The following is a 40,434-nucleotide window of genomic DNA, read 5'->3' on the forward strand; positions in this document are numbered from 1 at the left end:
GCACCATGTCGGTGATGGTTGGCGGTGATAAAGCCGTGTTCGATCATTGCTATGACATCATGAAGTCGATGGCGGGATCTGTGGTGCATACCGGCGACATCGGCGCGGGTAACGTCACTAAGCTGGCAAACCAGGTCATTGTTGCGCTCAACATTGCGGCAATGTCAGAAGCACTGGTGCTGGCCACCAAAGCGGGCGTCGATCCTAACCTGGTATTCCAGGCCATCCGGGGTGGACTGGCAGGCAGCACCGTTCTGGAAGCGAAAGCGCCGATGGTGATGGATCGCAATTTCAAACCGGGCTTCCGTATTGATTTGCACATCAAAGATTTAGCCAATGCACTCGACACCTCTCATGGCGTGGGTGCGCAACTGCCTCTGACCTCGCTGGTCATGGAAATGATGCAGGCTCTGAAAGCGGATGGTCACGGGCAATCTGACCATAGCGCCATTGCACGCTATTATGAAAACTTAGCGAAGGTTGAAGTTACCCGTTAGTCAGAGGTGGCCGCGCGGCAAGATGTACGTGAATCGTGCCGCGTTGCCCTTCCGGCAGAAAGCAAAACTGACAGGACGCTATTCCACAACGGCGCGTGCAGTTATGAAGGTAATGACTTTATGAAAATAGTGATCGCACCGGATTCATACAAAGAAAGTTTGTCTGCATTGGATGTGGCGAAGGCCATCGAAAGCGGATTTCGTGAGATTTTTCCTGAGGCGGAATACATTAAATTGCCGGTGGCCGACGGCGGTGAAGGAACGGTAGAAGCCATGGTCGCGGCGACCGGCGGACGCATCGTAAAAGTGAATGTTACCGGCCCGCTGGGCACACCGCTCGACGCGTTCTTCGGGCTTTCCGGCGACGAGAAAATCGCCTTTATCGAAATGGCGGCCGCCAGCGGGCTGGAAAGTGTCCCGGCGGCGCAGCGCAATCCCCTTAAAACCACCTCTTATGGCACAGGCGAACTGATCCATTCGGCACTCGACCATGGCGTCAAACACTGCATCATCGGTATCGGCGGCAGCGCCACCAATGACGGCGGGGCTGGCATGATGCAGGCGCTGGGCGCGAAGTTACTGACTCAGGAGGGTAAACCGATCGGCCAGGGCGGCGGTGAGCTGGAGAAACTGCATCACATTGATATCAGCGGGCTGGATCCGCGGATCAAAAAATGCCGCTTTGAAGTGGCGTGTGACGTGACCAATCCGCTGACCGGCAAAGACGGTGCGTCTGCCATCTTTGGCCCGCAAAAAGGCGCAACGCCTGAGATGATCGAGCAACTCGACGGTTATCTGCATCATTATGCCAGCGTGATCAAACAGGATTTGGGTATCGATGTTGAGCACGTTCCCGGCGCAGGCGCGGCCGGCGGTATGGGCGCAGCACTGTACGGATTCTGCGGCGCGGAATTGCGTCAGGGCATCGAGATCGTCACCGATGCGCTGGGGCTGGATGCGTTAGTGAAAGATGCGACGCTTGTGATCACCGGTGAAGGACGAATCGACAGCCAGAGCATCAACGGCAAGGTGCCGATCGGCGTGGCGCGGGTCGCCAAGCGTTATAACAAACCTGTGATCGGCATTGCGGGCAGCCTGACGAAAGATGTTGATGTGGTGTATGCACACGGGCTGGATGCGGTTTTCAGCGTGCTCTACAGTGTGTGTACGCTGGAAGATGCGCTGAAAAATGCCGCTGATAATCTGCGTAAATCAGCACGCAATATTGCCGCGACCATTAAGTTATCGCAAAAGCTCTGAAAGCTTATTTTCAGTAAATAATCAGCAACAATGCGTCACTAAAAAACCGGTGTTCAGGCCCAGCCTGCGCCGGTTTTTGTGTTTTATTCCCGACGATTTTACGTTAGTTTTTAGAATCAAATCGCAACGGGAACGTAGCCATGTCAGAGATTGATTTTTCGAAGCAACCGGTCAATACACACACTAAAGGTTTAGGGCCACTCAGCGCGGATGCCTGCATGGGCGATATTCGCCAGCAAGGCTGGAATATCCTGCGCGAGGACGTCAGCCTGCCGGTGGCAGTGCTGCTCGAGGAGAGAATCGAACACAATCTTTCGTGGATGCGTGAATTTATTCAGCGTTATCAGTTAAAACTCGCGCCACACGGCAAAACCACCATGAGCCCGGAGCTGTATAAGATGCAGCTGGAATTTGGCGCGTGGGGCATCACGCTGGCGACCGCGCCGCAGGTTAATGCCGCTTTTAAGCACGGTGTGCGCAAAGTCATCATGGCGAACCAGCTGATTGGCAAAGGCAATATGGCGATAATTGCCGGATTGCTGCGAGAGGATCCTGATTTCGAATTCTCCTGTGTGGTGGATTCTGCCGACAACGTTGATGCCCTCGGCCATTACTTCGCCAGCCAGCAACTGACGTTACGCATGATGTTTGAGTACGGTATTCAGGGTGGGCGTACCGGTATCCGTACCGCAGAACAGGAAGCAGACGTGCTGGCCGCGGTCAAACGCTGGCCGCAGTCTCTGGCGCTGATCGGTGTCGAGCTGTATGAAGGTGTCAGCAACGACGAAGCTGCGATCCGTGCATTTCTGCGCCACGTCGTCGCGCGTACTGAAGCGCTGGCGCAGGCAGGTGAATTCGCCGAACAACAGGTGATATTAACCGGTGCAGGTTCCGCCTGGTTTGATGTGGTGGCGGAGGAGTTAACGCGTGAGAGCCGCTATCTGGACAGCGATAAACGGTATCAGCTGGATGTGATTTTGCGTTCAGGCTGTTACGTCACGCACGACGTCGGTGCCTATCAGGCTGCACTGGAAAGAATGCAAACCAGTAATCCGGTGGCACGGGAAATGAACAGCAGCTTACAGCCTGCTTTGCAGGTCTGGGCGGCCGTGCAGTCATTGCCGGAGCCGGGCCGGGCGATTATCGCTTTCGGCAAACGTGACGCTGGCTACGACGCTGGCTACCCGAAAGCCGCCGGTCATTTCCGTCCCCGCAGTGCAACACAGTCAGGCTATACCACCGTCGTCCCAGCACCGGAAGACTGGAAGGTTTATGCGATGATGGATCAGCATGCGTTTATGTCTATCCCTGAAAATGCCGACCTGAAAGTCGGTGACATGCTGGTGTTCGACATTTGTCACCCCTGTCTGACATTCGACAAATGGCGTCAGCTGTTGCTGGTGAATGAACAGTGGGACGTGACCGGCGCAGTGACGACCTGGTTTTGACAGACGTTCACTACCTGTAAAAACGCCCGGACATTGCCGGGCGTTTTGTATGAAACGTTTAACTCTTTACCTCCACCTACCTCGGTAAATACGCCACCGCAGCCCGTTTCACATTCTCAATCTCATCAAGCAGTTCAAACCATTCCGGTTCCAGAGTTTCTACCCCAACGCCCTGACGCAGTTGCTGTTCGATGTAATAGCACAGCTGCTTCAGGCGCGGGACGCCGCTGTAGCTGCAACTGCCGTGCAGTTTATGGATGAGCGCGAGGATATCGTCGTCGGTTTCACCTCTGGCGACGGCATCCACACGCACGGCGACCTGTGGCAGGAATTCCACCAGCATTTGCAGTAAATCCTGCGCCAGTGCAACTTTATTGGCGGACTGGCTTAACGCCAGTTGCCAGTCGAGCGTGTTATTTGGCGCGAGATCTTCCTGCGTTTGCAGCGGAGAATCCTGCTGATTCTGATGAGAGTAATGACGCGACAGGACGTTTTTCAACATGCCTTCGTCGATAGGTTTCGCCAGATAATCGTCCATACCCAGTTTGAGAAACTGTTCACGTTCGCCGCTCAGTGAGTGGGCGGTGACCGCCACTACCGGCGTGCTGGCGTGGCGCGCCATCTGATGAATGATTTCGCTGGCACGAATGCCATCTATATCCGGCATCTGGATGTCCATCAAAATGATGTCCAGATCAGTATGACGGGCCACTTCAATCGCTTCTTCGCCGCTGTGACACAGCACGGTGGTTTCCACCAGCTCTTCCAGCAGCGCACCAATCAGTTTGAGGTTGGCCGGATTATCATCCACCGCCATTGCCGTGAGCGGCAGTCGTGCCGCTTTAGTCTCATCTGAACCGAGGATCCTCACTGCCGGTTGTTGCTCTTTCAACAACAATGGCAGCAGGCGGATGCTGGACATCGGTTTGATCAGGCACGCCTGCACTCCGCGGCGTTTGAGCTCTTCAGCCTCAACCTGGAACTGACTTGGCAGCGCCAGCAGCAGGTGCCGCGTCATGCTCAGCACGCGTTTTAACCGGTCGTCATAATCTGCCAGCGTCTGTTCTGGTTTGACCGGAATACTGCACAACATCATGTCGTAGTAGTTGTCCGGCAGTGCGGCAAGGGAGGTGCGATGCGTGACCTCAAGCGGTGTTGCCTGCAAAATTTCCATCGTAGCCTTGGCGGCGGCCGGGTTGGCTTCCACATAGGCCAGACGTTTACCTTCGAGGGAACTCATAGAAACCGGTGTCACATGACGGTTTTCATTCAGCTCCAGCGTGACGTGGAACCAGAAAGTTGAACCGCGGTTGATCTGGCTGTAGAAGCTGATGTCGCCGCCCATCTCTTTGACCAGACGCTGGGTGATCACCAGGCCTAATCCGGTGCCGCCGTGGCGGCGCGAAATGCTGGCATCGGCCTGACGGAAAGCCTGGAAAAGTTGCGATTGCTGCCGCTCTGAAATCCCGATGCCGGTGTCGTGGATCTGCACCTCCAGCTCGACCTGCAAATTGTTCTGCGAACGCAGCTCGACATTGATGTCGATGTTGCCGGATTCAGTGAACTTAATCGCATTTCCCAGCAAGTTAGTGACAACTTGCTGCATTCGCATCGGATCGCCCAGCACGTTCTCCGGCACGTTGTTGTGCACGTTGAGCGTCAGTTCGAGGCCTTTGTCGTGCGCGGTATGTGCCAGCAGGATCACCACTTCATCGAGCATTTCATGCAGCGAGAAAGGAATGTGCTCCAGCACCAGTTTACCGGCTTCCAGCTTAGAGAAGTCCAGAACGTCATTGATGATGGTCAGCAGGTTATTCGCTGAACGTTCAATGGTTTGCAGATAATCAGCCTGCGTCGGCGAGAGCGGAGTTTTAAGCGTCTGGCGGGTGAAACCAATTACGCCGTTGAGCGGGGTACGCAGCTCATGAGACATGTTGGCGAGGAATTCAGATTTGATACGCGCCGCTTCCTGAGCGCGCTTTTTCGCCAGATCCAGTTCGACGTTCTGGATTTCCATCTGCTCAAGCGTTTCCCGCAGATCGGACGTGGCCTGATCGATATTCTGCTGCACTTCTTCGTGGTACGCCGTCAGCGACATCGCCATCGAGTTAATGCCGTTTTTTAGCATACTCAGTTCGCCGGGCATGTTGCCTTCCACACGGCTGTCGAGTTGCCCGCGACGGATGCGGTCAACGGTGTTGACCATGTTTCGGATAGGCCCGGTGACGTCGCGCATCAGGCGATAAGCGAACAGTGTGGCAATGCCCAGACACAGCAATAACAGCATGGTCGAGACAAAGGCCTCCTGATATTGCGCCAGCCGGACCGAGCTGAGATCTAACTCAACGGCGATATAACCGAGGGTATGCTCAGGAGACGAACTGAACGAGTCATCATCCGCCTCGGTATGATTCTCCGCCTGAACCGGGGTGCGCAGGATCAGCGAATCGCCGAAACGTGCCTGGGTCAGTTCGCGAGGGATATCTTTTACGCTTTTGACCTGCAGCGGGCTGCCTTCATGCAGGGAATTGGAGCTGGCGAACAACTTATTGTCGCCATCAAAAACGCTGATGCTGCGGACAATGTCTGAATGATTGCGGTGCAGACGGCTGATAAGGCGCTTCACCGGTTCACGCTCCCGGAACGTCATTCCGTATTCGCTCGCGACGGCCAGGGGTTCAATAATACTGGCTCCGGCGTCGATCAGCTGATTCTGCAACTCGTTGTATCGGTGAACCACAAAGAAGGTGCTGAGCAGCAAACCGATCATTAATGTCGGTGCCAGAATCAGGATCATCATCCGTGCGCGAAGGCTATATTTGGTCATGAGGTTCCAATGTGGGAGAATTACCTAAAGTAAGCTTAATAAACCAGCGTGCAATCGACAATAATGGCTCAATTCTACTCTCCGAACCGCCGTGTGACGACCCGGCAAACGATAACTGTGACCGCCACCGATCTTGATGCTTTCGGGCAGGGTGTTGCGCGTCATAACGGTAAAGCCGTGTTTGTCAGTGGCGTATTGCCCGGCGAGCAGGCGGAAGTGATTTTAACAGAAGATAAAAGTAAGTACGCCAAAGGGCGACTGAAACGTTTGCTGACCACCAGCGCCGACCGGGTAAAACCGGCGTGTCCGCACTATTCTGTCTGCGGGGGCTGCCAGCAACAGCACGCCAGTGAAGCATTACAGCAGCGCAGCAAATCCGCCTCGCTGTTACGGCTGATCTCCCGGGAAACCGGTATTCAGCCCGAAGAACAACCGGTGATCGCCGGTCCGCAATACGGTTACCGGCGCCGTGCGCGTCTCGGATTACAAATCGCCGGCGCGAAGCCAGGGCGAAAACCGGGGAACGGACCGCTGGTGATGGGTTTTCGTCAGGAAGGATCAAACGATCTGGTGGCGATCACCCGCTGCCCGGTTCTGCGCCCTGAGCTTGAGCAACTGCTGGTGCCGGTGCAGGAATGTCTGTCGTCACTGACGGCGGCGAAGCGGCTGGGGCATCTGGAAATGGTGCTGGCCGATAACGGCGCATTGCTGGTGCTGCGCCATCTGGATCCGCTCAGCGAGGCGGATCGCGCGCGTCTTACCGCGTTTGCACAGCACCATCAGTTAACGCTGTTTCTGGCACCTGACAGCGAGACGCTGGAGCGTTTGCACGGCGAGGCGCCAACGTATCAGATTGATGGTCTTAACCTGACCTTCGGCCCGCGTGATTTTATTCAGGTTAATGACGCCGTGAACCAGAAAATGGTGGCACAGGCGCTGGAATGGCTGGCGCTGACGCCAGAAGATCGCGTGCTGGATTTGTTTTGTGGCATGGGAAATTTCACCCTTCCGCTGGCAAAAAGAGCTAAGCGGGTTGTCGGAGTTGAAGGTGTTGCTACACTGGTGGCGAATGGGCAAGATAATGCCCGAAATAACGGATTAGAAAATGCGTCATTCTTCCACGAAAATCTGGAGGACGACGTCAGTCAGCAACCCTGGGCGGCGCAAGGTTTCAATAAAGTCTTGCTGGATCCTGCACGGGGTGGTGCGGCGGGCGTGATGGCGCATATCGTAAAGCTTGCTCCGCAGCGCGTGGTGTATGTGTCCTGTAATCCCACGACATTGGCTCGGGACAGTAAAATTTTGTTGGAGGCGGGTTATCGGTTGGCTCAGGTTCGTATGCTGGATATGTTTCCGCACACCGGGCACCTTGAATCGATGGCTCTGTTTATCAACCCATCTGACACCGGGGTTGTGTCAGACACGTAGGGAGAGGGTATGGTTGCGGTAAGAAGTGCACATCTGAACACGGCTGGCGAGTTTGCGCTCGACGACTGGATTAACAGTTTGGGGCTGTCCAGCCAGCAGTCATGTGACCGTTTAGCCGAAACCTGGCGCTACTGCGAGCAGCAAACGCAGGGCCATCCGGACGCGTCGCTCTTATTGTGGCGCGGTCTTGAGATGGTGGAAATCCTCTCGACCCTCAGTATGGACAACGACAGTATGCGCGCCGCGCTGCTGTTCCCGCTGGTCGATGATGGCATCATTGATGAAAACACGCTGACGGAGCAGTTCGGTAAAGGCATTACCGATCTGGTGCACGGCGTGCGTGATATGGATGCCATCCGCCAGCTGAAAGCCACGCAAAATGACTCCATGGCCTCCGAGCAGGTGGACAACGTCCGCCGTATGCTGCTGGCGATGGTGGAAGATTTCCGCTGCGTGGTGCTGAAACTTGCCGAACGTATCGCGCATCTGCGTGAAGTGAAAGACGCGCCGGAAGAAGAGCGCGTACTGGCGGCAAAAGAATGTACCAACATCTATGCGCCGCTGGCTAACCGCCTCGGTATCGGCCAGCTCAAATGGGAGCTGGAAGATTTCTGTTTCCGCTATCTGCATCCTGATGAATACAAACGCATTGCCAAACTGTTGCATGAGCGTCGTATCGACCGTGAACAGTACATCGATGATTTTGTGTCCACCGTGAAAAATGCGATGGGCGAAGAAGGCATCAAAGTTGATGTCTATGGCCGGCCGAAACACATCTACAGCATCTGGCGCAAGATGCAGAAAAAATCCCTGTCCTTTGACGAACTGTTCGACGTGCGCGCCGTGCGCATCGTGGTGGAACGTTTACAGGATTGCTACGCCGCGTTAGGGATTGTGCACACCCATTTCCGCCATCTGCCGGATGAATTCGACGATTACGTCGCCAACCCGAAACCGAACGGTTATCAGTCGATTCACACCGTGGTGTTAGGGCCGCGCGGTAAAACGCTGGAAGTGCAAATCCGTACCCGCCAGATGCATGAAGATGCCGAACTGGGCGTCGCGGCGCACTGGAAATACAAAGAAGGTACCGCCGTGGTGGGTGGTCGCAGCGGTGGCTACGAAGGCCGCATTGCGTGGCTGCGTAAACTTATCGCGTGGCAGGAAGAGATGGCTGATTCGGGCGAAATGCTCGACGAAGTGCGCAGCCAGGTCTTTGATGATCGCGTTTACGTGTTTACGCCAAAAGGCGATGTCATCGACCTGCCAATGGGCTCCACGCCGCTCGATTTTGCGTATCACATCCACAGTGATGTCGGGCACCGCTGTATCGGGGCAAAAATCGGCGGGCGCATTGTGCCGTTTACCTATCAGTTGCAGATGGGCGATCAGATTGAAATCATCACCCAGAAGCATGCGAACCCAAGCCGTGACTGGCTGAACCCGAGTCTCGGTTACGTGACGACCAGCCGCGGGCGGTCGAAGATCCAAAACTGGTTCCGTAAACAGGATCGCGACAAAAATATTATTGCCGGTAAGCAGATCCTCGACGACGAACTGGACCGTATGGATATCAGCATCAAAGATGCCGAGAAACTGCTGCTGCCGCGCTATAACGTCAATTCGCTGGACGAAGTGCTGGCCGCCATTGGCAACGGTGATATCCGCATCAACCAGATGGTCAACTTCCTGCAATCGCAGCTGAAAAAGCCGAGTGCGGAAGAGCTGGATAAAGAGGCGATGCGTCAGCTGACGCAGAAAACCACGCCGGCTCCACAGCGTAATGGCAGTAAAGATAACGGACGCGTGGTGGTGGAAGGCGTGGGCAATCTGATGCACCACATTGCGCGCTGCTGCCAGCCGATTCCGGGCGACGAAATCGTCGGCTACATCACGCAGGGACGGGGGATTTCTATCCACCGCGCCGATTGTGATCAGCTGGAAGATTTGCGTCTGAACGCCCCTGAGCGCGTGGTTGACGCCGTCTGGGGCGAAAGCTACTCCAGCGGCTATTCTCTGGTTGTGCGTGTCGTGGCGAACGATCGCAGCGGCCTGCTGCGTGACATCACCACCATTCTTGCCAACGAGAAGGTGAACGTGCTCGGCGTCGCCAGCCGCAGTGATACCAAACAGCAACTGGCGACCATCGATATGGATATCGAGATCTACAATCCGCAGGTTCTGGGGCGCGTGATCGCCAAACTGAACCAGCTGCCGGATGTCATCGACGCCAAACGCCTGCACGGCAACTGATCGTATAAACGTAAAGGCCCGCCAGCCGGGCCTTTTTCATTCCTGCTTTGGCATACCCCTTTTTAAACGGACAGATCTCATGACCGAATCACCCCTGCAACGCTTACTCACCATCATGAAAACCCTGCGCGACCCGGCGGCAGGTTGCCCGTGGGATAAAGAACAAACCTTCGAGACTATCGCCCCGTATACGCTGGAAGAAACTTACGAAGTGCTGGATGCCATCGCGCGTAAGGATTATGACGAGGTGCGTGATGAACTGGGCGATTTACTGTTTCAGGTGGTGTTTTACGCCCAAATGGGCAGCGAGCAGGGGCTGTTTGGCTTCGACGATATCTGCAACGCAATCTCGGATAAACTCGAGCGCCGTCATCCGCAAATCTTTGGTGGCGAGGCTGCATGGTCAAAAGACGCCAGCAGCAAAGACGTTCTGGTGAAATGGGAAGCGCGCAAGGCGCTGGAGCGGGCGGACAAATCACTGCATTCGGCGCTCGATGATATTCCATCCGCACTGCCTGCGCTGATGAAAGCGCACAAAATTCAGAAGCGTTGCTCAAACGTCGGCTTCGACTGGACCACGCTCGGCCCGGTGCTGGATAAAGTCTATGAAGAAATCGATGAAGTGATGTTTGAAGCGCGTCAGGCGGTGATCGACGAAGAAAAACTCGGTGAGGAAATCGGCGATTTGCTGTTCGCGACGGTTAACCTTTCCCGCCATTTAGGTCATAAAGCAGAAGATGCGCTGCAAGCCGCTAACCGTAAGTTCGAGCGTCGTTTCCGTCAGGTTGAAAACATCATCCGCGAGCAGGGGCTGAGCATGGAAGACGCGACCTTAGAGCAGATGGAAGCCGCCTGGCAGCAGGTAAAGCAGGGTGAAGCGGTAAAACCTGTGCTCTGACTTTGATCGGCGACAAGATCTGCCGTTGCTGAAACGGTTAAGCTCAACGGCATTCGGCAGATAAAAGCCTGATCTGAGAGCATTAAAGTACAACAAACTGAAATCTAAGATGTTTTACGGATGGATGAGAGTCACCACACAATTTTAATCGCTAACTGGTTGTTTTTGAAAGACTGAGAGAATGTGACCTGCAGGATTAACTCTTCTGAACTGACGCTGAGGAAAACGATGATGGGCAGCAAAACGTTTATTTGTGGCGCACACAAGGTTCCGGTATACTGTTTTCCCGTCTTGGTTACTCCATCATCTTTAAACCTAACCTCTCAGGTTCAGCATGACAACTAATTATATTTTTGTGACCGGCGGGGTCGTATCCTCTCTGGGTAAAGGCATTGCCGCAGCCTCTCTGGCGGCTATTCTCGAAGCCCGTGGCCTCAACGTGACTATGATGAAACTGGACCCGTATATCAACGTGGATCCCGGTACCATGAGCCCGACCCAACACGGCGAAGTCTTCGTTACCGAAGATGGCGCTGAAACGGATCTGGACCTTGGTCACTACGAGCGCTTCATTCGTACCAAAATGACCCGTCGTAACAACTTCACCACTGGCCGTATTTATTCCGACGTGCTGCGCAAAGAGCGCCGCGGCGACTATCTCGGCGCGACCATTCAGGTTATCCCGCACATCACCAATAACATCAAAGAACGCATCATCGAAGGCGGCGAAGGCCATGATGTGGTGCTGGTGGAAATCGGCGGTACCGTGGGTGATATCGAATCCCTGCCATTCCTGGAAGCGATTCGTCAGATGGCCGTTGACGTGGGCCGTGAGCACACGCTGTATATGCATCTGACGCTGGTGCCGTACATGGCGGCTGCCGGTGAAGTCAAAACCAAACCGACTCAGCACTCCGTCAAAGAGCTGCTGTCCATCGGGATCCAGCCTGACGTGCTGATTTGCCGTTCCGATCGCGCAGTACCTGCGAACGAACGTGCGAAAATCGCTCTGTTCTGTAACGTGCCAGAAAAAGCGGTTATTTCTCTTAAAGATGTTGATTCCATTTATAAAATCCCGGCCCTCTTGAAATCTCAGGGTCTGGACGACTATATTTGTAAGCGTTTTAACCTGAATGCGCCGGAAGCGAATCTTTCCGAGTGGGAGCAGGTGGTTTACGAAGAAGCGAACCCGGGTGGTGAAGTCACCATCGGGATGGTCGGTAAGTATATTGAGCTGCCAGACGCCTATAAGTCTGTGATTGAAGCGCTCAAACACGGCGGCCTGAAAAATCGTCTGACCGTGAACATTAAACTTATCGACTCTCAGGATGTCGAAACCCGTGGTGTTGAAGTGCTCAAAGGCCTGGACGCTATCCTTATCCCGGGTGGCTTCGGTTACCGTGGTGTTGAAGGCAAAGTGGCCACCGCCCGTTATGCGCGTGAAAACAACATTCCTTATCTGGGCATTTGTCTGGGTATGCAGGTGGCACTGATGGAGTTCGCCCGCAATGTGGTGGGTATGGAAAATGCCAACTCCACTGAATTTGTGCCAGACTGTAAATTCCCTGTGGTGGCGCTGATCACCGAATGGCGAGATGAAGACGGTAACGTTGAAGTACGTACCGAAGACAGTGATTTAGGCGGCACCATGCGCGTTGGCGGGCAGCAATGTCACCTGAGCGATGGCAGCCTGGTTCGTGAGATGTACGGCGAACCGACAATAGTTGAACGTCATCGTCACCGTTACGAAGTAAACAATATGCTGCTCAAACCTATCGAAGCCGCAGGTTTACGCGTAGCCGGTCGCTCTGGCGATAAGCAACTGGTGGAAATCATCGAGCTGCCAAATCATCCTTGGTTTGTGGCTTGCCAGTTCCATCCAGAATTTACGTCTACGCCGCGTGATGGTCATCCGCTGTTTGCAGGCTTCGTGAAGGCTGCCGGTGAGTATCAGAAGCGTCAGGTAAAATAAAATACCGGGGAAGTGGTGCGGGGCAGGCTGCCTGGGATCACTTGTCCGAAGCTTTAGTTAACTTGTACTGAGGAAATCCTAATGTCCAAAATCGTTAAAGTCATCGGTCGTGAAATCATCGACTCCCGTGGTAACCCGACCGTAGAAGCTGAAGTTCATCTGGAAGGCGGTTTCGTTGGTCTGGCTGCTGCACCATCTGGTGCTTCTACTGGTTCCCGTGAAGCGCTGGAACTGCGTGACGGTGACAAATCCCGTTTCCTGGGCAAAGGCGTACTGAAAGCCGTTGCTGCTGTTAACGGTCCAATTGCTCAGGCAGTAATGGGTAAAGACGCGAAAGACCAGGCTAACATCGACAAGATCATGATCGATCTTGACGGTACTGAGAACAAATCTCAGTTCGGTGCTAACGCGATTCTGGCTGTTTCCCTGGCTGCTGCTAAAGCGGCGGCTGCCTCTAAAGGTCTGCCACTGTACGCTCACATCGCAGAACTGAACGGCACCCCAGGCAAATATTCTATGCCACTGCCTATGATGAACATCATCAACGGCGGCGAACACGCTGATAACAACGTTGATATTCAAGAGTTCATGATCCAGCCTGTTGGCGCGAAAACGCTGAAAGAAGCCATCCGTATGGGTTCTGAAGTTTTCCACACCCTGGCTAAAGTTCTGAAATCTAAAGGCATGGGTACTGCTGTTGGTGACGAAGGTGGCTATGCGCCAAACCTGGGTTCTAACGCAGAAGCACTGTCTGTGATCGCGGAAGCGGTTAAAGCAGCAGGCTACGAACTGGGCAAAGACATCACTCTGGCGATGGACTGCGCAGCATCTGAATTCTACAAAGATGGCAAATACGTTCTGGCAGGCGAAGGCAACAAAGCCTTCACTTCTGAAGAGTTCACTCACTTCCTGGAAGACCTGACCAAACAATACCCAATCGTTTCTATCGAAGACGGTCTGGACGAATCTGACTGGGATGGTTTCGCATACCAGACTAAAGTGCTGGGCGACAAAATCCAGCTGGTGGGCGACGACCTGTTCGTTACCAACACCAAGATCCTGAAAGAAGGTATCGATAAAGGCATCGTTAACTCCATCCTGATCAAATTCAACCAGATCGGTTCACTGACCGAAACTCTGGCTGCGATCAAAATGGCGAAAGACGCGGGCTACACTGCCGTTATCTCTCACCGTTCAGGCGAAACTGAAGATGCAACCATCGCTGACCTGGCTGTAGGTACTGCTGCCGGCCAGATCAAAACAGGTTCTATGAGCCGTTCTGACCGTGTTGCTAAATACAACCAGCTGATCCGTATCGAAGAAGCGCTGGCTGCACAAGGCACACCTGCACCGTTCAACGGTCTGAAAGAAGTGAAAGGCCAGTAATTACTGCGCTGTAAACTCTTTCTAAAAACCCGCTTCGGCGGGTTTTTTTATGCCTGAAAGGTCCCGCAACAGAAATCTGCCATACTCATTTACAGCTCAGGTTTGGTCCCACAGGTCTTATCTGTGATAATGCGCGCTGATTTTTTAGAGATGACTGAGAAAAAGATGCAGTACCCGATAAATGAGATGTTCGAAACCCTGCAAGGGGAAGGTTATTTTACCGGCGTGCCGGCGATTTTTGTACGCCTGCAAGGCTGTCCGGTGGGGTGCAGCTGGTGCGACACCAAACACACCTGGGATAAAATTGCCGATCGGGAAGTCGATATGCAGCGCATTCTGGTCAAAACGGAAGAGAGCGATGCATGGGGCAATGCGACCTCCGAGCAGTTGCTGGACATCATTGTGCAGCAGGGCTACACCGCCCGCCATATCGTGATCACCGGCGGCGAGCCGTGTATTTATGATCTGATGCCATTGACGATGCTGCTCGAGAAGAACGGGTTCAGCTGCCAGATTGAAACCAGCGGCACGCATGAAGTGCGTTGTTCGGTGAACACCTGGGTGACCGTTTCGCCAAAGGTGAATATGCGCGGAGGCTATGACATTCTGCCGCAGGCACTGAAACGTGCTGATGAAGTGAAACATCCGGTGGCGCGTCAGCGGGATATCGACGCTCTGGATACGTTGCTGGAAACACTGACTGACAGCAAAGCGCGAATTATCGCCCTGCAGCCGATCAGCCAAAAAGAAGAAGCCACCAGACTTTGCATCGCGACCTGCATTGCAAGGAACTGGCGGCTGTCGATGCAGACGCACAAATACTTAAACATCGCATAACGTGCGATGTTTATTCGCCGCGGTAAACGCAGCCCGCAGTGCAGGTTTCTTTCACTCGCACGGCGCTGAGCAAAGGTAACTTCGGTTTCATCTCGTTCCAGATCCACGCGGCCAGCACTTCGCTGGTCGGATTTTCTAATCCCGGAATATCGTTCAGATTGTAGTGATCGAGACGTTCCAGCGTTGGATTGAACGCGGCTTTCAGATCGGCGAAATCCATTACCCAGCCGGTATACGGATCCACTTCACCGGTGATTTCTAAACGCACGGTGAAAGAGTGGCCGTGCAACCGTCCGCATTTATGCCCGGCAGGCACATGCGGTAAATGGTGGGCGGCTTCGAACTGAAAATCTTTAAATAATGTGGTGGTCATGAGGCAGTCTCGTTGCTCGAAAAAACGCGGCATAGTACCGGAATACCGCCCTGCGTGCCATGACTTCACTGCGCTTTTCTTCACCAAATCCTGACTTTTACTGCCTTTACACTGCCAGCGTTACTGGCATACAGTGAGCCGGTAGAAACTAACCTGTTGAGATAGTGAATGATTACTGTGCTACGTTGCGCTGTCCTGGCGCTGTTTATCTCTGCTGGCGTTCAGGCACAAACCGCCTCGCCCGAACAGGTTCCTGCACCCGCGGTGGCGAAAACCGTTCACCCCGAGGCGAAAGCGCCGGTGGCGGCGAAAGTGTCAGTGACGTTTCCGCCGGGCGCTGGCGTGATGCATATTCCTCTGGCGCAAAGCAAAAAGACGCTGGAAGTTTTCACCTATCAGCCCGCCGGTGCAGATGAAACCACGCCTGTCGTGATGGTCATGACCGGTGTCGATCGCAATGCGGCCACGTATCGTAATGACTGGATGACCGTGGCCGATCAGTATCATTTGCGGGTTGTGGTGCCGCATTTCAGCGAGCAGGATTTTCCGGGTGCCGCGGGTTATAACCTCGGTAATCTGGTGGACAGCAAAACCCACCACCGCCAGCCGAAATCCCAGTGGGCATTCAGTATTGTTGACAACATTTTTACCACGCTGCAAAAGCAGGGTGTGACCAGCCAGAAGCAATACTATCTGTTTGGCAACAGTGCGGGCTGCCAGTTTGTACACCGTATGCTGACGTTGTTACCGCAACCCAATGTCAAAGCAGCGGTGTGCGCGGCGGCAGGGTGGTGGACTCTGCCCGATACCGATCAGCGCTGGCCCTACGGCCTGCGTGAGGCACCGGTCGCGGTCAGTCAGCAGCAACTGGACGATTACTTCGCCAAACCGTTGCTGATTGCTGTGGGTGCAGAAGATGACGATCCGGAAAATCATCTGTTGCGTAAATCCAAGCAGGCCATGGCGCAGGGTGCCAACCGTCTGGATCGTGCCGAGAGCTATTTCACGACTTCGCAGCAACGGGCTGAGCAAAATAACACGCCATTTAACTGGCACTTTGTTGATCTCTCTGACGTCGGGCACAGCGGCAGTAAGATGTCGGTTTTCGCCGCCGGACAGTTTGCCTGGTTCGAGCAGCACAACGCCTTCCATCTCTGATGTGCGGTTAATGAGAAAAATTCATCACCCCGCTTTGGCGGGGTTTTTCTTTATCTATCCGGCACTTTGCTGAGGGCCTGAAAAGTGTGCGGGAATTTTTTTAGCGATTTCAGTGCGATAAAAATCTTCACTTACCAGTTTTTCCGCTAGAACTTACCTCTAAATGCTCTTAGTCCTTTTGGTTATTTATTATTTCCATCACTTCTTTAATTGTTATCATCCGCCTCGTTAACCTTACAAACAATAAAGGTCTTTCCTGCGCGCTCGTTGAACCGCAAAGGGCGCCAAAAGCGTAAAAGGCCGGATTGATGACTGGCTTCTGCATAAGGGAATTCGTACCGCGATGACGACTCAGGCTCCTCCAAATTCACTGCTCCCGCTGACCCCCGAGCAAATGACCCGCCTTCAATCGGCGACGGGTGACTTCTCACCCACTCAGATGGCCTGGCTCTCCGGTTATTTCTGGGGAAGGGTAAACCAGCAACCTGACGTGGTTTCTGCGCCAGTTTCCGCCCCGGCAGCGGCGTCGATCACCTTGATCTCCGCATCGCAAACCGGCAATGCCCGCCGCGTTGCCGAGCAACTGCGTGACGATTTGATCGCCGCGAAGCTGAACGTCAATCTGGTTAACGCCGGTGACTACAAATTCAAGCAAATTGGACAGGAAAAACTGCTGCTGATCGTGGCCTCCACGCAAGGCGAAGGCGAGCAGGCGGAAGAAGCCGTCGCGCTGCATAAATTCCTGCAATCCAAAAAAGCGCCACAAATGAAAGATACCGCCTTTGCGGTGTTTGCACTTGGCGATACGTCTTACGAATTCTTCTGTCAGGCCGGGAAAGACTTTGATACCCGTCTGGGGGAGCTGGGCGCGGAGCGGTTGTTAGACCGCGTGGATGCCGACGTTGAGTACAAAGACGTGGCGCAGGCGTGGCGCAAACGCATAGTCGATGTACTGAAACAGCGCGTACCGGCTGACGTTTCTGCACAGCCTGCACCGACGCTGGCGGGCAGTGTGAATCAGGTCGACAGCAGCCCTTACACCAAGGAATTGCCGCTGACGGCGACCCTCGCGGTAAACCAGAAAATTACCGGTCGGGATTCTGATAAAGACGTTCGTCATCTGGAAATTGATCTGGGTGATTCCGGTTTGCGCTACCAGCCAGGCGATGCGCTGGGCATCTGGTTTGAAAACGATCCGCAGCTGGTGCAGGAAATCGTCGAGCTGTTATGGCTGAAAGGCGATGAAACCGTTGAAGTGAATGATAAAAAACTGTCGCTTTCAGACGCCCTGCAACACCACATTGAACTGACCCAGAACACCACGCCTATCATTGAGAAATACGCCGGTCTGTGTCGTGATGAACAACTGACCGGTTTACTGGCGGATAAGTCTGCGCTTCAGCACTACGCGCAGACCGTGCCGTTCGTCGATATGGTGCGCCGCGCGCCGACTGAGCTGGATGCTCAACAGCTGGTGGATTTACTGCGTCCGCTGACGCCGCGCCTCTATTCCATTGCCTCTTCGCAGGCGGAAACCGAATCTGAAGTCCATATTACCGTTGGCGTGGTGCGTTACGATATCGATGGCCGTCCGCGTTCTGGCGGTGCATCCGGTTATCTGGCGGATCGTCTGGAAGAAGATGGCGAACTGAAAGTGTTTATCGAGCACAACGACAACTTCCGCCTGCCAGCCAATCCTGAAACGCCGGTCATTATGATTGGTCCGGGTACCGGCATCGCGCCGTTCCGCGCCTTTATTCAGCAACGCGATAACGATGGCGCAACTGGCAAAAACTGGCTGTTCTTCGGTAACCCGCACTTTACAGACGATTTCCTCTATCAGGTGGAATGGCAGCGTTATGTGAAAGACGGCCTGCTGACCCATATCTCTCTGGCATGGTCACGCGATCAGGCTGAAAAAGTTTACGTACAGGACAAACTGCGCGAGCAAGGTGCGGAAGTCTGGCAATGGTTGCAGGAAGGCGCACACGTGTATGTCTGCGGCGACGCTAACCGTATGGCGAAGGACGTCGAGCAGGCGTTGCTGGAGATCATCGCTGAATATGGCGTGATGGATCTGGAAACTGCCGACGAATACCTCAGTGAGCTGCGCCTGGATCGCCGTTATCAGCGCGACGTGTATTAACGAATTTGAGCAATGAGCGAAAACCTTATGAGCAATAAGTTGTGGAGTGAACTCAATCCCGGTCCGGGCCCGTTAATCGTCGACGCCCCGCTGGCTGACGCCGAGCGCCTGAAAAAGGAAAGCAATTTCCTGCGCGGAACCATCACTGAAGATTTAAAAGACGGCCTGACTGGCGGTTTTAACGGTGACAACTTCCTGTTAATCCGTTTCCACGGCATGTATCAGCAGGATGACCGTGATATCCGTGCCGAACGTGCCGAGCAAAAACTGGAGCCGCGTCATGCCATGATGCTGCGCTGCCGTTTGCCGGGCGGTGTGATGACGCCTGCGCAGTGGCTTGGCATCGACAAATTCGCCGATGACAGCACGATTTACGGCAGCATCCGTATCACGAACCGTCAGACATTCCAGTTCCATGGCATTCTCAAGCCGAACGTCAAACCCGTGCATCAGCTGCTGAACAAGCTGGGTCTGGATGCGCTGGCGACCGCCAACGACGTTAACCGTAACGTGTTGTGTACCTCGAATCCGGTGGAGTCAGAACTGCATCAGGAAGCGTATCAGTGGGCGAAGAAAATCTCCGAACACCTGCTGCCGCGCACGCGGGCTTACGCCGAAGTGTGGCTGGATCAGGAAAAAGTCGAAACTACCGACGAAGAGCCGATCCTCGGCGCAACCTATTTACCGCGTAAGTTCAAAACCACCGTGGTGATCCCGCCGCAAAATGATGTGGATCTTCACGCTAACGATCTGAACTTCGTGGCAATTGCTGACAACGGCAAACTGGTCGGCTTCAACGTGCTGGTCGGCGGCGGGCTTTCTATCGCACACGGCGATAAAGCCACATACGCGCGCACCGCCAGCGAGCTGGGCTTTATTCCGCTGGAGAATACGCTGGCCGTGGCCGAAGCGGTGGTCACCACACAGCGCGACTGGGGTAACCGTACTAACCGTAAAAACGCCAAAACCAAATACACCCTGGAACGCGTGGGTGTGCCGGTATTCAAAGCCGAAGTTGAAAAACGCGCCGGGATTCAGTTTGCGGATATCCGCCCTTATGAATTCACCGGTCGCGGCGATCGCATCGGTTGGGTTAAAGGCATCGACAAACAATGGCACCTGACGCTGTTTATCGAAAATGGCCGTATTCTCGATTATCCGGGCAAGCCGCTGAAAACCGGTCTTGCAGAAATTGCTAAGATCCATAAAGGCGATTTCAGGCTTACTGCTAACCAGAACCTGATCGTGGCGGGTGTTTCGGAAAAAGACAAAGACGCGATCGAAACGCTGGCGCGTAATCACGGCCTGATCGACGACGGTGTCACCGAGCAGCGCAAAAACTCGATGGCCTGCGTGTCTTATCCGACCTGTCCGCTGGCGATGGCAGAAGCAGAACGCTTCCTGCCGGAATTTGTGACCAAAGTCGAAGGTATCATGCATGGCCACGGCGTAGGCGATGAACATATCGTTCTGCGCGTCACCGGGTGCCCTAACGGTTGCGGGCGTGCATTGCTGGCTGAGATCGGTTTAGTCGGCAAAGCGATGAACCGCTACAACCTGCATCTTGGCGGCAACCGTGCGGGTACGCGCATTCCGCGTATGTACCGCGAAAATATTTCTGATACAGAGATCCTGAGCATCATCGATGAGCTGGTGGGTCGCTGGGCAAAAGAGCGCGAAACAAACGAAGGCTTCGGCGACTTTGTGATCCGCGCAGGCATCATCAGGCCGGTGCTCGATCCGGCTCGTGATTTTTACGATTAAGCACGACGACTTATCGGAGACGCTATGAGTTTACTCAGTCTTGCGCAATTGAATGAGTTACCGAAATCCGGGCAGGCGATGGCGCTGGCGGAAATTAACGTCAGCCTCGAAAAGCTGTCGGCACAGGAGCGTGTGCAATGGGCGCTGGAAAACATGCCCGGCGAATTCGCGCTTTCCTCCAGTTTCGGCATTCAGGCGGCAGTTTGTCTGCATCTGGTGACTCAGCAGAAATCCGATATTCCGGTGATCCTTACCGATACCGGTTATCTGTTTCCGGAAACTTATCAGTTCATCGATACGCTCACTGAACAGCTGAACCTGAATCTGCAGGTGTTCCGCGCAGAACAGTCACCCGCGTGGCAGGAAGCGCGCTACGGTAAGCTTTGGGAACAGGGCGTAGAAGGGATCGAACAGTACAATCAGATCAACAAAGTTGAGCCGATGAACCGTGCGATTCAGCAACTCGGCGTGCAGACCTGGTTCGCTGGTCTGCGCCGTGAGCAGTCTGGCAGCCGTGCGCATCTGCCGGTGCTGGCGGTTCAGCGCGGGGTGTTTAAGCTCCTGCCGATTATCGACTGGGACAATCGTCAGATTTTCCAATATCTGAAAGACAACGGTCTGAGTTATCACCCGCTCTGGGATCAGGGCTATCTTTCCGTGGGTGACACCCATACCACGAAAAAGTGGGAAGAAGGGATGAAGGAAGAAGACACGCGCTTCTTTGGTCTGAAACGTGAATGCGGCCTGCACGAATAATCCTTCGCTGCATCTTTCCCAATAAAAAAACGGACGCTTATCGCGTCCGTTTTCCATTGCACGGCCGGTAAAAAGTCAGGCGTGTTTTGCCGGTTTCGCCAGCGCTTTCAGCAGCGGGAACAATACTTTCACACTGTCTCTGGCGCGCTTGTCGATGCGCCCAGGTAACACGCTGTCGAGATATTGCAGATTATCAAACTGGCTCTGATACCGTGCAGTGCCCAGCGGGAAATGGCTGCTGATCGCCCGTTGCTGGACGCCGTCTTTTTTACCCAGCGCGTAATTGGTGGCAGTGACATTCAGCAGCGGCAGACGCGCATCGTCCAGCGCCTGTAAACCTTCACAGCAATGTGCCCCTGCATGACTCTCCGCCGGGATCCCCAGACTGTGTGCAATATTAATTGCCCGCACGCGGGTCAGTTTAGCCACCGCCGCCGAGGTGTTCACCCCGCTGTTGAAATACAACTTATCGCCGGTGATCAGTGAATCCAGATTGATCACCAGCAGCGTATTTTTCTTCTCTTCGGCACTCATCCGCTTGATAAAATCTTCTGCGCCTTTCGCCCCGGTTTCTTCGGCACTCAGCGCAACAAAACGCAGGCTGTAATGCGTCGGGATGGCTTCCATCCGCTCGGCCAGCTCCATCATCACGCCGATGCCGGACGCATTGTCATCGACACCCTGCAACGTCAGGCCGCCAAGGTTGTGATTGGTATCGGCGTCACTTTGCGGCATATAGGTGTCGAAATGGGCCATCACAATGATTTGCTGTGGCACTTCACCGGCGCGCGCGGCGATCACCGATGTGGCATGAAGGGTATGCCAGTCCTGCTTGCCGTCGTTGCTGGTGTAGAGATAACGGGTATCGAAACCGCGCAGATTGCTCTGGTAACCGAATTTAGTAAATTGCTGATTCAGATATTCGGCGGCGATCAGCTCCGCCGGACTGCCTGCCATCCGCCCCGGAAAATAGGTGGCGATATGACGAATTTGCTGACTGGCAATTTTGCCCATCGGGAGAAGCGGCGCAGTGGCCGCCAGCGCATGGCCCATACCGGCGCAGCTCAGGCCTAAAGCCAGCAGCGACAGCTTCATGCGTAAGAAAGAAAACATAGCCAAAAATCCTTGTAAATTGGTCAGGGTGACCGGAAGGCAATCAAAGCAGCAGGCCGCGCGTGGCGGTCTTACAGGGCGGATAGTATGCGATTGTGTGAGCCAATAGACAATTTCCCAAATCCGAAATCGCTCTTTTTGTCGCGACCACCATAGGCGAAAGGGTCATGAAAAATATTCAGGCAGAGAAAAATCCCGCAAGACCGAGCGCCGCCTGGCGCTCTATATTCCATTTAGTAACTAATAGTTCTTTTGCAGCTAACTCAGCCATTGCAGCTTTAAGTAACACATCAACTATGCTTCCTAAATTACAACTTGCATTTATCGGCTCGAAATCATACGCCGGGGCCGTTCGCTCGGTAGTTGAAGCTAAAGGCGGTAAATTCTTGCACTCCACACCAAATGGCTACTAAATAGCGACAAGGCTGCTGGCTTGACCGGCGACAGTCGGCCATAGCTGTCGGTCGTGACAAGCAGAAATCGGCCAAGAGCGGACGTTGTCGCTATAGGTGATGAATTACGGGATCAGGCTGTGCAGAGAAAAAGCAATTAGCAACATCCCGCCCGCAATGTTGACGTATTTTTTGAGCATTAATGGGTTGGTTTTTTTTACTGAAAAGATCAGTGTTTGGCTAACAGCGTAAAGCCAAACGCTCATAACGACTACATGTACTGATGCCAGTGTCAGATAGTTGCAAACACCTCCCTGTACCCCTGCGAACTGCGAAACGACTGTCAGATAGAAAATGATGGCTTTAGGATTCAAAACATTCGCTATCCAGGCCTCTCTTAAAGTCACCGAATGCTTCGTATCAGCAAACCCTTCTGGGTTTGCCCTTATGCCGTTGCGTATAAGCATCGCTCCTAACCAGAGCAGATAGGCAGTTCCGAAAAATTTCAACACAGCAAAAATTGCTGGAGACGATATGAGCACAGCGGTAATACCAAACCCTATGAGAACTGCGTGGGTATAAATGCCCAAAGCTGTTCCGGCAAGAGTCCTGAACAATCCTTTGTGACCGCCTGCCAGAGCACCGCTCATAACAACAGTGAAGCTTGCTCCGGGGGACAGTGCAACAGGGAGTAGTGCTGGCATAAACCCAAGAAGGTTTAGATCCATAGATTTTTGATAGTCATTGACGCTCTACTGTATTGCCAGTCAAGGCGCTTCGAGAATGTTGTATTTAACACAATGAAAACATATAGCCACCATGAATGAAAGGTCGGCTCCTCGCTCTCGTCAGACCTTCAGCGTCAGGTGTTTTGTCTGCTGTGTGCCAGAAGCGGACGTTTCACCCCATTCAGGTGACTTAGTGCAGTAATCCCCTCGAAAACTCGTTTGCTCTACCGTAGGCTGGAGGTGCCATACTCCCCCTACTATTACCCATAACAACTTAATTCCTAGCATGAATCTCCTGGTAGAACGAAGGCATGAAGCCTATCTACAAGACTAGACGTCTAGACAGTTGCTACTATCTGATAGTTTCACTACCACTCTATGCATCCTATGTGAAATTAATGCTTCTGTAGGTTGTCATGAGTCATTATTACTGATAGTAAAAAATTGCTTAAATCGTAAATCAAGTTAAAATTATTTTTCTAGAACCACCTACTTAGATATTTGTGAAAGAGGATATAGAAATGACCGCACTTACCACAGCACTTCTTGCCAGAGCAATATATGATCTCTTCGTTAAAGGATTGTCCTTTACTAAAGATGGTATTAAAAATAAGTTAACTGAATTTATCACCAATGACGAACATGCTGAGATATTGGCTCAGAAGCTAGAAAAGCTTGGCTTAAATGAAGATATGAGCGAGAAGGCCATCGAGAAAGAGTTGAACAACCAACCCGATATTGTCGAAATCCTTAAAAATATACCTGAAACTTCCAAATCAACGATAAACCAAACTCATTTTGGTTCAGGTGATAATGTAGGTGGCAATAAAATCATTAATCCAGGTAAGTAGGACATGGAAAATACTACTCAAACACATTATGGTGACGGTGATAATGTGTTAGGAGGTAAAATTGACTACAATATTGAAAACGCAAATTTCTATATTGGAAAGAGCACTGTAATTCCTGGCGACTTGAAGTTACCCATTCAAGAAATTCTCAAACTTGTTTCAAATAGAAATACGGATGATGCTCGAGATAAATTGAACTTCATATCAAGCATAACTAACCTGAGTGATGAAGTACACTGGTTGTTAAATTTAATTGATGTAAGGTGCGATCTCATTGATGATGCAAATAGCCAAGTTGATTTAGGTAACTTGCAAAGAATAATCTCCTCATCCAATGACTTGATGATCAAAGACTTTGCTATTTCTTTGGCATTGAGAGCATCACTTATTCAAGAAGGGGAAGTGGAAGCCAGAAATAGGCTTATGGCTTATAGCATTTCCGGTAACTACAGCAAAGCTGTTGTTCTCGAACTTTTCTCAAATAAACAAGAGTTATTGGCGCTCGTTGAAAAAAAATACAATTTGTCAGAAGAGGAATTGATTGGTCTTATTGCCGGATTGATGCGTGTAGGGGTTTCCGATGAGGCTAGTAAACTTGCAAAATATTTGAAAATAAATTATGAAAGTCATAACTCAGAAGTTATTTATTTCTATGCACAGGCTGTTGCTTTAAATCCTTATTTGAAAAATTGCGATTACTGGGTTCTTTCTCAAATAATGAAGAATAAAGTAGACGAATTAACCAATAATATAGTTACGTTTATGAGTGACTATCACGGCAGGGATATCAGACTATTTAATATCATAGTCCCGTTATACATCTTTACGAAGGAACGTAATGTTGTGCTGCGTAACCTATGCCTGGATAACTTAGATTTCATTGAGAAAGTACATAAGGATTTCGCTAAAGAATTTAAATCTATTTTTTTAGAAACTTCATTTGATGAGTCTAATAAAATATCAGTAGCTAAAAGGTGCAAAAATGATAGTGCATATCGTGTAGAGTTCGTTCGTAATGCTTCTAATATGTCTGAGGTTGATATATCTTATTTTCTATTAGCCAAAGAGGTAATGACCTCTAATGAACTCTACATTTGGGCTCTAAAAGGATTGGAGATTAAAGGTAGTCATAGCGATCTGGAGAGTAGTCTTTATCGTCTTTTGGTTCTGTTAGTTATCAAAGAAAATGAAAAAATTTCGGACGTTATATCAAAAGTCTTAGAGTCTGAAGAGGATTTGTATGAGACTGTTTCATCTATAACCATACTCCTCATTTCCGATATGCTATGCGAAATAGAGCTTCAGTATGATGCATGTGAGATTATGGCTAAGTACGTAGGCGACAGAAAAAAACTTTGGTGTTCACCTTTTGTTATCCAGTATCTTATCAATCTATATTCATGTGCTCGTTATCTTAATTTTCACGACTTTGAAAAAGACATATCCGATGCTGATAAACCAGATTTTATTTATTATCAGTTAATTGAATCTTATCTTTACCATTATCTTCCTAAATCAGCGGAAGCCGTCTTTCCTCGTGTTAACAATTCTAAGGATCTAGAATTCATTGGTCTTAAGTTGAGAACACTTGATTTATTGGGTGAAGAGGCTGAAGTAGAAAAGGAAGTTGACGCATTTGACTGTTCTACAGTTTGTTCACCATCACCAAGCCTATACATATTATTAAGTATTTTATCAAAACTTAGGCGGTTTGATATCATCGAAATTGTATCGATAAATCTTTTTATTATTAACCCAGAAAATCATTCCAAATTTGTTTCAGATGTTGGAAATAATCTTATAATTGGTGCTCAGCGTGGTGAACATACTCCCTCTTATAATTTGGGAAATTGTATATGCGGATTCCAATACGATGATTCCGGTTCTACACTCACTAAATTAATCATCAAGAACAATCAAAAACAAAGTCAGTATTTCCTGGGTGACTCATCCCTCATAGCAATGAGTCTTTTAAGTGCTACACCTGGAATAAAAACACGTGTTGGGAATAAGTTAATTACTTTACACGAAAAGATTCCCCCGTATGTTGCCGTATACAGATTAGCAAATACCATAAGGCATGAGTCAAATGATGGTTCTGACGGTTTTCAGATAATTAAACTACCAGACGAACCTGAGAAAATGTTAGAGAGCTTAATATCTCTTCTGCCACAAAACACAGATAAGCAAGTGATCGATTTTAGTGATAGAGTATTCCTCGGTCTTCAAACAAGTCTTTTGGATAAGAGCGATCCGATAAAGTCTTCTTTACGTCTTCTTACGCAAAAGAAATCTAAATACATTGAATTTATAAATGATGGTTCACCGCTTGGAAAAATTATCTGCACTGATTTCATCACTGTTGTTTATCTTTGCCTGTCATCATTGAGTCAACACTTTGTAAATCAAGGGGTCGAAATACACCTCATTAAAGAGGATATTGAAAGTATTCATGCATGGCTAAATAACATCAGCGATGCTAATTATATGTCTATGAATATTGGTGGTGATGGTCAAGTATTAATAACCACTCCAGAGCAAATAAACATTGCTTTCAAAGGATTTATAAAAAACTTAAAGGCCATTTTGCCTTCACTTGTTCCCCTTGATTTACAAATAACAAACTCGCCGAAAGAGTTTTCTATCCTTGCAAAAGTAGCCACAACTAATTACCTTAAGTTTTTGTATGCTTTAAAAAATACGAGTTTGAAATTTCTTACAATTGATACTCAACTAGCCTCATATGTTCACGCTTGTTTTGGTAGCGATCTTTCTAACACAAATTCGATATTTTTGGATGCTGCCAGAGAAGTAACGTTCTCTTCTCGTGAAGAGGGAGTTCAACTTCATTGTGTTTCTGAATTTCCCTACTCCCTTCCACAATTTGATTTTATGAACCTTTCATCGTCAAAAACAGACTCACATGGCTTATATATTTCTGCGTTAATAAATAAGTATTCAGGTAATTATAATGATAAGATTGAAATGAATACATTTATGCGCTCTGTTTTTTATAGTTATCTTAACAAGGCATTAGCAACGGACTTGATGGGGAATGTTGTCCTTCCAAAAAATAACACTTATGAGGTTAACCCTTATGGGTATAATATTGATAAGGTTTTTAATGCATGCTGTAATGCCATTGTGCGCACAAAGGAAAAAGCTTCCAGTGAGGAAAAGCTATCTGTTTTTATAATATGTCTAACATATAACCTTCGTTCATCCATAATGCATAAATTAATTTCTCAGTTGGCCAGTAATTTTGCATTTGGACATTTTATGGATATAAGAAAAATCAATACACTCTTGCCTATTATAACTGCTGATCTTGAAAACTCTCTATTATCCATCAATAATAACAATGATAAATAAAGTCATAAACCCAGTAGAAACTAAACGACGCATAGTATGGGCTGGTTTGTATCATCCCTGGCCATTTTCGTTATCTTACGTAGATTGGGGTTTACGCATAGAGTGCCTAACTTTCCCCTCGCCCACCCCGCGACGCCGCTTTCCCTTTTAAAATCCGTAGTTTATCCCACCACTGGACGAGCGGGTAAAAATTGATCCTAAACTCGTTCAGGGCTTTACCACCTCTGATATAATCCGAATCGTATTGTGAGTATCCCGTCAAAACGAACCATTCTCTTCCAGAAAAATTCCGGCAATTTAACGTCCGTTCATCGCTCATAGCGGACCTTGCTTGGGACGTACTTCCGCTTTGTGCCAGAAGCGGGCGTTAAATTTTTTCGACTTAACTATAAGTCTCAATAGTGAAACGTTAATGATGAAAAACAATGCGTTTAAGTTTTAATTTTTTGAAGATTGAAAATATATAAATTAGTTAAACTTAATATCTTTGGCATCAGATGCCTGAGGTGACATTTGGGTAGAAAGGAGCAGTGATGAGAAAGGTAAGCTATAGACGATACACGGATCTTCCGGCGCTAATTCAGATTTTAACAAACAGAAAACTGACTCTTCTCGACCCTTCTTTCTGGGATGACAAGAATGACTCTTACTTTCTTGCGACCTATAAGGAGAAGAAGGAGTTACAATCAGTGCTTGCGCTATGTTTCACTAAAGAATCAGAGACATACCATCATTGGCGGGTGTTCTCATCCGGAGCTTCTGGAGTATGTGTTAACTTCGATTCCGAAAAACTTGAGACAGCGTTCTCCAAAGCCAAAGGAGTGAAATTTCAAGAGGTAACCTACCTCGCCTTGAAGGAGTTGCGTGATAATCGTCCAACGATTGCCCGTTTACCATTTGTTAAGCGAATACCTTACAAGCATGAAAAAGAGTTCAGAGCATTGTGGGAATCAGAGTCCGATAAAGCTTTCTCCCTCGATGTCCCGATTGATATTTCTTCAATTACCAGAATAACTCTTAGCCCATGGATGCACCCTAGCTTGAGGGTGAATGTTGTGAAACTTCTTAAAATGATAGATGGATGCAAGAGCATCCCTATTGTGAGGTCAACATTGATTGAAAATACGCAATGGAAATCATATGGAACAAGTGCAACATAAGAATCAAATGAACGTATGTTTTGCAACATCATATAGCGAGATAATATAGTTTTTGATCTCTCAACGTCCGCTCCTCGCTCTCAGCAGACCTTCAGCGTCACGTGTTTGTCTGCTGTGTGCCAGTCGCACGCGATCCCATGCTGATCGACGGTGTCTTTCAGATGTTGAAGTCCGTACTGTAAAAGGCGGCGATAAGTATGCGCCTGCTCCAGCTCAGCCGACGTGCTGCCGACGGTATGAGGCAAATCGATAACAAATCCCGAATTACGCGCCGAGGCATTATCCGCAACATCCAGCGCTTCAAGCACCACCACGTCTTCGTGCGGACGAAGTTCGGCAATTCGCCGTGCAAATACCAGCCCCGCAAACCCGGCGCCAATCACCAGCCAGTCAGCCGTAACCTTACCGTGCAAGCCGGGATGACGTGGCGTAATACCCCGCAGCGCGGCCCAGCCATTGATATTTTGATCAAGAGGTAAATGTTTAATTTTCATGGGTGAGTCATATCGTTATCCCTGGTGGTGCGATCCTAATAGACAGCCGTATAGATGTCTAATACGTCATTGGGCTAACGATATGCCGCAGCAGGAGATCCGCGTGGGGTAATTTGCGCTTACAAAGGCGAGCGGAAGAAATAGTCTCTCTTCGACGATCGATCGGCCGATCCGGCTCGTATCTATAATTTCGATAGTGATATCGAAATTATCCGTTAGAGCAAAGATGAGAATTACTTTAATAATAGCAACGTGAGCATCGTGTTGAATATTTAGCATTATAACGAGAACACTTATTTCCATGAAATTGAAAAAATAATATGGAGTATTAAATGTTTATTCGGCCACTTAAATTAACTCAGCACGTCGATGTGCAGGGTCAAAAAAATGCAACTACGGTGGTGCTTCTTCATTCTTTGGGGACGGATTTGCACCTTTGGGATTTGCAAATGCCGCGTCTGAGTGAACGTTATCGCGTTGTTCGCCTGGACATTCGCGGGCATGGATTAAGCGCAGTCGACGCTCTGCCATTTTCAATGTCAGATTTGGCAGACGATGTCGTGGCGGCGCTGGATCATCTTCAAATCAATGAGTTCTATGTGGCAGGGGTGTCAATCGGCGGGACAATAGCGCAATGGATTGGATTTAAGATACCCAAACGAGTTAAGGGAATGATCATTATTGATACTGCACTTGTGAATGCCGCCCCGCCTTCGCTCTGGCGAGCCAGGGCTGAAGATGTATTCCACCACGGTGTCGAACATCTGGAGATGGGAATTTTAAGCAAATGGGTGACACCGAAATTTATCGACTCGCCTTACGCAGACGGGATGAAGCAGATGCTGCACCGGACAACCGTTGAAGCCTTCGCGGGTTGCTCTTATGCCATCGCCGATACCGATCTGACCGATATGACTATTCCGGGGGTAAGGGCTGTTGTGGTGAGAGGGAGCGAGGATCAACTTACGCCCCCGGACTACGCGCAACGGCTGGCCGAAAAGCGTCATGCAGAATTGCATACCCTGCCCGACGCAGCGCATTTACCGAATTTTGAGCAACCCGAGGCGCTTACTGATGAAATCGTCTCGTTTATTGAGAAGAAGGATACGCATTAACACTCGGAGTGAATCTTATGAATCGTCGGTTGTTTATTGGCGCAAGCCTGAGCCTGTGCGCAGGTGCTTTAATGCTTCCTGCCGCATTAAAAGGGTTAATGGATCAGGAGGGCGATCTCCTCGAGATGGAACTGAAGGGGGGAACCGTCACCATCCGTTTATTTTCCGATTTAGCCCCCCGGCATGTTGAACGCATAAAATCTCTGGTGCAGGCCAAATTTTACGATGGCATGCCGTTTAGCCGGGTCATTGAGGGTTTTATGGCGCAAACGGGTGATCCGATAAAAGAGACAGGGCTGGATTACATGAGATTACCGGCGCTGACCGCAGAATTTAATCCTCTGCCTTTCGAGCGAGGTACAGTCGGCATGGCCAGATCACGGCATCCACACAGCGCCAGCCATCAGTTTTTTATCACCTCCGCCAGAGCAGGGTATTTAGACCAAAAATACACGGCTTTTGGGCAAGTCACGCGTGGCATTGAGTTAATTGATAAGCTCCGCCAGGGGGAGCCTGAAATAGGCACGGTGGTTAATCCGGATATCATAAAAAGCATGAGGTTAGTCTCTGCCAGAGCAGTATAAACCGCCCACGGGTTAATTATTCATTCGAAGGAGTCGATGTAAAATGCCCAGCATTACGCTCTATACGTCTGCAAGCCATCGGTTAGATGCAGATTCTTTTGCGGAATTTTCAACCGCTTTAGCCCTTCTCGCCAAAGAGATACTGAAAGCGAAAGAAAATAATATTCACATCAGCGTTCTCACCGCAGAGATAGGTTTTGGCACGCCGGTCTACTTTGAAGCCAGGCTCAGGCAGGAAGTTTTCCGAACGGTGTCCGTGCTGGATGAATTCATGCATCAGGTGGATTTATTAATTAAGGAGAAGACAGGAGTCACAGCGAGAATTCGTTGTTTCTCTTTTGACGCGAGTAATATTTATGCAAAGAACTAAGGAACAGATTATGAATGCCAATTTTCCAACCAGAGATCTCGGCGATACAGAGGTCATAGCGGTGAGCGATGGATATTTGCAGGTCGGGTTCGGAATGCTTTCAAATGTGGATGAACAAGAGTGCGAGGAAATTCAGCGCAGCGCACAAGTCAGTGAACTCAATGCGGTGCATATCAATACCTTCTTAATACGCAGGAAAGGAAAAAATACTCTTATTGATAGCGGGGCAGGTGGTGTTAAGGGATGGGGAGGCAGGCTGATTGCCAATCTCGCCAGGCTGGATATACAACCTGACGATATTGACGCCGTTCTTCTCACCCACGCACATCCAGACCATATTGGCGGTTTATTAAGTGCAGAAGGTGAAGCTGTATTTTCGAATGCCGAATTGATCATCAATGGCGATGAATTTAATTATCTGGAAGACGATGAAAATTTCGCTGCCGTCAGTGACCGGATAAAAGGTAATTTCCTGTTAGCGCGGAGTATATTTAAAAAGTATCAGAAAAGTCTTCGCCTGGTCGACAATGGCGAGATATTTCCCGGCGTTTTTGCCATCCCGCTGAAAGGTCACACGCCGGGGCATACGGGGTACCGGATTGAGGGCAGCAAAAGCAGTCTGTTGATTTGGGGTGATATTGTTCATTTCCCTCATATTCAACTGCTTAAACCGGAGGTTGCCATTGCCTTTGACTATGATCCTCAACTGGCGGCAGAGACACGTACTCACCTGCTTGAGAGGGTTAGCCTGGACAAGATCCTGGTCGGTGGTATGCATTTTGGTGAGCAAGGATTTGGTTATATTGAAAAGCGTAAATCGGGATATGGGATCGTCGATATCGAATAGTTAACAACTGTAGGTATGACGTTCTGCTCTGAAATGAATTTATTTCCTGACCGGCAACGCAACGTGGCTTTTTTGGCGATACCAGACCCACTGACGTTGCCTTGCCGTTATTAATTTTTTCCTGTGTAACATTGTCGCTATACAAATGAATAAATTTTCCGGCATAAAATCCTATCCTCAGGGGGAACGCAATGAATCCTGTATTAAACAGAGAAATAAGTCTTGATGCTATTCACGGCGACGTAAATGAAGTAGAGAGTCGTCAGTCAATCACGACAGATAAATTACCGCCACCGCCAAAATTGCCATCGCTTACGGGAAGCAGATTCTGGGCTGCTTTTTTAGTATTTTTATTTCACTCATCGCTGGCCAGTGATCTCGCTCCATTTTCAGATCCCACTGTTCAGCATATTTTCACTGTTATCATGGGTAAAGCGGGTTGGCTGGGTGTTTCATATTTTTTCATACTCAGCGGATTTATTATGGTGTGGTCCGCCAAAGATAACGACACCGTGGGTGATTTTTACCTGCGACGGTTTGCAAAGATTTATCCCACCCACTGTCTGACCCTGGTAATGGCGTTCATTATTGGTGCCATCAGCATATATCAATACAAACTATGGACATCAAATCTTCTGCTATTGAACACCTGGGTTGATGATGTTCACTATTTTTTTGTAGGTAACAGACCCAGCTGGTCTCTTTGCATAGAGGCAATGTTTTATCTCTCTTTTCCCTTTCTTTTTAGAGTCATGAAGGCAATACCTAAAAAATTCGATTTACTTGGATTCACAATCGTTACCGCGGCATCCTTATTGGTTCAGACGTATATTTACCTTTGGGTTGAGCCAAACACGATGATGGGGGCATTTCCTATTTCACAGCAGCACTTTTGGATTTCGTATATTTTTCCTCCATCACGTATCTTTGAGTTTCTGGCCGGTATGTTTGCAGCACGGTTGTTGATGAACGGACGAGCACTCGTACTGACGAAAACGGCTTCGCTCGCCCTGCTTGCCGTGACTTACATCGGATCCATGTACATCCCGTACCAATTCAGTATGAGTGTAGTTTTCATTATTCCTGTCTGTTTATTAATTATTTCGATTGCAGGTGATGATTTAAAAAACCGAAATACAATGCTGAACGCTAAAACGTCTGTGTGGTTAGGAGAGATATCTTATGCATTTTATATGGTTCATTTTTTAGTGCTCTTCTATTTCCTCAATCTCACCGCCGGGAGAAAATTCAGTTTACCGGAAGGTATTATGCTTCTCGTCGTTGCGTTAGTTCTTACCGTCTCATTTGCATCATTCTTGTATAAGTACTTTGAAGTGCCAATGATGAAGTTAATCCTGGAAAAGTGCAGAAAGAAAGGGTTTTTGATTCTGCGTAAGCCGGCATAATCTTTGGCAGGGAATTGATTCTCTCTTTATCAAAAAGCGTTTATTCCGAAAGATTTAGCATATTTTGAGTGGGAGGGCATACGCCAGAGGTATGCTCTCAACCTCTGTTTGATGAGTGGCCATCAATAAGATAGGGAATTTGTTCCTGTTTACGCCGAAAGAGTTAATAACCGATATTGTGCAGTCGGGGATCCTGAAAAACGGAGGTCATTATGCCTCTGAATTTAGTGCTATCCAGGTAAGGTGAATCGGTACGGTAAACAAGTTCTATTTTGAAGTCATTGAACTGGCCACAGAGTTCGTGAATTTTTATCTTGTTTTGCACTTCGCCGCTGATCGAACAACGTAATACTAACGACACGCCTTTTCCCGCAGCAATGCTCGAGAACAGCACGGGATAGGATCCGCATTCGACTACGCGCTTAGGGGTGATATGCCCTTCACTGAAAAGAACATTATAGTTGCGGGTAGTGGTTGCACATTTCTTGCTGCTAAGCAAAAAAACTTCGCCATCCAGACTCGAGATATCTTTTATGGTTGGGTAATCTTTCTCAGTGATAATGACCAGTTCACTGGAGAGTAATATGGAACGTGCATGTTGGGTATTTGAAAAACCTGCGCCGATGATGACCGCATCAAACTCGTTTTGATCAAAAGCGCTGAGTAAGCTTATGGTATTTCCAATTGAAATATCTATGTTCCAACCCAAATCATGTCCTAAATCGATCAGTGAAGTGACAATATAGGGTGGCAAACATTCTATAATGCCAATACGTATATTAAGTTGACTACTTTTAGAGTGGGAAATGTTGTTTTTACAATCATCTGCAAGGTTCAATATTTTAAGCGCGTAGTCATAAAGTATCTGGCCTTGCGCAGTCAGTGAGCATCCATCGTTTTTTCGATCTAATAGGGTGACATCCAGGTTATCCTCCAGGCTCCTGATTCGGTGGGAAATACTCGACTGCACTCGATTAAGACGTTCGGCTGCCTGGGTTATGTTCCCTGTCTCCACGACTGTCACGAACGCAAGAAGTTCACTTAGCTTCATTTGAGACCTCATGCTAAAAATTAGTTCACCGTCACAACAATTATTTATATTCTGTATTAATAAGTTTGTCACTATGTTTTAACCTCCCTGGATATGCAGGTCCGATCACTTTTTGGCCACGTTAAGGGCGGGTCAGTATTATTACTCTTCAAACAGACATTAATTCTGAATTGTGAATTATAACAACAGACTCTGCTTACACTTCCTCTCAGTAGCTCATTTCCCTGACCAGCACATTATTTTCAATAGGAATATTGTTACGGCATCAATATTTTCGATGAATCCCTCGATTTTATTCGTTGGTATTTTATTGCCATGCCAATTAGGATTAGATTTGTGATGGCGAATTATTTCCATATAAATCAATTCGTTATCCATATCTATTTTCTGCATTTATATATTACTGGGTCTCCATGACTTGTATTTCGATAATTCATTTTTTGGTTATGGGATGAAATATGGCGCACGCAGAGTTTGATGAGCTAATGGTTCAGCTGGTTGACTATGCCTATGAGCAAGCAACTTTCGATAATGAGACTTTACAACTGGCCCGTTTTTGCCTTTTGGATTCGATAGGTTGCGCGATTGCCGCGTCTACCGATCATGACTGTATGAAACTGATGGGCGCTGCTCAGTTCAGCAAGAGCCGGGACGGTGTGCCGGTTGCCGGTACCGGGCTAAGACTAGGACCTGTCGAAGCGGCCTTTCATATCGGTTCGATGATCCGCTGGCTGGAGTTCAATGACACATGGCTTGCGCAAGAGTGGGGGCATCCGTCCGATAATCTGGGCGCTATCCTGGCGGCCGCAGCATGGCAGAGTCTGGCAGCCGCGGATAAGCCAGCGACTGACATGACGGCAGTGTTGAACACGATGATCCGCGCCTATGAGATCCATGGCGTGCTGTGTCTGTCGAACTGTTTTAATGCGCTGGGTATTGATCACGTTGTATTGGTTAAGGTGGCTTCAGCGATCGCCTCTGCTCAACTGCTCGGTTTGTCAAAAGACCAGGCATTAAGTGCACTTTCCAACGCGATTATCGACGGCCATTCTCTTCGAACCTACCGGCATGCGCCCAATGCGGGAACGCGTAAGTCATGGGCCGCAGGTGACGCGACGGCGCGTGGCCTGCAACTGGCGCTGTTCGCGCAAAGTGGCGAAATGGGTTATCCCACTGCGCTGACGGTGAGTCGGTGGGGATTCGATGATGCGGTTTTGAGAGGCAAACCCTTTAATCTGTCGCGTAACCTGTCAGATTTTGTCATTAAGAATATCTTGTTCAAAGTCCCCAACCCTGCTGAATACCATGCCCAGACTGCGGTAGAAGCGGCCATTAATCTTCGTCAACGGATTCTTGCCGCCGGTTTCTCTCCAGAAAGCATCGAGTACGTGCGGGTGGAGACAACGCGTCCGGCAATTCAGATCATTGATAAATCAGGGCCGCTGAATAACTCCGCCGATCGCGATCACTGTCTCCAGTACATGGTTGCGGTAGGGCTTCAAACCGGAAACCTGACGATTAAGGATTTCCACGAGCCGCTCGCCAGCGATCCTTTGCTGGATGCCCTGCGATTGAAGATTACCTGCACTGAACGTCCTTCCTTTACAGAGAGCTACTACGACGCAGAAAAGCGCGCCATTCCGAATGCGCTCTTTCTGAAATGTCATGGAATGACGGAGGAACTCTCTGAAACCATCGAATATCCGCTCGGACATGTCCGTCGTCGTGACGAGTGTTTCGAGGCGCTGCTCACCAAATTCCATCTGAATCTTTCGGACAGCCCGCTGGGTGACCGGTCCCATATTCTGGCCGAAACCCTGATTAGTGAATCGAAACTGGATGCCATGTCCGTTACCGACCTCCTGAGAATGTTTTCCTGGGACTAGGCCGCATCTAAAACACTTTCAGTTATTCCTTTAGCGCGAGGTAGTGAAATGAAAAAAGCAATACTGGTGGGTTGTGGAGCGGAGATCGGCGCAAACCTGCTGATTCAAAATGATCCGGCGAAAGATGGTTTTGCGATTCAAACTGTGGTCACGAATGCGCCTTCTTTAGATAAACATTATCCTGAACTGGGTCCGATTGATGGCATCGTTGCCCGTCTGGCGATAGCGCATCCCGGCATCCAGTCTCAGATCAACATTATCGATGGCAACACCCTCAACATCGACGGGCGTGAGGTGCACTTTTTCTTCGGCGATCTTGCCAAAGAACTTCCTCCGCAAACGGGTCGCTTCGACATTGGTTTTATCGCGACCAGCAAACTGGACATGGACAAGAACAGCCCTGTCGCCCGTAACATGCAAGAACTTGCCGATGTGGTGCTGGGCGTGGCAGAGGCTAATGAACTGCCGAGTATCTATGGCTGCCTGGAAGATCTTACCCGCGATGATATTGGCACGATACAGCGTCAGGTGATCGATTCTGGCATGTATTGCCTCGGGTCGTGTCAGACGAATGGGATGCATGCCTCGCTGCGCGTATTGGCCGACGCACTGAGATCCATCAATTGCAATGCCTCGCATATCGTGTCGGTTGAAACCGATATCGTCCATCCGGATACGCCTAACGGTGTACTCGGTACCCGATCCTTCGAAGGCCGCCTTCAGGATGCGCGCGACAACCTCCGTCCGAGCTTCTCACAAATCGCCATGAGTCAGGACAAAGTGATGCCCTGGGCACCGTTAGTGAATACCGTTTCATTACGTGCACCGGTACATGCGCCGGGATATCAGATAAACCGTTTTATCGTAAAGGATGACGGCGCGTTGAACAGGGGGCTCATCGAGGAGGCGATTGAGCGAGTGAGCGAAACACATCCTCATGTTGTTAAGGCATCCCGAAGCCCTTTAGGGAGCCGTGCGTATGCTTACGAACGCAGGTGCTCAACGATTCTCTCAGACAAGAATCATCTGCTCATTCTCCGTCCTGCCTATCTGGCAAGCCAGAATTTGAGTGAAATCATTATCCAGTCGTTTGTTAACAACACCGTCGGCTATAGCGCTGTTGTTCGTGCCGTTGCGCGCAGCATCGCGCTTGGCCTGCCCGTTGCCACTTTCCAGGGGATTGAAAAATGACAAGCTCACACACAGTCGATTTCTTGAGTTCAGGCTTCGTCGTGAAGACAGCCATGTCCGAAATGTTCAATGGCAAGCTGAAAGCAGAAGTGGATCAGATACGCGCGTTGCACGATATCTATCCGGAACTGATGGTTCCGGTATTACACGACGGGCTGGCTGCCGGGCGGCAATTTTATATTCTCGAAAAGATGGATTCCCTGCCTTTGTGCAACATCGTGTTCGACGACCAGCGGTCGCTGGCTGAACGCCGGATGATCGTGAGAAATGCACTGGAAAGCGTGCAGAAAGCCATCGGCCTGGAGTCAGAGGCGCCGTCGACGATGACCCATGATATGCCCGCCAGATTATTGGAAGAGTGGGAAGGTACGCGTTTTGCACACGAGCTGTTTGATAAACCTATTCTGCTTAATGGCGCGCGATTTTGCATAACGGCAAGGGAGGTTTTCGAAAAATCTCTGGAACTGGCCAGAACCGAAGAGTTCAGATCGGTAGAAAAAGCCCATTTCAATTTTCATTTTGGCAATGTGCTTTATAACGAGGAACACGCTCAGACCCGCTTCATCGACCCTGATTTTTCGGTCAGGGGGCTTGACCCGCTTTTCGGCTTCTCCCGATTTGCCTTTTCGTTTTGGCATGAACTGGCGGCCGAAGTGAAAGATGCCGTCAAAATGGTCCCCATGACTGATGCACTGATGTTTGTGCTGGCGAAGCCAGACTACGGCAGCATCCTCAGCGAGATCCCGGAGTTAGGCGGTATTTCAGGTCTGCTGCCGCTGATGGGGGAAAGTATGCGAAACCGGTTCTATGTCCTCACGACCTATTGTTTCCTGAGAAGTATCCGGATCAACGGCAGCAAACAACCCTGGAAAGCACCGCGTTCTCCCGTTGTAGCCAGCCCCGAAGAAGTGTTGATGCTGGGTCTGCTGACCTACCTCGAAGGGCCGAGTGCCGAGACTGAAAGCCTCTGTGCGTGATTCCCATTCAATATAGGATGTTAAGGATATGTCGTTGGTAAGCAGCAGTACCTTAGAACAAGGATTTGAGGCCCCAAGGCGCTATATGGCAGCTGCGGCCATTTTGATTGGTGTGATAATGGCGGCGCTGGACAGTTCCATCGTCAATATCTCCTTACCCACTATTTCCGAAGCATTACAGGTGGATTCGGCCTCTGTCATCTGGGTGACCAACGGCTATCAGGTTGCCAGCGCTGCAACGATGTTGATCTGTGCATCGCTGGGTTCGAGGATAGGGGAGCGGCGCTTCTACACGGCGGGCATGGTGTTGTTTACGCTGGCATCGCTGGGTTGCAGCCTCTCCTCGACCTTTGGCATGCTGGTGGCCATGCGAGTCCTTCAGGGGGTGAGTTATGCGGTGATGATCAGTGTCGGGTTGGGTCTCTACCGCGTTATCTTTCCGCCGAATGCGTTGGGAACCATTTTAGGGCTGAATGCGCTGGCATTTGCGGTGGGTACGGCCATTGGTCCTGCGTTAGGTGGCCTGATCATCTCCTATCTTGACTGGCCCTGGTTGTTCTATATCAATATCCCGTTGGGCGTACTTGCCATTGTGTTCTCGCTTATCTCTTTGGGCGTCGATACCGAGAGGGAAAAAGGCTTCGATTGGGGAGGCGCTATCACTTCCGCCGCCGCCTTAGGGCTGATGGTCATGGCTGTTGATCAAATCGGACGCTGGGACAGCCGCATACTGATACTTTGTGGCGTCGCATCGGTGGCGCTGATCGCCATCTTTCTTAAAGCGCAGACGCGTTCAAAGAACCCGCTGCTGCCTCTCGATATATTTCGTTCCCGGAGATATAGCTTCGCGGTGATCTCTTCTGTCTCAATGTTTGTGGCTCAGGGGATGGCGCTGGTCGGTTTGCCCTTTGTACTGCAGCATGCCTATCACTATTCTGTCCTGGAATCGGCGTTCATCTTTACACCGTGGCCAATTGCCGTTGCAATCTGTGCCCCGGTCGCTGGCAGGTTGTCCAACCGTTTAAATCCTACTCAGATATCGACGGTCGGCGTGATGATTTTCTGCCTGGGTTTAGGGTCTCTGGCTCTGCTGCCGGAAGCGGCGACGGTGAATGATTTTCTTTGGCGTGTGGCGGTGTGTGGGGTGGGTTATGGACTCTTCTTGCCGCCGAACAACAAAGAGATGTTTTCCAATGTCGCAGGGAATCGAACAGTAACGGCCTCGGGGGTATTGTCGACCGCCAGAACTGCCGGACAATCTATTGGTGCGGCGTTGGTGGCAATGGTGATTGCACTTTTAAACGGATTGACGGGGCACGCGAGCGCGCAGTTTGGCGTCTATGTCTTTGGGCTGGCGTGCCTTATCTCCGCATTATCGACTTTCACAAGCATGTTACGCCTGCACCGGTAATAAACTGGACAGACATTCGGCTGCATTGTTCAGCGGCGAGGGTTTCTTCAGTAGCCGGGCATGAAAAGCAAAAAGCCCGCTTAAGTTTCCTTAAGCGGGCTTTTCTAATTTGGCTCCTCTGACTGGGATCGCCTTTGCCAGTAACTGGCTAATATGAAAGCTAAATCTGAAAACTCTCCCTGTCAAGACCACCAGAATGACCACCAATTAAAACTGGTTAAATAAAACTGATTTGAGTAGTCCCGTGCATTTGGTGATCGCTATTATCGTCACATCTATAAGGGCTGTCAGTTATGTGCCAGAAGCGGACATCAAATCATGCTATCAACATAAATGATGGTTTAGTAAAACCTCAAAGAAGTTAACCGGAGTAAAAAATGCGTAGGATCATTGTTGTGGAGTATGAAGAGCAATGGCATACCCGATATGAGGCTGAAAGGGGCTTATTACAGAACACGCTGGGGAAGGTAATTTCACAGGTTC

The 40,434-nt window shown here is 50.0% G+C and carries 33 protein-coding genes (1 of these 33 running past the window's edge); 26 read left to right on the forward strand and 7 right to left on the reverse strand.

Annotation, left to right across the window (positions count from 1 at the left end; genetic code table 11):
- The 3 genes from garR to ACO0U8_RS19515 form a co-directional block, all read left to right on the forward strand.
- Positions 1–497, forward strand: the 3' portion of a protein-coding gene (gene garR / locus ACO0U8_RS19505) for a 2-hydroxy-3-oxopropionate reductase (RefSeq protein WP_183850157.1). 394 nt of this gene lie to the left of the window's left edge; only the last 497 of its 891 coding nucleotides appear in the window; the start codon falls outside the window, past its left edge; its stop codon occupies positions 495–497.
- Between the two features lie 120 nt (positions 498–617).
- Positions 618–1,757, forward strand: a complete 1,140-nt coding sequence (locus ACO0U8_RS19510) for a glycerate kinase (protein ID WP_183850099.1) — start codon at positions 618–620, stop codon at positions 1,755–1,757.
- A gap of 140 nt (positions 1,758–1,897) precedes the next feature.
- Positions 1,898–3,205 (forward strand): amino acid deaminase, encoded by a 1,308-nt coding sequence (locus tag ACO0U8_RS19515; protein WP_421671444.1) that lies wholly within the window; start codon positions 1,898–1,900, stop codon positions 3,203–3,205.
- Between the two features lie 76 nt (positions 3,206–3,281).
- Here the strand turns inward: ACO0U8_RS19515 and barA are convergent, their stop codons facing one another.
- A complete protein-coding gene (gene barA, locus ACO0U8_RS19520) occupies positions 3,282–6,032 on the reverse strand; it encodes a two-component sensor histidine kinase BarA (RefSeq protein WP_421671445.1) in 2,751 nt (916 codons plus the stop codon).
- Positions 6,033–6,095: 63 nt separating this feature from the next.
- Here barA and rlmD point away from each other — a divergent pair, with 63 nt between their 5' ends.
- From rlmD to queE, 6 genes are all read left to right on the forward strand, one after another.
- Positions 6,096–7,460 (forward strand): 23S rRNA (uracil(1939)-C(5))-methyltransferase RlmD, encoded by a 1,365-nt coding sequence (gene rlmD, locus ACO0U8_RS19525; RefSeq protein ID WP_421671446.1) that lies wholly within the window; start codon positions 6,096–6,098, stop codon positions 7,458–7,460.
- Between the two features lie 9 nt (positions 7,461–7,469).
- Positions 7,470–9,713, forward strand: a complete 2,244-nt coding sequence (gene relA / locus ACO0U8_RS19530; protein WP_056772881.1) for a GTP diphosphokinase — start codon at positions 7,470–7,472, stop codon at positions 9,711–9,713.
- A 79-nt stretch (positions 9,714–9,792) separates the two neighbouring features.
- Positions 9,793–10,611, forward strand: a complete 819-nt coding sequence (gene mazG, locus ACO0U8_RS19535; protein WP_136376058.1) for a nucleoside triphosphate pyrophosphohydrolase — start codon at positions 9,793–9,795, stop codon at positions 10,609–10,611.
- A gap of 334 nt (positions 10,612–10,945) precedes the next feature.
- Positions 10,946–12,583, forward strand: a complete 1,638-nt coding sequence (gene pyrG / locus ACO0U8_RS19540) for a glutamine hydrolyzing CTP synthase (protein WP_056772874.1) — start codon at positions 10,946–10,948, stop codon at positions 12,581–12,583.
- Between the two features lie 81 nt (positions 12,584–12,664).
- On the forward strand, positions 12,665–13,969 hold the full coding sequence (eno, locus tag ACO0U8_RS19545) for a phosphopyruvate hydratase (RefSeq protein ID WP_056772870.1): 1,305 nt from the start codon (positions 12,665–12,667) through the stop codon (positions 13,967–13,969).
- Positions 13,970–14,134: 165 nt separating this feature from the next.
- On the forward strand, positions 14,135–14,806 hold the full coding sequence (gene queE / locus ACO0U8_RS19550; protein WP_056773084.1) for a 7-carboxy-7-deazaguanine synthase QueE: 672 nt from the start codon (positions 14,135–14,137) through the stop codon (positions 14,804–14,806).
- Positions 14,807–14,816: 10 nt separating this feature from the next.
- Here queE and queD read toward each other — a convergent pair whose 3' ends face one another.
- Complete coding sequence (gene queD / locus ACO0U8_RS19555; RefSeq protein ID WP_056772857.1) at positions 14,817–15,179, reverse strand: 6-carboxytetrahydropterin synthase QueD; 363 nt, start codon at positions 15,177–15,179, stop codon at positions 14,817–14,819.
- 168 nt (positions 15,180–15,347) lie between these two features.
- Between queD and ACO0U8_RS19560 the strand changes: the two genes are divergently transcribed.
- The 4 genes from ACO0U8_RS19560 to ACO0U8_RS19575 all read left to right on the forward strand — a co-directional run bounded on the left by ACO0U8_RS19560 (position 15,348) and on the right by ACO0U8_RS19575 (position 21,003).
- The gene (locus ACO0U8_RS19560; protein ID WP_421671447.1) at positions 15,348–16,337 is read left to right on the forward strand and encodes a hypothetical protein; all 990 of its coding nucleotides are present in this window, start codon (positions 15,348–15,350) and stop codon (positions 16,335–16,337) included.
- Positions 16,338–16,680: 343 nt separating this feature from the next.
- Positions 16,681–18,483 (forward strand): NADPH-dependent assimilatory sulfite reductase flavoprotein subunit, encoded by a 1,803-nt coding sequence (gene cysJ / locus ACO0U8_RS19565; protein ID WP_122096447.1) that lies wholly within the window; start codon positions 16,681–16,683, stop codon positions 18,481–18,483.
- A 27-nt stretch (positions 18,484–18,510) separates the two neighbouring features.
- On the forward strand, positions 18,511–20,247 hold the full coding sequence (cysI, locus tag ACO0U8_RS19570; protein WP_056773082.1) for an assimilatory sulfite reductase (NADPH) hemoprotein subunit: 1,737 nt from the start codon (positions 18,511–18,513) through the stop codon (positions 20,245–20,247).
- Between the two features lie 24 nt (positions 20,248–20,271).
- Positions 20,272–21,003, forward strand: coding sequence for a phosphoadenylyl-sulfate reductase (locus tag ACO0U8_RS19575; protein ID WP_136377494.1), 732 nt, complete (start codon positions 20,272–20,274; stop codon positions 21,001–21,003).
- 75 nt (positions 21,004–21,078) lie between these two features.
- Here the strand turns inward: ACO0U8_RS19575 and ACO0U8_RS19580 are convergent, their stop codons facing one another.
- Entirely contained in the window at positions 21,079–22,116 is a 1,038-nt protein-coding gene (locus ACO0U8_RS19580) for an aminopeptidase (RefSeq protein WP_421671448.1), read from the reverse strand.
- Positions 22,117–22,283: 167 nt separating this feature from the next.
- Here ACO0U8_RS19580 and ACO0U8_RS19585 point away from each other — a divergent pair, with 167 nt between their 5' ends.
- Complete coding sequence (locus tag ACO0U8_RS19585) at positions 22,284–22,529, forward strand: hypothetical protein (RefSeq protein WP_421671449.1); 246 nt, start codon at positions 22,284–22,286, stop codon at positions 22,527–22,529.
- A gap of 104 nt (positions 22,530–22,633) precedes the next feature.
- Here the strand turns inward: ACO0U8_RS19585 and ACO0U8_RS19590 are convergent, their stop codons facing one another.
- A complete protein-coding gene (locus ACO0U8_RS19590) occupies positions 22,634–23,236 on the reverse strand; it encodes a LysE family translocator (protein ID WP_421671450.1) in 603 nt (200 codons plus the stop codon).
- A 521-nt stretch (positions 23,237–23,757) separates the two neighbouring features.
- Between ACO0U8_RS19590 and gapS6a the strand changes: the two genes are divergently transcribed.
- The 3 genes from gapS6a to ACO0U8_RS19605 all read left to right on the forward strand — a co-directional run bounded on the left by gapS6a (position 23,758) and on the right by ACO0U8_RS19605 (position 28,619).
- Positions 23,758–24,087 carry a GapS6a family protein gene (gene gapS6a, locus ACO0U8_RS19595; RefSeq protein WP_421671451.1) on the forward strand — a complete coding sequence of 110 codons (330 nt, stop codon included), beginning with the start codon at positions 23,758–23,760 and terminating at the stop codon, positions 24,085–24,087.
- A gap of 3 nt (positions 24,088–24,090) precedes the next feature.
- Positions 24,091–27,459, forward strand: a complete 3,369-nt coding sequence (locus tag ACO0U8_RS19600) for a hypothetical protein (RefSeq protein WP_421671452.1) — start codon at positions 24,091–24,093, stop codon at positions 27,457–27,459.
- 533 nt (positions 27,460–27,992) lie between these two features.
- Complete coding sequence (locus tag ACO0U8_RS19605; protein WP_421671453.1) at positions 27,993–28,619, forward strand: DUF2971 domain-containing protein; 627 nt, start codon at positions 27,993–27,995, stop codon at positions 28,617–28,619.
- 80 nt (positions 28,620–28,699) lie between these two features.
- On the opposite strand, the gene ACO0U8_RS19610 is transcribed toward ACO0U8_RS19605, so the two are convergent.
- Positions 28,700–29,113 (reverse strand): FAD-dependent oxidoreductase, encoded by a 414-nt coding sequence (locus ACO0U8_RS19610; RefSeq protein WP_238485023.1) that lies wholly within the window; start codon positions 29,111–29,113, stop codon positions 28,700–28,702.
- Positions 29,114–29,445: 332 nt separating this feature from the next.
- On the opposite strand from ACO0U8_RS19610, the gene ACO0U8_RS19615 reads away from it, so the two are divergent.
- The 5 genes from ACO0U8_RS19615 to ACO0U8_RS19635 all read left to right on the forward strand — a co-directional run bounded on the left by ACO0U8_RS19615 (position 29,446) and on the right by ACO0U8_RS19635 (position 33,435).
- Complete coding sequence (locus ACO0U8_RS19615; RefSeq protein WP_421671454.1) at positions 29,446–30,228, forward strand: alpha/beta fold hydrolase; 783 nt, start codon at positions 29,446–29,448, stop codon at positions 30,226–30,228.
- A 17-nt stretch (positions 30,229–30,245) separates the two neighbouring features.
- On the forward strand, positions 30,246–30,812 hold the full coding sequence (locus ACO0U8_RS19620) for a peptidylprolyl isomerase (RefSeq protein WP_136377489.1): 567 nt from the start codon (positions 30,246–30,248) through the stop codon (positions 30,810–30,812).
- 43 nt (positions 30,813–30,855) lie between these two features.
- Positions 30,856–31,182: a hypothetical protein gene (locus tag ACO0U8_RS19625; protein ID WP_217202696.1), complete on the forward strand. Its 327-nt coding sequence runs from the start codon at positions 30,856–30,858 to the stop codon at positions 31,180–31,182.
- A 10-nt stretch (positions 31,183–31,192) separates the two neighbouring features.
- Entirely contained in the window at positions 31,193–32,029 is an 837-nt protein-coding gene (locus ACO0U8_RS19630; protein WP_217202697.1) for an MBL fold metallo-hydrolase, read from the forward strand.
- Between the two features lie 191 nt (positions 32,030–32,220).
- Entirely contained in the window at positions 32,221–33,435 is a 1,215-nt protein-coding gene (locus tag ACO0U8_RS19635; protein WP_421671455.1) for an acyltransferase family protein, read from the forward strand.
- A 163-nt stretch (positions 33,436–33,598) separates the two neighbouring features.
- Here the strand turns inward: ACO0U8_RS19635 and ACO0U8_RS19640 are convergent, their stop codons facing one another.
- Together ACO0U8_RS19640 and ACO0U8_RS19645 are read right to left on the reverse strand one after the other, a co-directional pair.
- Positions 33,599–34,486, reverse strand: a complete 888-nt coding sequence (locus ACO0U8_RS19640; protein ID WP_136375270.1) for a LysR family transcriptional regulator — start codon at positions 34,484–34,486, stop codon at positions 33,599–33,601.
- A 216-nt stretch (positions 34,487–34,702) separates the two neighbouring features.
- Positions 34,703–34,864, reverse strand: a complete 162-nt coding sequence (locus ACO0U8_RS19645) for a hypothetical protein (protein ID WP_390973231.1) — start codon at positions 34,862–34,864, stop codon at positions 34,703–34,705.
- Between the two features lie 80 nt (positions 34,865–34,944).
- Between ACO0U8_RS19645 and ACO0U8_RS19650 the strand changes: the two genes are divergently transcribed.
- Genes ACO0U8_RS19650 through ACO0U8_RS19665 form a run of 4 tightly spaced genes read left to right on the forward strand, consistent with a single transcriptional unit; the run spans position 34,945 to position 39,951 of the window.
- Complete coding sequence (locus ACO0U8_RS19650) at positions 34,945–36,372, forward strand: bifunctional 2-methylcitrate dehydratase/aconitate hydratase (protein WP_122096437.1); 1,428 nt, start codon at positions 34,945–34,947, stop codon at positions 36,370–36,372.
- A gap of 48 nt (positions 36,373–36,420) precedes the next feature.
- Positions 36,421–37,563 carry a hypothetical protein gene (locus ACO0U8_RS19655; protein WP_421671456.1) on the forward strand — a complete coding sequence of 381 codons (1,143 nt, stop codon included), beginning with the start codon at positions 36,421–36,423 and terminating at the stop codon, positions 37,561–37,563.
- On the forward strand, positions 37,560–38,540 hold the full coding sequence (locus ACO0U8_RS19660; RefSeq protein WP_122096435.1) for a hypothetical protein: 981 nt from the start codon (positions 37,560–37,562) through the stop codon (positions 38,538–38,540). Before ACO0U8_RS19655 ends, ACO0U8_RS19660 begins: the two co-directional genes overlap by 4 nt.
- A gap of 28 nt (positions 38,541–38,568) precedes the next feature.
- On the forward strand, positions 38,569–39,951 hold the full coding sequence (locus ACO0U8_RS19665) for an MFS transporter (RefSeq protein WP_122096434.1): 1,383 nt from the start codon (positions 38,569–38,571) through the stop codon (positions 39,949–39,951).
- Positions 39,952–40,434 lie beyond the last annotated feature (483 nt).

This window comes from Rahnella sp. EDr1-12, assembly GCF_049206505.1.
Taxonomy (GTDB): domain Bacteria; phylum Pseudomonadota; class Gammaproteobacteria; order Enterobacterales; family Enterobacteriaceae; genus Rahnella; species Rahnella rivi.

Bases quoted from the DNA above. Each gene is read 5' to 3' on its own strand.
- ACO0U8_RS19560 (WP_421671447.1), top strand. From the start codon at position 15,348: ATGATTACTGTGCTACGTTGCGCTGTCCTGGCGCTGTTTATCTCTGCT.
- queD (WP_056772857.1), bottom strand. From the start codon at position 15,179: ATGACCACCACATTATTTAAAGATTTTCAGTTCGAAGCCGCCCACCAT.
- ACO0U8_RS19515 (WP_421671444.1), top strand. From the start codon at position 1,898: ATGTCAGAGATTGATTTTTCGAAGCAACCGGTCAATACACACACTAAA.
- pyrG (WP_056772874.1), top strand. From the start codon at position 10,946: ATGACAACTAATTATATTTTTGTGACCGGCGGGGTCGTATCCTCTCTG.
- ACO0U8_RS19625 (WP_217202696.1), top strand. From the start codon at position 30,856: ATGCCCAGCATTACGCTCTATACGTCTGCAAGCCATCGGTTAGATGCA.
- ACO0U8_RS19645 (WP_390973231.1), bottom strand. From the start codon at position 34,864: ATGGATAACGAATTGATTTATATGGAAATAATTCGCCATCACAAATCT.
- ACO0U8_RS19615 (WP_421671454.1), top strand. From the start codon at position 29,446: ATGTTTATTCGGCCACTTAAATTAACTCAGCACGTCGATGTGCAGGGT.
- queE (WP_056773084.1), top strand. From the start codon at position 14,135: ATGCAGTACCCGATAAATGAGATGTTCGAAACCCTGCAAGGGGAAGGT.
- ACO0U8_RS19660 (WP_122096435.1), top strand. From the start codon at position 37,560: ATGACAAGCTCACACACAGTCGATTTCTTGAGTTCAGGCTTCGTCGTG.
- ACO0U8_RS19575 (WP_136377494.1), top strand. From the start codon at position 20,272: ATGAGTTTACTCAGTCTTGCGCAATTGAATGAGTTACCGAAATCCGGG.
- cysI (WP_056773082.1), top strand. From the start codon at position 18,511: ATGAGCAATAAGTTGTGGAGTGAACTCAATCCCGGTCCGGGCCCGTTA.
- ACO0U8_RS19585 (WP_421671449.1), top strand. From the start codon at position 22,284: ATGAAAAATATTCAGGCAGAGAAAAATCCCGCAAGACCGAGCGCCGCC.
- ACO0U8_RS19655 (WP_421671456.1), top strand. From the start codon at position 36,421: ATGAAAAAAGCAATACTGGTGGGTTGTGGAGCGGAGATCGGCGCAAAC.
- ACO0U8_RS19590 (WP_421671450.1), bottom strand. From the start codon at position 23,236: ATGGATCTAAACCTTCTTGGGTTTATGCCAGCACTACTCCCTGTTGCA.
- cysJ (WP_122096447.1), top strand. From the start codon at position 16,681: ATGACGACTCAGGCTCCTCCAAATTCACTGCTCCCGCTGACCCCCGAG.
- relA (WP_056772881.1), top strand. From the start codon at position 7,470: ATGGTTGCGGTAAGAAGTGCACATCTGAACACGGCTGGCGAGTTTGCG.
- ACO0U8_RS19605 (WP_421671453.1), top strand. From the start codon at position 27,993: ATGAGAAAGGTAAGCTATAGACGATACACGGATCTTCCGGCGCTAATT.
- gapS6a (WP_421671451.1), top strand. From the start codon at position 23,758: ATGACCGCACTTACCACAGCACTTCTTGCCAGAGCAATATATGATCTC.
- ACO0U8_RS19635 (WP_421671455.1), top strand. From the start codon at position 32,221: ATGAATCCTGTATTAAACAGAGAAATAAGTCTTGATGCTATTCACGGC.
- eno (WP_056772870.1), top strand. From the start codon at position 12,665: ATGTCCAAAATCGTTAAAGTCATCGGTCGTGAAATCATCGACTCCCGT.
- ACO0U8_RS19630 (WP_217202697.1), top strand. From the start codon at position 31,193: ATGAATGCCAATTTTCCAACCAGAGATCTCGGCGATACAGAGGTCATA.
- ACO0U8_RS19510 (WP_183850099.1), top strand. From the start codon at position 618: ATGAAAATAGTGATCGCACCGGATTCATACAAAGAAAGTTTGTCTGCA.
- mazG (WP_136376058.1), top strand. From the start codon at position 9,793: ATGACCGAATCACCCCTGCAACGCTTACTCACCATCATGAAAACCCTG.
- ACO0U8_RS19620 (WP_136377489.1), top strand. From the start codon at position 30,246: ATGAATCGTCGGTTGTTTATTGGCGCAAGCCTGAGCCTGTGCGCAGGT.
- ACO0U8_RS19650 (WP_122096437.1), top strand. From the start codon at position 34,945: ATGGCGCACGCAGAGTTTGATGAGCTAATGGTTCAGCTGGTTGACTAT.
- rlmD (WP_421671446.1), top strand. From the start codon at position 6,096: ATGGCTCAATTCTACTCTCCGAACCGCCGTGTGACGACCCGGCAAACG.
- ACO0U8_RS19580 (WP_421671448.1), bottom strand. From the start codon at position 22,116: ATGTTTTCTTTCTTACGCATGAAGCTGTCGCTGCTGGCTTTAGGCCTG.
- ACO0U8_RS19665 (WP_122096434.1), top strand. From the start codon at position 38,569: ATGTCGTTGGTAAGCAGCAGTACCTTAGAACAAGGATTTGAGGCCCCA.
- ACO0U8_RS19600 (WP_421671452.1), top strand. From the start codon at position 24,091: ATGGAAAATACTACTCAAACACATTATGGTGACGGTGATAATGTGTTA.
- ACO0U8_RS19610 (WP_238485023.1), bottom strand. From the start codon at position 29,113: ATGAAAATTAAACATTTACCTCTTGATCAAAATATCAATGGCTGGGCC.
- barA (WP_421671445.1), bottom strand. From the start codon at position 6,032: ATGACCAAATATAGCCTTCGCGCACGGATGATGATCCTGATTCTGGCA.
- ACO0U8_RS19640 (WP_136375270.1), bottom strand. From the start codon at position 34,486: ATGAAGCTAAGTGAACTTCTTGCGTTCGTGACAGTCGTGGAGACAGGG.